The following is a 57671-nucleotide window of genomic DNA, read 5'->3' on the forward strand; positions in this document are numbered from 1 at the left end:
GGCCATATCACCAGGCTTTGGGAAACTGAATTCGGGCGAATCCAGTTACGGTGAACAGGTCCGTCATCATGGAAAATGCGTTAGCCAACGATGGCTTGTTTGGCGTTTCGGCGATACTCAGCCGGCGATTTCCCGTTCCATCGTTTGAACGCGTTGCTGAACGACGACGGTGACTCGTAGCCGACGAGAGTCGCGATGTTTGCGATTTCGATCGGACTTTCTCTCAGCAGTTCACAGGCGTTTTGCATGCGAATTTCGGTGAGATACTGCAGCGGTGGGGTGCCGACTAAGTTGCGGAATCGTTCCGAGAATGCGGATTTAGAAACGTTTGCCATCTTTGCCATTTTAGGCACGGTCCATGGATCTCCGAGAGATTGGACGAGTGCTTTCAAGACCGGACCCACGGTGGCATCCGTCACCGCGTGCATCAAGTGTTTGTCCCCACTTCCATATGCCCCGTTGGATCCGTGGGTGAGTTCAACGGACAAGGTTTTGATGAAAATGATCTCGGCGAGTTTTCGAACGGTCAGTTGCCAGCCATGTTCGGCTTCGCGTTTTACCGTCGACAGAACGTCCAAGATTGGGATGCAAGAGCGGAGTACAGAATCGGCCCGATGGTTCAAGTGAATGACTTCGGGTAAGCCGATCGACAACGGGTTCTGTTTGAGTTCACGAAGTGAAAACTGTGCGTAAAGAATCGCGGTGGAATCTGGGCCGTTGGGAATATGCCAAGTCGGGTCACTGATGCGCTCGGCGATCGGTTCGGCGGGGCAGTCCAGCGTATGAAGCATGCGATGGGCCGTCCCACGCGTTGTGATTAAATGATCACCCGCCATCAAACGAATCGGTTCAGAACCGGGAGCGTCCGGAACAAACCACCCACTGCCTTGGGTGAAGACGTACATGCTGACAACGTCGGCGGGCACACTCAAACCCCAATGAGCTGGGAACGTCCACTCAACCGCGTTCCACTGAGGCAGATAGAGTTTTTCAAGCAATTCGGCGATCGGATCGGGGTGAAACAAACTCATGGCATGGCGGGGGCTCGCGATCGATTTTGTTTGTGCGACCGGACGCATTTCTGCCAACTGCAATGACGATGAGGAGTCTATGCTGATCACGTGAATTACCTTGGATTACGACGGAGACTCAAGAATCGAAATGTGGGGGATCGGGCGATGGATCGCGGCGGCTGCCAACTTGCATTGACTGAGGCGAGATTGGTGCCGCGTATCCGGACGTTCAGTGCCGCTCGATCATTTGAGGGGGCAAAAAGGGGTGGGCGTAGACCGGTGCCGAACCTTTACAACACCGGACACGGCTCAAAGTTTTGAATTTGTTTGTCCAACGAAATGACTTCAAAAGTTCAAGCAACGCTGTGCTACGTTTGGAACCATCGGGCCTCAACCTGGAAGCAATTCGTAGTATTGGTAGACGGCGAATTTTCATGAAAATTCTCTTCCCACGTAGTTTGACTGAACTCAATTCCGATTGACGACACCGGTCCGACAATACGACTTTACGGGCGCCTTCGCGGTCCAGAGGATTCACGAATTCTGTAGCTGTCTTTCGTTGCAACTGTTTTTCGCTGGTGACCATCGCCACTGTTGGTAACGTCGCGGTTTTGGCATCGCTGTTTGCGGATTGCTAACAGCGATTTTCTCAACGATCTCAGTTGCCGCCAAAACAAGGGAGGATGTTTCGGCAGGATTGTCACAGTTGACGGGCAAAATTTTGAGTGGTGCCGAACGGTACCTTATGCGGTCCTTGGGGTTTCAGGATGACAATTAACATGTCTCTCCGATACCGACCTGATTGCCATGAAGATCACACAAACACCCCGTTGGTTTAACGGACGCGTCCTTGCATCTCTTGTATTGTTCGTCGTCTGTGCATCAGCGTCGCAGGCCCAGAGAGGGCGGTATGGCCGTGAGGATGTGGGGATGGGAAGGCCGATCAAAACTGAGCAAGGTTTTTTGTTTGTCGATGGAGCGTTTGTTGCGCCGCCGTACAAGATCGAATTCGAAGACGATTCAATTCGTATCAACGGTGAAGACTACGCCGCCGACGCGTTTGATTTGAGCCGGTATTCCCCGCGGAGTCGTGGCATGCGTGGTGATAGTGCTCGCGGCATGGGGTATCGCGGTGGGGGTGGTTTTCATCGAGGAGAACCTCAAGCGACGGTCGAATACAATCCGTTGTGGCGGTTGTCACGCGAGTTCAGCTGGCTGAGTCATGGTGCCATTTTTATTCTCAAACAAGAGAATCCGCCGTTGATTCTGTGGCCCACTCAGCATGGGTTTGATCTATTGGAAACGCTGATTGCGACTACAGAACAACCGGTGAATGAAAACAATGTGCACGACGCGGTGACATCCGACGAGGATCGCGAAACGTGGCGAGACTTGGTAGCCAATTTCCAGGCGACGCCCGCGTTTCTAAGCAAGGCAACGAAACTTGTTGACGAAATGAATGCGGTTGAAATAGATGCCGAACGCCAACATGCAGCGCAGCGTTTGGGCGAAAAAGTGAGCTACCCGCTGACGATGTTTGCGTTGGTGTTGGTGGTAATCGCCGTGGGGCATTTGTTAACCCACGCCCAGGCAACGAACCTGCAAATCGACGACCCATCAACGAGAGAAACGATCAAGAAATCAACCGTGGTTTCGTTGATTATCGTAGGGTTGATGTCTGCGATCGATTTGGTCTGGACGTTGGTCGCACATCAGAGTGGAACAATGCGAGAGATGAATCCGTTGGGAAGCCGATTGATCGCGGACCCGGTTCAATTGATCGCATTCAAGATCGTAATCACCTCAATGTCGATGGGGTTGTTGTTCTGGTTAAGGGATTTGCCGTTTGCCCGCCGTGCGACGTGGTGGTGTTGTTTGGTGCTGACATTGTTGACGGTTCGGTGGGTGACGTTCCAATCGTTGTTCGTTTGAGGCCGATGGGAATCGGTTGGGATGAGAGCTCACGCGGTCGGTCACACAACGCCGCGAATTGACAACATCTTTTGAAAGCGTGAGATTTTTCCGTGACGTTCGGACTGTTTTATCTTCCTTAGAGAGTGAGAGACAATCGCAGCACTTCGCTGTTTGATTGAACGTACATTCAAGGAGGAATCAGCATGTTGGTACTATCGCGAAAGATCGGGGACAAGATTTTGATCGGTGACGATGTTAAAATCGTGGTTACCAAAATTTCACTCAACCGGGTTCGCATTGCAATCGATGCACCGACTGACATGGTGATTAAGCGGGCTGAGCTTTGCCAGGCCGTTCAAGAGTGCTTTGCGGTCGTGCCGGATAGCAAGCAGGCCGCACCGTTAGTGGGCGAAACGTCCGTGCCGGCGTTGACGTCGTAAGCCAAACTTATTTCGCGATCGACCAGCTTGTGGTTTTCCGGTTCGCGTTTTTGATCGGTTTTGAATGGACTCGTTCTTGGAACGTTCAACGCCGATCGTGTCGTTGGTCCATGGCAGCCAAAGCGGGAGGCAGCACGAAGTATGGGCCTGTCACGCCACCACAATGATGGCCAGCTGTTAGGGGCCCACTGCTTAGCATGGTGCTAAGCCTAGTGTCCGCTGGAAGAACGGCTGCCGGTACTAGAACGGGTGCCGGTGTGAGACGGTGGGGCGGAGGTCATGCATGATCGAGTCGACATGCTCGGGGTGAATCGGACCGATGAAACTCTCGTCGAACCGTCTGCGTCGAGGACTTGTTTCCGATGACGAACGAGCTGCAAAACCGTCGGTGGCGTCAGGGCCGACGACGGGTGGATTGTTGAGTGTGATTTCGCCCTCGTTCAATCGGACTTCTTGCAAATCGATGGTGGGCGCGAACAAGCACGCATTGGTCTGCGCCGAGTGCAGATTGATGTTGATCAGATCGCCCTGGCTGTTGTTGATCGGTTCGACCGAAAAAACAAAAGCGGTTACGATTCCCGCCGATTCGTCGACGTTGGCAAGGACGGATGCCTTGTCGTTCCAAATGTCACCGGCGTGGATGTCCTGAGTTTGAATTTGCAGCACTTCCGGATCGTATTGAAACCGAATTTCGGCGGCTCGCAAATTGGGGGCTTCTTCGGCATAAACGGCCGCGACGGTATCCAGCGTCGGCGATGTCGCGACGGGCCCGAGTAAGACACTGGCCAATAATTGCCGATTCTCCAAACGCTCTGGATTCAGCCTGCGTCGCGTTCTCGCCATCCGGGCACCTGTGTGGAAATCTATCCCTGATTTTCGACTCATTGCAGACGCAATGGACGCCCTTCATGGCGCCCATCTGGATTACCCAACCGGGTTCCTCAATGTCAACGTCAGTCGAGGTGGCGTGAAGAGGAACAAGGGCGGGATGGATGATGCCGAAAGCGGCGACACCGTTTCCCGGGCGAGTGTTTCGTGGTGTGCGAGACGCTTAGAAAAGGTTGTTCGAAAAGACGGTGTCCACCGCGTCGGTGTCTTCGCGGTCGTCGTCTGCCGTGGTCACCGGGCTAGGTGTGACGGCAGTCGTTGGCGGGGTGTCTGTTTCGTTTGGTGACGTCGCTAGTAACTCCGCAGGCGAGAGGGGCTCGCCGGCGGCAGGGGGTGCGAATGCGGCCGCAATTTCGGCCGCGGCGATCGGTTCGCCGGTCGCGGTGTTGCCTGCTGCGGACGAGTTGTCATCGGCGGACGTCGTGGTTGCCGCGGATGTTTGGGAAGTGGAGGTTGCTTGCGAAGCCAACGTGCTCGCGTCCGAGGCGGCGTCGGCGTTGATTTGTGTGATCGTATCATTCCACTCGCTGGAGCCAACGGGGAGGACTCGCGTCGTCAACAATCGGTTGTAGATGTACTGAGGCAACAAGCCGAGTTCGCGGAAGTCTTGGTCTTCGAGTGCGCTGCCGTCGGTCAGTGAAACGGTGAGTTCGTTGTCGCCTCCATCGAGGTAGGCGGAGGGTTGCGTCTGGACGATTCGGTAGGTGCCGGCCGCGAGTTGGGTGAATTGATAGCTGCCGTCTTCGCCCGTGGTGGTTTGTTGTTCGGCGCCGGTGGTGGTATTGACGAGTGTGATCGTCACGCCTGGGATCGCTTCGCCGGTACCAACGACGTTGTCGCCGTTCGCGTCGGCGTAAACGAAGCCTGAAATCGAATCGCTGCCGGTTGCGTCGCCGGTGATGGTCAATAAACCGTCGGTCGAGTCCGTTCCCGCGATCGGCGAAGGGTCTACTGAAATTTGTCCTTCGTTCAAAGTGACCAAGGTGAGGTCGAGAACGGTAGTGCTGTCGATGACGGCATTGCTAGCGACTTCAAAGGGCAGTTCGACAAGGCTTCCCGAGATTCCAGTCAGTTCACTTGACGATGCAACAAAGATGACTATTGTTCCTGCCGCATCGTCGACGTTCGCGGTGATTTGAGCGTCGGAACCGGTGCCCCAAACGCTTCCCAGCGTGATCGCGTCGGGATCAATATCGAGCACGGAGGTGTCATAGCTGAGGCGGATCTCAGCGGCACGCACACCGACCGCTGTGTCGATGTTCACTGGTGCGGAAACGATTGCTGATGGAGCGGCGGAAAGATCGTCCGGAATGTCGACGGCAGCGAGTAGTCGTCGTTCTTCAAAGGTTTGGATTGAAAGGCGGCGAGAATGGAATCGTGTCATCAATGTTGGCCGGAGTTGAGATCGGGGCTTTGCAAACTATGCTCATCAATTCGTGACGGATAGCTCATCTTCTAAGGAAGGAAACCCGAGTGGGGATGTCACACTAAACGATAACTCCCGCTCGCTAGTCTCAAAAATATTTCTGAAAAAAAATCGAAAGCCTTGTGACGAAATCGACCAAGACTCCGTCTTAGTCACAGGGGGCGGCTCGAAGAGCCATTTGAATGTCACAAGGGACCATGTGACAAAGACTCATTTGCATGGAAAGCCCGTTAGTTACTTCCCCCCGATAGAGATCGGACAAGGTCCAAGGTATATGAAACCAGCAGTACAGAGTTTGCTTTCACGATTTACTAGCAAGAAAAAACGATCGCTTCCCAACACTCGACGTTCAACGACATCAAAGGATCGAAGATTATCACTTGAATCACTGGAATCGCGACGTGTTTTGGCTGCGACCATCGCGTCATTTAGCCCGACCTCATCGGGTTTTACGGCGGAGCTGAGTGAACAAATCAGCACACAGAACCTCAGCTTGTATGACACGGAGGCTGGTGTCGTCGGCGCAGCCGACGTGACGTTGCAAGGCGCAACCACCGGCAGCGTGCGGGGATCACTCGTTGTTAACGGAACATCCGTCACATTCATTGCATCCGGCGGACCACTCGCGGCGGATACCTACACCGCGACACTTCGCAGTGCGAGCGATGCGTTCACCGATCTCGCGGACGGCGAACTGCTCGATGGTGACAACGACGGGAATGCGGGAGGCGATTTTGTAACGACGTTCACTGTCACGAACGGCTCTTCGCTCGTGGTAGGAATGCCCGATCTGGTGCGTGGACCAACGCAGGCTGCACAAGGTCCGGCGTCCGGTAGCGGTGCCGATTTGCCTGCAGGGTTGCCGATTCAATTAAGCGACGCGGACGGTGTGACCTCGGTCACGTTGACGATCCAGTACGACGCCGATGTGTTGGACATTTCAGGCGTGCAACTCGGCGCCGACGCGCCGACGGGCAGTCAAGTCGAAGCGAATTTGGATGTTCCTGGCGTTGTCACGATTTCGTTCTTTAGCCTCGAAGCGATGGACGCCGGACAGGCCGACATTATCGACATCATTGCATCGGTTCCGGAAGACGCAGCGTACGGAACCGTTCAAACCCTTCGCATCAGTTCACTCGAAGTGAATGCGGGCGGTATGACGGCGACGGCGGATGACGCGATTCAAGTGGTTGCCTTTGTCGGTGACGTGAATGCCAACCGACGCTATGACGCTGAGGATGCGCGTTTGGTCGCGCGTGTTGGCGTGGGACTCGATTCCGGATTTGTCGTCGGTGATTCGTCAGGTGCGTCGACTTCGACGGTACCGTTTGCGGCCATCGATCCCGCCCTGCTCGGCGATGTCACCGGTGTTGATGGGCTCAGTCCTCTCGACGCGAGCGATTTGCTCAGGAGAGTGGTCGGATTGTCGACTCCGAACATTCCGGATCTTCCCGACGCTCAGGCTCCTACCAACTTGACGTTGTCGAGTTCCACGATCGGCGAGAACCTTGCCGTTGGCACAACCGTTGGGACGTTCACCACGACGGATCCCGATGCGAGTGACACACACACGTATGCCTTGGTCGCCGGAACGGGTGACACCGACAATGATGCCTTTACGATTTCGGGCAATACATTGGTGACCGCCGAGGTGTTTGACGCTTCGGTTCAAGATAGTTACACGATTCGCGTGCAAACCACGGACTCCACCGGTCGTACGCTCGAGCGAGTGTTCACGATCTCGGTTACTGATCAGAACGTAGCGCCAACGTCGATTACACTCGATAGCCTGTCGATCTCGGAAAACGCCGCAGCTAGCACAGCCGTCGGCACGTTGTCGACGACTGATTCGAACGTCAACGATACTTTCACGTACAGCGTCGTGTCAGTTGACGGCAGTACCTCGGACACCACGTTTGCAATTTCTGGCGACTCGTTGATTGCGACCGGTTCGCTCGACTTCGAAGCGAAGAGCAGCTATGCCGTTATGGTTCGCAGTACTGATCAGGGTGGGTTGTCTGTCGATCAAACGTTCACGATCTCGGTGCTAGACGCCAACGACGATCCGACCGCGATCGCGTTGAGTGACAACACGCTCGCCGATGATGCGGCCGCCGGTTCGGTCGTTGGGACTCTCTCTTCGACTGATGAAGATGCGTCGGACACGTTCGTCTATTCGCTCGTTAGCGGTACCGGCGACACGGACAATGCCTCGTTTGCAATAGTCGGTGATCAGTTGCAGGCGGCGACGACGATCGACTTCACGACGCAAACCAGTTACAGCGTTCGCGTTCGTACGACGGATTCGTCGGGTGGCACGTTCGAGCAAACATTCACGATCGTTCAGAGCAATGCCGCACCAACGGCAATTTCCTTGAGCGATTCGACAATCGCTGAAAACGGCGCCGACGGAAACATTGTCGGCTCGTTCAGCACGACGGACCCAACCTCGGGTGACACGTTTACGTACACGTTGGTGTCCGGCGATGGCGACGATGACAACGCGAGTTTCGTGATTTCGGGAGATGAATTGCAGACGGTCGCTGCATTGGATGCAGAGACTCAGGGAAGTCTCACGATTCGAGTTCGTAGTACGGATTCGACAGGTGAGTTTGTTGAAGACACCTTCGTTATCACTGTCTCTAACATCAACGAAGCACCAACTGCGATCACATTGTCGGGAACGAACTTGGCCGACGGTGAACCGAGCGGAACGGTCGTGGGCACGTTCGGAACCGACGATCCAGACGCTGGAGATACGATCACGTATTCGTTTGTTTCCGGACAAGGTGACACGGACAACGCGTCGTTCACGATATCGGGTGATCAGCTCGTTTCATCCTTTGTTTCAGATCAACAAACCCAATCGACATACACCGTTCGTGTTCTTGCGCAAGATTCGCTGGGGCTGTCGACTCAGCAAACGTTCACGATCAGTGTTACCGAAACCAACGTCGCTCCGACCGCGATTTCGCTCGATAGCTCATCGGTCGCAGAAAACGCGGATCTCGCCACCGTCGTTGGCACGCTAAGCACGACCGACGCAAACACTTCAGACACGTTTGCCTACACATTTGTTAGTGGCGAAGGTGATACAGATAACGCGTTGTTTGCGATTGATGGCAGTAATCTCGTGACGGCGGCTTCGTTCGACTTCGAGACACAGGCGTCATACACGGTACGTATTCAATCCAGCGATCCGTTCGGATTGGTGGTTGAAGATACGTTCACAATCACGGTCACGGATGCGAACGACGCTCCGACTGCGATCGCGATCGATAATGCGACCGTTGCTGAAAATTCAGCGGTTGGAACCCCCGTTGGTGAATTCAGTTCGATCGATGCCGATGCATCAGACACGTTCACGTACACGCTGGTTAGTGGTGAAGGTGACACCGACAACGCTTCGTTTACGATCGACAGTAGCGGTAATCTGTTGACAGCCTCGACGCTCGATTTTGAAACTCAGACGTCGTACTCGATTCGTGTTCAAAGCACCGACGCAGCGGGAGCCTCGTTCGAAGAGGTCTTCAGTATCACAGTGACGGATGTCAATGACGCACCGACGGCGATTGCATTGGATAACGCGACGGTGAGTGATGACGTGGCGAGTGGAACCATCGTCGGAGCGTTTAGTACAACCGATGCGGATGCCTCGGACACGTTCACCTACGCATTCGTCAGCGGCGAAGGGGATGCCGATAATGCATCGTTCACCATCGACAGCAACGATAACTTGGTTACGGCGACGACGCTCGACTTCGATACTCAGAGTTCTTACTCGGTTCGTGTGCAGAGCACTGACTCAGGAGGGGCTGCTGTCGAGCAGGTGTTCACGATCACGGTGACGGATGGCAACTCGGTCCCGACCGCGATTTCGATTGACAACAGCAGCGTCGCTGAAGACGCCGCGGTTGGAACCGTCGTTGGCGAGTTCAGCACGACCGACGCAGACGTTTCTGATACGTTTACCTACACGTTGGTCAGTGGCGAAGGCGACACCGACAACGCTTCGTTTGCGATCGACAGCAACGGTGATTTGGTAACGGCGACGGTGCTCGACTTTGAAACGCAGTCCTCGTATTCCCTTCGGGTGCGAAGCACTGATGACGCGGGCGCTTCGTTTGAAGAGGTCTTCACGATCACCGTGACGGATGTCAATGATTCGCCGACGGCGATCGCACTCGACAACAGCACCGTTGATGAAGACGCTCCACTCGATACCGTCGTCGGCGCACTGCAAACGACGGACGCCGACAGCGGTGATACGTTCACGTATTCGCTCGTCAGTGGTGAGGGCGATACGGACAACGCATCGTTTCGTATCGATGGCGATAATCTGGTAACAGCCGCGACGTTCGATGCCAATGCACAATCGACCTATTCGGTTCGTGTGCAGAGCACTGACTCCGGCGGCGCGTCGATCGAACAGGTCCTCACGATCACGATCACGGTTGGTAATGCAGCACCGACAGAGATCACGATCGGTAACAGCAGCGTTGACGAAGACGTTGCGATCGGAACCGTCGTCGGCAGTTTCAGCACGACAGACGCTGATGTTTCCGATACGTTCACGTATGAATTCGTCAGTGGCGATGGTGACACCGACAACGCATCGTTCACGATCGATAGCGAAAACCTGGTAACCGCGACATCGCTCGATTTTGAAACGCAGTCGTCGTACTCGGTTCGCGTGCGAAGCACTGACGAGGCGAACGCTTCGGTCGAGCAGGTCTTCACCATCACCGTCGCAGACGTCAACGATGCACCGACCGCTATCTCGATTGACAATAGCAGTGTCGATGAAAGTTCAGCGATTGGTACCGTTGTTGGCGAATTCAGCACGGCCGACGAAGACGCGTCCGATACGTTTACTTACACATTTGTTAGCGGAGAGGGTGACACAGACAATGCGTCGTTCTCGATCGATGGCAGTAATCTAGAAACCGCCGTGACGCTCGATTTTGACACTCAGTCGTCTTATTCGGTGCGAGTACAGAGCACGGATGCGGACGGAGCATCCGTCGAACAGGTGTTTGTCATCACGGTCACGGTTGCGAACGTGGCCCCGACGGCAATTGAATTGGACAACAACAGCGTCGACGAAGATGCCGTTATTGGAACCGTGGTTGGCGGTCTGACGTCAACCGACGCCAACGCATCTGACACGTTCACGTATGCCCTCGTCACTGGCGAAGGTGACACGGACAACGCGTCCTTCGGCATCGTCGGCAGCAACGTCGTCACGGCGGCATCGCTGGACTTCGAAGCCCAGACGTCGCATTCGATTCGCGTGCGAAGTACTGACTCGGGCGGGGCATCGTTCGAACAGTCGCTCACGATTGTTGTCACGGACGTGAATGAGGCACCGACGTCCATTCTCCTTGAGAATCCTGCGATCGCGAGTGGGCAACCGTCAGGGACGTTGGTCGGGGTGCTCGGTGCGACCGACCCAGACGCGGGCGACACGTTCACGTTCTCGTTCATTTCCGGTGATGGAGGTTTTGACAACGACAAGTTCACGCTCGAGAACGGAGAACTTCGAACGGCGGAAGCGGTTGATCAATCGATTCAAGCGTTGTATTCGATTCGTGTTCGCGTGCAGGATGCCGACGGATTGTTCTTTGACGATACCGCCGATTTGATCATCACCGATACGAATGTTGCTCCGACAGCGGTTGAGTTGGACAACGACTCCATCGCTGATGGTTCGTCTGTAGGAACGGTAGTCGGAACACTGTCTGCTGTGGACGATAATTTGTTCGACCAACCGTCGTTCGAGTCGCACACCTTCTCGTTGGTTTCCGGAGAAGGTGATGAGGACAACGCGTCCTTCACCATTGTCGATGGTCAACTCGTAACGAACTTCACCGCCGACGCGATCACTCAGTCGTTCTACAGCATTCGAGTGCTCGCTCAGGATCGATACGGTTTGAGCGTTGAGCAGATCCTGACGATCGACGTTACGGTCCTCTGATGCAGAGATGAAGATGATCTCGCCCAAGTTCGGACAGAGCGTCTGGACTTGGGCGGAGATCCTGTCGCATTCAATAGTTGAACGCGGCTCCGATACTCAACCCATGAGCGAGGAAGCTGGTTGTGTTGAGTTCGTAGTCAGGTCGACGGGCTCCTGCCGGAGCTTCGGGAGGGAATTGCGAAACGGTTCGATCGATCGCGTCTTCGAGCCGAACAGCGTCGGACCAATACATCAGGCTGTAGCCGATCGTTAGTTGCATGTCGCGTCGAACACGCGTGGTGAGGTTGAATCCGATTTCTGGCAACGCCATGAATTGGGATTCGTCATAGCTGCCGATGTTGGTGGATTGAGCGAGTAGACCGCCTTCGAAGGTCGAATCGCCTCCTCCCGGCACTGTGTTGGTGGTTTGCCCACTGATGGTCGTTTCGGCGCGGTTGACGCCAAAACCGACTTTGGCGTACGTGTCCAGCGTCGTGGTCGCTGATCTTTGTTGAAAGTGGAGACCGAGCTGCGCGCCGTGGAATTGGTTTTCGGTTTGGAAGTCATCGAACAGACCAACAGTTGTTCCGGCAATAATGGGGCCTTCGGCTGCCGTGTACAAGGAAGACTGTTCGATCCGAAGCATCTCTTCCAGGTTTCCATATCGATAGCCGACGAGTAGATCGAGTCTCTGACAGCCGCGAGACGAAAGCACCTGTCGGCGGTTGACGTCGAACGAAGCGAGTTGGTTGCTCGCGCGGACGTTGACGTTGCCTGTCAGGAAATCAGGGTGCGCGACGAGCATAGCCGATTCGCTGCCTAGGCTGGCGTCGAAAACTGGACGGGCGAGCAACGCAGCACTGCTGCTGAACGACTCGTCATCATCGAAGATTCCCATCCCACTCATCTCGAATCCATTGCCAAACCGGTCGCCATTCCAGCCGAGCGTGATGCGCAGGCCCGATCGCATGGAATCGAGTTCGGTGTCGTTGCCAAACAGGACTGTTGTGCCTGCCTGACCGAGGATACCGGTGTCTTCAGGAAGAGTGCCCGCGGTGCTGGTGGTAACCAAGGGCGGCAAATCGATTCCGTCGATTGACCAAAGCATGTACTCAGCGCGAAGCCAGTAACTACCGATCGCGGCAGGCGTGTAGCACCGGTCACAGCCAGATTGGCAATCGCAGGGGATTCCCCCGCCGCCGGCAAAATCCTCTTCGTAGGCATGGTTGCCTTCATAAATGACCTCGCCTTCGTAGGGCGATTCAACGTAGGCGGAGTCATCGAAGGCCTCCGAATATTCGTCTGGGGTGAACGAGACCGCATCGATCGTCTCATCAGAATCGTTGGATTCGTCGTCAGGACGGACGGATTTTCCATTGATCGATAGCGGACTCCAAGTCATTTTTTGGGTCGGCAGGGCAGCTTCGGCTCGATCGCGTGGACTTTGCGGATCATCCGCCAAGACGTCGTTTCGCACGACTGCGAAACAAACGAGCGAGAGTAACAGGAGGGATCTGGATTTGTTCATTAAATCAAAGCTATTGAGCGACTGTGATTTCCTAATCGCAAGCGGGCTTGTTGGAACGCGGCGTTCGTTCGTGTCGCCGTCAGCTTCCTCGGTGAAATCTTGTGTATCGGTCATTCGTACACCTGCCCCAGCGTACTGTCTTGCGCGATGAAGTCACTGAGTACATGCTTTACACTTCCGCGCCAGTCGCCAACAAGAGTGTCTCGTCGAATTTGAGAAGGAATGTTTCCGGCGATGGTTGCTCGCTAGGTGTTGCCTCGGGGCTAGGGTCAACGTGGTGGATATCATTGTCTGACGTCATAATTTCGTTGAATCAGGAAGGCCTGTTTCACGATCGGTTTCACTGCTCGGGCATCTTTTCGTTAGAATCAATCGGAGTCTGTCAAAAACACACGACGGATTCGGCCCTGCGTCCATGTCTGCTGTCTCACAAACTCGCTCATGCGATTCGGTTGTTCGCCGAGGTGGCTGAAATGGCCGGTTATGACTGCCGCCATGAGGCTCAACCGAGCGAAAATCGAATGATTTGCCTCCCCACAAGAAGAGTCCTATGAAATCGATATTAAGTTCGCATCGATGGATGTTGTTGTCAGTATCTGTGTTCTTTTGCACCACGGCGGCTCTCGTTGCTTATTCACAAGGCCCTGGCGGTCGACGTGGGAGAACCTCCGTCACCGATTCATTTGTTGGCATCACGAATTCGCAGGGAGTCCAACAGGGCTTGTTTTCGATCGAGTCCACCGGGGTGACAACCGAACCGATTCGTTCAGCCGCTGTCGCTTTTTTAGATGGCCTCTCCGAGTCGCAGCGTGAGCGAACCGTTTTCCCTGTCGATGATGCAGAATGGCGAAAATGGGATAACCGACATCGCAGTCCACGCCAGGGAGTGGGCTTCAACGAAATGACTGAGGCCCAGCGAACGCTCGCTTTCGAAATGCTCGGGCAGAGTCTTAGCGCCAAAGGGCTGAAGAAAACCCAAGACATCATGAAACTCAATGGAACGCTCGCCGAGTTGGCGAACAACTCTGATGAGTACGGCGAGTGGCTGTACTGGATCACGATCATGGGCGAGCCATCAGCAACAGAACCTTGGGGATGGCAACTTGACGGTCATCACTGCGTCGTTAACTACTTCGTCATGGGTGACCAAGTCGTGATGAGCCCCGTCTTCATGGGATCCGAACCGGTCGAAGCAAAAGAAGGTAAATTCAAAGGCGCGATCGTGATGCAGGACGAACAGGACAAAGGCTTGGCTCTGATTTCGCTGCTGAATGACGAGCAACGCGCCGAGGCGATCATTATGAATCGCAAAAACGGAAACAATAATCTGACCGAGGCCTACAAGGACAACGTCATTTTGGACTACGCCGGGATTCCCGGATCGAAACTCGACGACACGCAGAAACAAGCCTTGCTGGCACTTGTCGAGGAATATGTCGGCAACATGCGAGAGGGACACGCTAAAGTGCGAATGTCCGAAGTCGCGAAGCATCTCGACGACACCTATTTCGCATGGATCGGCGGCACAACTGACAAAAGCGTGTACTACTATCGCGTCCACAGTCCCGTGGTCCTGATTGAGTTCGACCACCAACGCCGTGTCGCTCCCTTTCGCACATCTGAGCCGACGCGTGACCATATCCATACCGTCATCCGTACGCCCAATGGCAACGACTACGGCAAAGATCTCCTGCGTCAGCACTACCACAGTCATTCACACTAGCGGTAAACGAAGTACGAATTGCCGGGGCGTCGCATTGCTCATCGTTTTGTTTAGCATTGCTCCGTTTTTCATTGCCTACGGTCGGGCCTGCGTCGCGGTGTCAAACCGTTGAGCGAAAGAGTTTGCAGATGAAACATTTCGGATTGGTTTGCCCTGCGACGACGGGCTATCTCAATACGATCCTGTCCCTCTGCAACGAACTCCGAAATCGCGGTCACCGTGTCACGACTGACGGATCAACCACTCGTTTATGCCAGTTTGGGAACAATCCTTGGGAACGCTCAGCACTTGTTCCACAAGATTGCTGAAGGTTGTGCGACGTTAGATGTTCAGCCCGTGATTTCGCTGGGACGATCCATGGAGAGCGAGTCGATTCCCGAGTTTCCGGGATCGGCAATCGCGGTTCGATACGCGCCACAACTCGACTGGTTAAAACGGGCCGCGTTGATGATCACTCACGGTGGCATGAACACCACACTCGAATGCCTCACCAACGCGATTCCAATGGTCGTTATCCCAATGGTCAATGATCAACCAGGGATTGGGGCGAGATTCAATTGGTCGGGTTGCGGCGAATCAATTCCTGCAAATTCGGTTTCGGTTGACAAGCTTATAAAGGCGATCACTCAAGTCCTTCGCGTTCCGTCTTACCGAGAAAATGCACGCCTGATGCAGTCGGCGATTGAGCGTTGCGGAGGCGTTACCAAAGTTGCCGATATCGTCGAATTGGCAGCATCGAGCAACCAGCCGATTTGCCGCGTTCCAAACTAGGAAGTTTCAACGGATGACATGCCCGCTGAAAGTAGATGGTTTTGTCAAAGTTCGGATCCCCAAAGTTTGAGGACATCCCTCTAGAAAATGCGTTCGTCATTCGTGGTGACGTTAAATGGATAAGACCACCGACACCAATGCTGGTGCCGTCGCGGTGGTCTTTCTCATGTGCCTCTATTATTCCGGCGATAGAAACGAATAGAGCACAGGGACTAACAGCAGCGTCAACGTTGTTGCGAAGGTCAGACCGAAGATCAACAGCCAAGCCAATCCTTGCCAAAGTGGTCCGCCGGCGAGTGCGAGCGGGATCAGTCCGCCAACCGTCGTGGCGGTGGTTAAGAAGATTGGCATCAACCGTTGTTGGCCTGCCTCCACGATCGCTGATTGGAATTCCTGATGCGTCAATTTGCGGCCCAGGCTAGCACCTTTCTGGCTGGTAACGATGTCCGCAAATTCGACGAAGAGAATTGCGGAGTTGAGCACGATTCCAAACAGTGCCAGCACGCCGAGTTGCGGCATGAATCCGAACGCATTTCCGGTCATCCATAATCCGGTCAGTGCACCAACCAATGCTAGCGGTAATGTTACAATGATGATTGATGTACGAGCAATACTGTTGAACTGCAGAATCAGCAGGATGAAGATCGCGACAAACGACAATCCAAACGATTTGAACATCTTCCACTGTGCCTTCATCGATTCCTCGAGTGCGCCGCCAATTTCCACACGAAATCCGGGTGGCAATTCAGCTTGGAGTTCCTTCATTGATTCGGAGTTGAAAACTTGATTGGTGATGTCATTTCCTGATGCTCCCACGTTGATGCGTGATCGCACCTCGATCGTTCGGTTGCCATCGCGTCGATCGATGGATGCCGGACGCCATTGCGGGCTGACGCTGGCGACAGCGGCGAGTGACGTTTTGCCGATTTGACTCTCGATGTGGGCATCATTGATCGTGCCGAGCGACTTTCGACTATCGGGAGTGAGCCGAAAGTAGACGGGGATTTGTCGATCATTCTCACGATAGGTGGTTAACAGTTTTCCGGAAAAATAGGCGTCGAGCGTCGAGGCGATTTCTGAATTGCGAATGCCTGAAAGGCTAGCCCGGTTTGCGTCGACGTCCACGTAAAGTTGTTGGCAGGGAACACCCCACGAGTCGTTGACGTCCCATGTGTCGGGGGCGGCGGCAACGAGTTTTTTGACGCGGTTAGCGGCGGAACGGAGTTCATTCATATCTGCAAGTCCGTTACCGACAATGCGTAGAACAACCGGATCGGCAGGTGGTCCTAATGACAACTCGATCGGAACAACGCGGGCGCCTGCAATCGGACTCAATCCCAACGCTGAATCGCCTTCGCGTGCAACGACTCGAAGGCGTTCGGAAAATTCATGAGTCACCTTTCCATCAGTTGTGTGGATCAATATCTCCGCGTAGTTTGGTTTTGCCGATTCGGGTTCCCAGGCGAGATACCAGCGTGCCCCGCCTCCGCCAACGATCGTTCGCATGTTGAGGAGTCGTTCTCGTGAGCGACCTTGTTCATCGATATACGGACTCAACGTGCGAATCATGTCCTCGACCTGTCGTGCAACCTCGTTGGTTTGTTCGATCGATGCGGATTCGGGTAGCCACACTTCCACGGCAAACTGATCACGCTCGGTCAACGGAAAGAACTCACTCGAGACCGGCAACTGCGTAGAAAGCAAAAAGATAGCAACGGCGCCCATGATCGTTGCGACTCGGTGACGGAGCGTCCACCGCAGCGTCGACCCGTACAGACGGTAGAAGATACCTTGCGTGGCATTGCTTGACTCCGACTCGTTCGGTGATGGGGTGGAGGATGTCTTCCGCTTTCGTCTCGGTAACCAAGTGATGGAACCGAGTTTCTTCATCAGCCACGGAAGTGGCGCAGTCGGATGATTCAGGTCTTTGGGTGGGCGGATGATCCACGAGGCGAGGATGACACAAAACGTCATTGCCAACAGCCAACTGACCGCGAGCATGACTGATAGGGTGATTGGCAGGCTGTAGATGAACTCACGGTTGGCACCGTCCATCGCGATCAACATCGGAATAAACGCTGCGATGGTTGTGCCAGTACCGCTGAGCATGGACACGCCCAGCATTTCCGCGCCTTTGACGGCGGCTTCCCGTGGTGCCATGCCGGCGATTTGGTTGGTGCGAGTTTGGTCGCAGACTTGGACGGCATTGTCGACCAACAGTCCCAGCGAAATGATCATTGACGCCAACGACATTTGCTCCAGTTGAACGCCAAAGAGCGTGATGATCGCCAACGACGAGATCACAACAAACGGAATATTTGCGGCCATCACGGCGGCGGTTCGAAAGCCGACAACGAGGTAGACCAAGACGACAACCACGAGAATCGCTTCGATGATATTGACGCCAACTTCGCGAATACGCTTCTTAACGCTGTCGGATTGATCTGAAATGATTGACACCGCTAAATCAGGCGGCAGAACGCCCGTTGATTGCAGTTGAGCGACACTGGTTTTTGCGTTGCTGCAAATGTCGATGATGTTGGCGCCCGACTTCATCGAAACGGCCAAGATGATCGTTGAAGTTTCCAGGTCAGGCGTTCCGTATCGACAAATACGTTGAGGCGGATCGGCATAGCCTCGACGAACCGATAGGCCTAAATCTTTGAGTTGTACCTGATTCGCGCCTGCCGCTGCGGGAACGACACCGACGACGAGAGAGTCGAGTTCTTCGACCGCGTTGACGTCACCGCTCGGTTTGACAAAAAATCGGCCGTCTTCTGCGTCGATGCGCCCTCCCGGTGCAACAATATTCTGCGCTTGAGCGAGATTGGCAATCTGATTCGTCGTTAGTTCGATTCTCGACCACGTTCCTTCATCGGTCTCGATGTAGATCGCTTCGTCTTGCACGCCAAAACGTGCCACTTGGGACACGCCGGGGAGCAAACGCAAACTGTCTCGTATCCGTTCCGAGAAGAGATCCAGTTGGCGGTGGGAGTACGCAAATTTCGGGTCAATGTTCGTCTGGCCGTCAACGGGTTGCTGATGCACGGCGTATAGCAAAACACTGGTGTCGGCGAATTCGTCATAGAGGAAAGGCGAGATCGCGGGATCCGGCATCGCGACGTTACGAATCCTGGCACGCACTCGATCCCACGCGTCGTCAACGCGAGCCCCGGGAACCCAATCCTCCAATTCAACGAAGATGACGGACATCTCGCTGCTGGACGTCGAGCGGATCAACCGAACCTCTTCGAGGCCGTCGATGGTGTCTTCGAGTGGATCAGTGATCAGTTTTTCAATCTGTTCAGCCGAGGCACCCTCCCATCGTGTTGTCACGACCGCAACTTTGAGGGTGAACTCGGGGTCCTCGCGTCGCGGCATTGTGAAAAAGCTGGCGCTTCCCCACGCTACAAACAACAACACCATTGTGATCGTGATGGTCGGTCGTTTCACCGCCAGTTCAGGAAGGCTGCTCACCGGAGGCTTCCTGTGCTGGGCGTGATCAGGACGAGGTCGCCATCATTCAAGTAGTGTGTGCCTTCCATGACGACCTGCATTCCTTCGTGCAATCGGTTTTGCGGAGACGCTTTTAAACGCAGGAGGACCGACTCGTCGACGACCGAATTGTCTTCGGCAATCTCGACATTGATTCGCTTGGCGGTCGGTTGCCCTTCGATCATCTCAACGACGTGAATGAATCGTTCGTCACGCTCTTCTCGTACCGCTTTCATGGGCACGTAGTATCCATCGTGCGGTTCGCTCGGCATGAGCGATACCTGCGCCACGTCGCCCGACCTCAACAGCCAGCGCTGTTCATCGACCATCACGCGATGGCCTTTCCAGGTCTCCAACGTGGGCGACGACTCAGGATGATCGAGTGAGAATTTGGTGTCCGGGGAGGCGGTAGGTTTGAAGAAGAGTTTGCCTGTGATTAGATCGCGATCCATGTCGATTTGGGAATTGGGATCTGCGAACTCGATTGCGACGAATTTCCATTTGCCTAGAAACGGAATAATGTCGCTGGTGATTCGTACGGGGACTTTCTCAACGGTCAGTACCCGATTGCTCGCGAGCGAAGGTGTTCCCCATTGTCGATTGGTCACCTTCCAAACAAAGTTCTCGCCACCGATTTTGTGGACAGAGTCAATCTCGACGAGAAGACGTTGATCGTTCGTGATGATGGGACCGATGTTGAGCGGCGCGATTTGCTCGGTCCAAGCGATTGGTTCGTTTGAGTCGGACACGGGGACTCGGACGTCATCGAACTCGTTGCGAACATGCAGCGATACGGTAAACGTTCGTGCCGCGGGGTCGGCTACCGAATCCACATGGTTCACCATGCCACTGAGTGAACGGATCTCACCATTGCCGTCGGTGACCCGAACGGACAACATGTCGCCTCGTCGATAGCGACGCGAGTCTCGGGAGGTCACCTCGAATTCGATCGACATCGGATCCATCATTTGTACGGTAACGATCGGGTCTCCTTCCTTGACATAGGTTCCTGGGACTACATGAACTTCCGAAACTTGACCCGGGAATGGGCTGTGCAAAATCGCGTTCCGGAAGTTCCGTTTCGCTTCGGACAAACGGTGTTCAGATTGGGCGACTTGAGCTTCGAGTGCGAGTTGCTGAGCTTGGGCCTGAGCCAGATCGGCTTCCGCGGTCGCGAGGCTCGCTCGAGTTGTGGAAACACGAGTTCTCGCGGTGTCGGCTTCGGATCGCGAGATCGCATTTTGTTGAACCAATTTCGTGACCCGCGTGAGCTCCATGTTAGCGAGGGTTGCCTCGGCTTTTGCGGAATTGATTAAGGCAGGCAACCGTTGTTCGATCGTGACCTTGTTGGCGTCTCGGTTCAGGGTGGCGACCGCAACGTCGGCTTCCGCTGCTTCAACGGCGATTCGCAATTCCTCGTCATCGAGTCGTGCCAAACGCGTTGATTGTGGCGTTTGCGATGTCCGAAGCGAGCCGATTTGTGGTGTGACCATCTCGTTCGGTTCAACAACTTCGGCAACGCGTCCGGCCAGTTCGAATCCGATTTGCTCCGTTTTCCAAGGGACGACTGAACCGGTGATTTCCTGTTGCGTCGTCGGCGCACTTCGCGTCAACGTGAAAACCGAAACTGGCTTGGGGGGCACCGTTCTGTTTTCGACCAAATCGGGTTCATTCGAGCATCCGCCCAATGCGAGAAGGAGGATCACTGCCGATCCGATCGAGCTTCGCTTGCCCACGCGATCGTGAAAAGTTTCAACATTCATTGACGACAGAGATTTCTAAGCTTGCGAAAAGTAAACAGTACGGTGTACCTTGAGACTATGGCTAAGAAAAGTAAACTGTCAAGTGTAGTTTTTGAGGCGGATAGCAGCGGGCGGCTAACCGATCGCAAGCGATGCGCGATCGTCCAGGCGGCGGTACAGGAGTTTCAGACCCGAGGGTTTTATGCGGCCAGCATGAACGGGATCGCCGATGCCGCATCGGTGAGCAAGCGAACGCTCTACAACCATTTCGACAGCAAAGAGTCCTTGTTCGACGCGATTATCGACGAACTCACCTTGCGATCGCAGCGGCTTCCGACGACCGAATTTGATCCCACCCGAGGCCTCGCTGAGCAGTTACGCGAGTTAGCGGAAGCGGAAGTCGACTTCATCACGTCGGACGATGTTCAAGCTCTCGCGCGGGCATGCATGTCTCGCGTGTTGGCCGAACCTGAAGTGGGCAAGCAGGTGGATCATCGACGATTTGCTATCCGTATCGAGTCGTTTCTCGAACAGGCGCAGGCGTCGGGATGTCTTGCCGAAATGGACATCGAGTTTGCGGCGATGCAGTTCTTGGGGCTCTTGCGCACGTTCGCCTTCTGGCCCATGATCCTTCACGGTGAGGCTCCACCGACGCGAAAGAAACGAGAGCAGATTGTTTCTTCCAGCGTCGAATTGTTTTTAAGCCAATATTCAGCGATTTGATGTCCGGGCTATCGTCGGAACCGAGACGGCTGAATCTGAACCTGTCACGGTAGTACCGTGGAATGCAAGCGTTACTTCAACGCGCGGACGAGTTCTTCTAGGTCGCTTACGACATAGTCGGGGCGTTCGACGTTCGGATAAAGGGATGTGCCGGGGCGGGCAATGAACGCAGTTTGAAGTCCAACGTTTTTGGCGCCCGCTAAATCCCAAGCATGCGCGGCGACCATCAGAACCTCGTTCGGTTCGACACCGAGGTCGTCTAGAACCATGCGATACGGGGCCGGATGTGGTTTGAATTTCTTCACGGTCTCAACCGAGTACCGCTTTTCAAACAGATCCGTCAAACCCGCATTCTTGAACTGAGTTTCAACTCCAACGGCAGAAGAATTCGTCAGGCTGATTATGCGATATCCGTTTTGAGAGAGTGCTTTGAGGCTTGCGATCACGTCTCCGTGAGGAGGCAGTGCACGTAGTGGGGTGACGATCGCTTCTTTCGCGTCTTCGTATTGAATGTCAATGCCTTGATTCTTGGCGACCATCATCAGCGACGCGGTCCCGATTTCCCCGAACCCGTGGTAATGATCACTCAGCGTTTCGACGAGTGAATAGTGAACCATGGTGGAGAACCATAGCGGCAACAGGTCTTCCCGTCCTCCGAGTGCCTTGCCGACTGATGTTTTGAGTGGAGCGAGATCAAGAAGAGTCTCGTTGACATCAAACAGGATGACAGTGGGGCGTGGTTTGGGGTTCACGGATTTGTTCTCAGGCTGTTTCGCAGGTCTGGGTTCTTCCGCGTTAACGGGCACGGCAGACAATAAAAGCAGTGCCACCAAAGACAGTGCTCGTCGGATCGGGAAGCTCTTCATAGAGACGCGTTGGGTTGGGGGGCGAGTGGCGTGTAGAAAGTTGATTTAAAAAACGCTTCGCCTACGCGACACTCTCTTGCATGTCGGCTTCGACGACGTTTTCCGCAAAGCTCTGATAGGCATTCCCGACTTGTTGCGCTACTTCGTCGGGCCAAGCGTGGAAGTTGCCGCTGACGATTCCATCGAAGATTGCTTTGGCAACATCGACAGGAGATCCCGCGCTGTCTCCAAAGCCTGCCGCGTCACCCATGTCGGTTTGGATCGGTCCCGGGTGAACGCTGAGCACGTGTGTGCCTTGATCGCGAAGGGAATCCCGCAGTCCTTGCGTGATCGCATAGCTGGCGGCTTTCGATGCGCAGTAGGTGGCGAAATCGCTGAATGTCTTGACCGAGGCAACGCTGTTGAGTTGCACGAACGCACCTCCACCGTTGCTCTTAAGCGTTGGAGCGAACGCGTGTGCCATCCGCATCAGACCGTAGACATTGACATTCATTTCGAACTGCAACGCCTCGATTGCATCATCTGACATCGCTGCGGCAATCTTCATCACACCTGCGTTGTTGACGACCACGTCAACGTCCGATGCTTTCTCGGCTGCGGACTTAATTGAGGCAGAGTCATCGAGGTCGACGCGAATTGGGACGACACGGTCACCGTACTTCTCGACCAGAGACGACGCGGAGTCGAGGTCTCGCACCGCCGCATAGACTTTGGCCGCGCGACGGCTGATTGCCTCTTCCAGAATCGCTTTACCGATTCCGCGGTTGGCACCTGTGATCAAAACGTTCTTGTTCTTAATGTCAAATGTCATGTTTCTGTCCTTGTGTCAGAGGGAGTGAAATCAATTTGGCAGGGATGGCGGTCGCTCATTTTTGATGAACTGCCTCGCAAACTGAGCGTCGAATCGATTTTTAGTTGAGAAATGTGAATTGGCTACGCCGGTTGTGTTTCTTCGCTCCACTCGTTGTCAGCGAATGCAGGGTCGAGGGGCGTTTGTGCGATGTGGTTGGTGTAGTTGGAGAGGACTTTGTAAGCCGTTCCCACGATCACATCGAAGACGGTCTGCTTGGTGTATCCGGCGGCCAGCAACGCATTGATGTCACTGTCGTCGACCCAGCCGCGTTTTACGTTAACCGCTTCCGCGAAGGTGCGAAGAGCTTCCAATTTGGAGTCTGCGATCGGTGAGTTATTGCGAAGTGATGTGATGACGTCCTCCGGCACCTTGGCACTTTGCATGATCGACGTATGAGCGGCCATGCAGTATTGGCAACCGTTCAGTCGGTTATTGGTCATCGCAATGACTTGGCGTTCGGTTTCACTCAAATCGGTTTTTCCAAAAACTCCAGCGATTGTCTTATACGCCTCGAGAAGTGCGGGTGATTCAGCCATCGCGGCGTGGAGGTTTGGCACGAAACCGTAGGCTTTTTGGCTTTGTTCGAGCATTTCTTTGCTCTCGTTGGGTGCGGTTTTGGTCGTGTGAAGGGTGAAGTCAGCCATTGTTCTCTCGCTGGTTTGGGATGTTCGGTCAAAATGGGCGATGTCGATTGCTCGCCCAGAGTGGTTGTGCCACGGTTCAGTACCGCCTAGGGCACGAGTCTCCGTCTTTCGAGCACACTGTAGAAGTCTAGACCGATCGGTCAAGTGTTGGTTTTTATGGTTTTCTGGGATCTCAGCTCGGTCGGGATTCGTGGGTGTCTGGACTAGGTACCGCGGGCCCGCCAGCTTGGGTTTACGGTGTAATCGGCGCGGCGATTCATTGAAGTGATGTTGAAGCTTGGTCGGGTTCTGCGACGGGATTGGTTTGCTTCGGATCATCCACGACAGTGGATTGCTTCAATGCTTCGATCTTTCGTTCAAGTTTCTGTTCGGCGTCAGTGACTGCCTCGCTGGCCTCTCGTTTCGCGTCTTCAATTTGCTCGCGAGCTTCCTCACGGGCGTCAGCAACGATCTCAACCGCGTTCTCTTCTGATTCGGCGATGATTGATGCCGCGTCCTCACGTGCTTCTTCCAATTCTTGCTGAGCCTGCTCGGCTTGACCTCGGAGCGTGTCGGGTTCGCCGCTGCATCCGATCGAAAGAAGGCAAAGGGAGAGCAAGATCTCAAAAAGCTTTGGCATGGGGGTACTCAATTGTTTAATACGAGAAACCGTGTGCCCTGTCGTCAAGGAGGTGACGGAGGACTTAAACGGGCGATTCATTTCAGTGACGCGTTTAACGCCGATATGGCGAAAGGTTGCAACAATCGTGCCGAGAATAGACGCGAGGCGTCACTGATCTGCTCGCGTGTAGCGATCTTGAGGCGCCTTGATGCATCTGCGACTAAGTTGGCTCTCAATTGCTTGGGCTGCCCACATCGACGCGCGGCATAGCGTTTGCGTTGCTCTTTTGGCGTTAGTTTATGTGTATGTCGTCGGCGTCATGGGAGGCGGGGATATGACGTTTCAGTTGCAGGCCACCGAGAAGATTCGAGTGGGTGTTCGCCGAATCGCCTTAGAGCAGATTGAGAAGGCACTGTTGGACGTCTCGATCGTGATCGCCCAACGCGTGTACGCAGAGCCGAGCGAACTGGCGGCCGAGCGTGTGCATGCCGTGTGGAAAACATGGCGACCGGAGAAAGCATGATGATGCGTTCCGAGGCTGGAAAGCCAAAACGTTGCCTAATCGCGGACGATGTGCGGTCGTTTCGTAAAACCGTCGAGTCGTGGTTACGTGAGTGTGATTTTGAATGTGTGCTCGCAGTTAACGGTAAGCACGCTTGGGAAATCATTGAAGACGATCCGCCCGACCTCATTATTACTGACATCGAAATGCCTTCTGCCTGCGGTCTGTCGCTTTTGCGGCGAACACGCGAGGCGGCGGAAGAAAGGATACGGACACTACCGGTGCTCGTGATGACAAGTTTACGCGACACAACCACGCTCGATGTCGTGCTGCAGTTGGGCGGAGATGGGTTGCTACACAAGCCGCTGGATAAGCAAGTCTTGCTTTCGGCGGTGCTTGACGTGGTGTCGGATCGACGAGATTTTCGACCCGGTAAGAAGAACCCCGACAGCATGACGGGAAAAGGTCCGGGCGAAATCTCACCAACGCTACGACGTCTGCTGCGGTTGGTCGCGAAGAACGAACGACACTGAATGCCGTAGGAACGACGTCTGCACATGAAAGTTGTGAACTTGCCGTCGCTTAACTGAACCACGCCGACGGCAACGTCCGCCAGGGTTGGCGGTGGGTGCCATATCGAATTCGCTCGTGAACCGATTGAAGCGTTGGCCGTAGTGATGATGCTAGCGCACGCGACGGCTGTTTGTTGCCGCCGCTTAGTAGCGGTAGATTGCAGCAAGTTTGGCGTCGCCGAGATTATCCATGTCACTGCGTGAGACCAGGCCGCCATTTCGCAACGTTTCGGTCACGTTCGCATTGAGTTCACCGTCGTTGGGCATTGCCGAATTGATTAACAGCGATTCAACTCGTCCTTCGCGAGCGGCCTTGAGAACGTCCGATGGTTTGTTGGACCCTTGCGAATTAGCCAACGCAGTGCCGAATCGTTGTGAAAAATCTTGCGTACTTTCTTGCAGCGATTCCTCGGCATATTCACGGACACGCTCATTGAGTTCGTGCTCGCTCCACTGTGCGGGACTGCCCTCGACTTTTGCATCCGCGTTCACGTGCGTCGTCGCTTCGAATTTGCCGATCATTTCCTTCGTGCCGACGATAATGAGTGGGCGTCCGGAATTGTAAACTGCCCCGGCGACTTGTTCGCCCACGAGCGACAAGTACTGATCGCGGTCGGCTTCAACTTTGTCTTCGCCTTCACCATGGCCATGAAACATCGCCGTTGAAGTTCCCGGTGCGTTGCCAACACGTCGATGGCTTGTGTTTTGAAGGCTCTTTTCTGGGTCGCGTGGAATGACGAAATCGTGGTACTTACCCGGAAGAGTCTCCGTTTCCACGGTCGTCAGCGTTCCATCGCTAGAACGGAACAGTTTCGCCTCGTCCCATGTCAATGCGAGTACAAAATAGTCTCCTGGGACGCCGTAATCGGGCGTTAGAGGAGCGAGACGGTACGCATCTCCCACGTGAACGCTATCGGGAAGTTCACGATTGAGACTGAACAGCCGGCCGTTATCGGGCGTCAAAAAGATCGCGAGTCCTTCCTGTTGGTTCTGCCAAAAATCGGCATTCGTAATAAGTGATCGAATTGAATCGAGAACCGAAGGATCGTGATCGTTATCCTTGAGTTGTTTCTCTGCCTTGGAGATCAAGTTCTTGAGTCGTATCGAACCTTGTTGAGTTTCAGCACCCTTTCGATGAGTACGCATCAAAATCGATACGCATGGCCCTGACGTTTCTTTTGCGAGTTGTTCAAGATCGCCGGGTTTGAGAATCTCGGTAGTGAGGTCGTGTGTGATCGTAGACATCTGCGGTCTCGCTTTCGTGTGAGAAACGGATTGTTTTGCGAGAGTGAATGCAGCAAATGAAATGCCGACTGAACCGGCGGTCGGCGTGATCCCAATACGGCAATAGTTGAATCAGGTACGAGCTATCGTGTGTCTTGTGGGCAATCAAGTTGACTGATTGCCTGCCAGCACGCAGGTGGCCGGTTGGCTGCACGGCGAGTATTGATCGGAATGCGCTGCACGACCAACAGGGGCGAACCGAGTTAAAATCCCGCGGCTTGGGCAGCGGGCATCAAATTTGGGTCACCCATTCCGGCGAATATTGTCATCGCTTGCTGCATCATGCCCATGAGGGTTTGGCCGAACTCTTGCTGAGACGACGCAGCAAGTAAACTGTCGAGGGTTGTATTGATCGGTCCGGAGATGTTGTTCAGCATTTCGGTCGTTCGGGCTTGGTTCGCCGGGCTGATCACTACTTCGAATTTGTTGACCGAATCTTTTGCCTGTTGAAGCAGATTATCCTGGTTGGCGATCAGAGTCTCCACGAATGCACTCGGCAGCCACCGTTCTTGGTGCAGCGTCATGGAAAGGGTTTCCGTTCCGCCATCCTGTTTGGGAATGGTGATGGTTCCCTCGGTCGCGCTGGTTTGGTCAACAACGATTTGGTTGAGTTGGTTGTCGAGCATTCCGGGCGGAAGAATTGGCAGGAGTTCTTTCGCGTGAGCCCCTAAGCGAGGCAGGTGATAGTTGACCAGTTGTGTGAACGTCGTGTCAGGAATCGACGTGAGTCCATTGGAAAGCGACATCCATTCATACATCAGGCCAACCGCGGGATCGTAGCCTTGTTGTAGCATCGGCTTTGCTCCGGGAGGAAGTGTGGCGAGCATCGAAGAACCCAGCACATAGTCCTTTTGGGTCGTGAGAACTTCGAGCAGTTTCATGGTGATCTTTTCCATCGGCTCGTTTTGTTCGGCGTAGCTTCGAAGCGTGGGGCGAAACACATCACGAACTTCGGGGCTGTCGAGTTGCGTTCGGAGATCATTAGGCAAGCAGTACCAGAACACTTCCAGGTGGCCCGACATCACTTGCGTTTTCACGTAGTCGAACTGCTGTTGCAAATTCGGGTTTTGCGGGAAAGCGTCCATTCGGCCGATGTCGGGTGGCGTTGGGGCGACGATGTTGGCGAAGTCGTTGTCAGGTTGGTATTCGGTGGACGGTGCCTGTGAATTTGTGGTTGTCCCCGAGTTGGATGTTCTCGAAAGATCGAACAGTTGTTTGGCACGTGTACGGCTTTTTTCGCTCAAACGATTGATGGGAACTGAGATTGATGAACCGTCAGCTTTGCGCAACACGACGCTCCTGCCATCGACACGGACGTATTCTGCTTCGATTTCAAAGTTGCCTGTTGTGTCGCTCCACTTTTCGGCGGATGCGGGCGACGCCAAGCAGAGCCCGGCGACGGCGGGCAGGGTCATGGCCCAAACTCGTAACAAATGGCGAGGTGAGAAGGTCTTCATGATGATTGTCTCGGTTTCAGGGGATTGAGTTCAGTGATTCGGAAACGGGGCATCGAGCGCGAGAAGGCTGGTCCAGCGTTCGTGTCCTCGTCGGTCGCCACAATCGTCGGTGCACTTCGCACGCGATTATTTAAGTCGGCTATCCGGCGTTCAGAGCGGCTGGATGAACGTCGTTTGACGGGATGTCGTGGAGTTTATGGCACCGGTTGGTGGGACTTCGGGCGCTTTTTTCGAGTAAAAACGAGTCTTGAATTGAGATTGCTCGGATGTCTGCAAGGCCTCAGCGGATGAAATCGGAGCCCCGTTGGCAGTTTCTCCGCCCGTTGGTTTTGTTCGTCGGATCGGATCATGCCGGAGTTCCGATTGGCTGATTTGGCGTTTCGCTATATTTCTCTGGAGAATTGCGCTGCCGGTTCTTCACTCGTGGCTTTGCAGACTCGTTAGAATAATGAACTGCCCGCCATCCCGTTCCTACCTGGGAGTCTCCTGCCTATGTACGACATGCGACTGTTTCATGCTGTCGGTTTGAGCCTGTGTGTCGCGTTGTCGTGTGTGTCGACGTTACCCGCGGCAGACTTGCAGGCGACGGAAAGCCTGTTTCGATCCGGCAAGTACGCTGAGGCCGAAGCGATCGCGAGTGCAGAGGTAGAAGCAGGAATTTGGAACGAGCGATGGCCGCGATTGCTGCTTCGTTTGCAATTGACGCAGGGCAAGTATGACGAAGCACTGATCACATACGAAAACGCGATCAGCCGGTACCCATCGAGTCTGACGCTTCGTTCGCTCGGGATTGAGGCGATTCGGAACAACGATCTGATTGAACGAAGTGAAGAGGAGGTCACGCGGTTCTTTGCAATTTTGCAGAGTTCAACGTTGCGTTACGTCAGTCGCGATAACTTGGTCGCGGCGGGACGCTATTTCGTTGAACGTGGTGAGGACGCGCGAAAGATTCTCGAAATGTTTTACGATCGGGTGCGGGATGCCGACCCTAATTTTCTCGAAGCTTATATTGCGACGGCGGAACTCGCGATCGAGAAAGGTGACTACCAAGTCGCTGCCGAGACAATGCGGGCGGCCGAACTCGTCGACGCGTCGGATCCGCGTACCGCCTATCTCTCGGCGAGAGCGTACGAGTCTTCTGACGCCAAAATGGCCAACGAATCGATCGAGCGTGCACTCGAGATCAATCCGAATCATATTCCGAGTTTGATCTTTCAAGCCGAGTCGGCCATCGATCGCGAACAATATGATCGAGCCAAAGAGTCTTTGGGAAAGATCGTCGCGATCCATCCCAAGCATGCTGATGCGTGGGCCTTGCAAGCCGTGCTCGCGCATCTTGATGGTGACCTCGAGTTAGAAAAGAAGCACCGTGAAACGGCGCTAAGTACATGGAGCCGAAACCCGCGTGTCGATTACCTGATCGGAAAGAAACTGTCGGAAAAGTACCGGTTCGCTGAAGGAGCCGAGTATCAACGACGTGCCCTTGATTTTGACCCGACGTTTCATGCCGCGCGTTTTCAGCTCGCGCAGGATCAGTTGCGGTTAGGCCAAGAGTCGGACGGTTGGAAGTTGGCACAGATGGTATCGAAAACGGATCCGTACAACGTAGTCGCGCATAACTTGGTCACACTGTATGATCGGATTAAATCGTTTCACACGCTGGAGTCTGGCGATATTCACGTGCGCATGGATCCACGCGAGGCCGATCTGTACGGCGACGCGGTGTTGAATCTGCTGGGGGAAGCAAGGCAAGTGCTTTGCGAAAAGTACGACGTCCGACCGGAGGCACCGATCCTGGTAGAGATTTTCCCTGATCAAAAGGATTTTGCGATTCGAACGTTCGGGTTGCCTGGCGGCGCGGGATACCTTGGCGTTTGTTTCGGTCGTGTGATTACGGCGAACAGTCCTGCGAGCCAGGGCGAACGACCGTCGAATTGGCAGAGCGTGTTGTGGCATGAGTTTTGTCATGTCGTCACTCTCGAGAAAACACGCAACCGCATGCCTCGATGGCTTAGTGAAGGGATCTCGGTCTATGAAGAGCGGACGCGAAGCCCCGCGTGGGGCGAATCCATGTCGCCTCGCTACCGAGAGATGATTCTTGGCACGGCGGAGACGCCGTCGGAGTTGGTTCCTCCCAGCAAGCTCAGTGGAGCTTTCTTATCGCCTCCTTCGCCGATGCATTTGCAGTTTGCATACTACGAATCTTCCCTCGTGGTGCAGTACATCATCGAACAGCATGGCATCGATAAGTTGAAGCAAATCTTGGATTCGTTAGGCGCGGGCGTGTCAACGGAAGACGCGTTCATTGGGGCGATCGGTCCGATGGACAAGCTGGACGCCGAGTTTGATCGTTACGCAAAGAAGATCGCAAACGACTTTGCGCCCGATGCCGAGTGGTCGCGTGAGGGACTTCCCGAGAAAGGAACCGTTGATGAATGGCAGGCGATTGTTGAGGAGCGTCCAACTAATTTTTGGGCACTGCAATCACTCGCGGCGCGTTTGTATCAATCCGGACGATTTGAGGACGCGATTGCACATCTGAAAACTCTCGAGGAACTCTCTGCACTCAGTGGTGAACGTGGCGGCCCGATGGAGATGTTGGCGTTGGCTTACCAGCAGACCGGTGACGTGGAGAGTGAAAAACGAGTCCTTTTGAAATTAATCCAGCGATCCAGCGATGCTTTGCCCGCCCTGAAGCGTTTAATCGAAATGGAATCGATCCAGGAGAATTGGGACGACGTCGCTTCGTTCGCCGAAGCTGTGCTAGCGATCCAGCCATTGCTCCCTATTGGGCACGAGACTCTTGCTAATGCGGGTGAGAAATCCGATTCACCCGCCCTTGCGGTTGCTCCTTTGAAAGCACTCTTGTCGCTCGAGCCTATCGATCCAGCGGGATTGAATTTCCGATTGGCGAATGCTCTCGCTGAAACAGGCGAGAAAGAGAACGCCAAACGTCATGTGCTGATGGCTTTGGAAGAAGCGCCCCGCTATCGAGAAGCTCACGAATTGCTGCTCAATTTGGTGACTGGCAAATTGGACGGCGGTTTAGCGGATCAAGAAGAGCCTACGAAAGAGGGGCCAGTGGCAGAAGATGCGATGCCGCCGAGTGAGGCTGGAGTGCCGAAGGAAGTCGAGTTGCCGAGCGTGATTGAGGAACCGGATGAGGCACGGACACCGGACGAGGTGGCTATGCCAAATAGCAACGAATCGGCAAAAGACGCCGGAGGTGATCCAGAATGAGTCGATTCAAATTTCTTCGCTCCCGCGTTGCGATCGTGGTGTTGTTGCTCGGCGGAATGATCGGAGGAGTCGCGTTTGCACAGCGTGGTCGATGGTGGCGTGATGGAGGCATCACCACGGATCGATTCGGCGTTCCCGATTGGGAAGTGGATGAACACTTTCCGGGTGATTTGTTCACGTTTGTACGGATCAAATATGATTCGTATGGGGGACGCGGTGGCGGCGGTGGTTGGCGAACGGACTACCGCGATAGCGATCTGAATTTCTCGCTTCGGTTGCAGCAATTGACGTCGATGAAGGTCAACCCCGAGCCGATCGTTCTGGAACTGACGGACGAGCGACTGTTTGACTATCCATTCATCTACATCATCGAACCAGGCAGTTTGGTGTTCAGCGAAGCGGAAGCCGAAGCACTCAGGCGTTATTGCCTGAACGGTGGCTTTCTCATGGTGGACGATTTCTGGGGCGACTCGCAGTACGAAAACATGCGTCGCGAGTTGGAACGCGTCTTTCCCGACCGGCAGCCCTTTGAGGTGCCGTTGGAGCACGAGATCTTTCACAACGTTTATGATCTGAAAGAGAAGCCGCAGGTTCCCGCAATCAACGCAGCCCGGCGCGGCATGCAGGGGCAAGTCGGATCATGGGAATATGCGTCCGACGGAAGTGACACCAGCGAACCACACTACCGCGCGATCGTCGACGACGAAGATCGCATCATGGTTTTCATTTGCCACAACACTGATCTCGGTGATGGGTGGGAAAAGGAAGGTGAAAACCAGTGGTACTTTGAGGAGTTCTCCGTCAAGAAAGCTTACCCGATGGGGATCAACATCGTGACCTATGCGATGACCCATTGAGGACTGCATCGAGAAGCCGTTTTACACGAAAACTAACAAGGATTTGATCTTCATGAGTGCAACCGAAATCAGCATGGAAGATGAGGCTCGCGTCGTTGAGCAATTACGTGAAGGTCGTGATCGTATTTATTCCGAACTCTCCAAAACGATCATTGGTCAACACGACGTGATTGAGCAGTTGTTGATCAGTTTGTTTGCCGGCGGACACTGTTTGATCACGGGGGCACCGGGGTTAGCCAAGACGCTGTTGGTGCGTAGTGTCGCTCAGATTTTTCACCTTAAATTCGGCCGGATCCAATTCACCCCTGACTTGATGCCGGCGGACATTACGGGGACTGAAATTTTAGAAGAGGGGGCTGACGGACATCGCGAGATGACGTTTGTCAAAGGGCCCATCTTTGCCAACGTGATTTTGGCCGACGAAATCAATCGTACGCCGCCAAAGACGCAGGCGGCGTTGCTCGAGGCGATGCAGGAGCATCAAGTTACCGCGGCGGGCAGGCGGTATGACCTCGAAGAGCCCTTCTTTGTATTGGCGACTCAGAACCCGATCGAGATGGAAGGGACCTACCCATTGCCTGAGGCACAACTCGATCGGTTCATGTTCAATGTATTAATTGATTACTTGCCGCCCAAAGACGAGTTGTCGGTCGTGATGCAAACGACTTCCCGGCGAAGCGACCCGATCGAGCCACTCTTTTCGGGAGAAGATATTTTGCGATTTCACGAAATCGTACGCCGGGTACCGATCGCGGAGTCAGTCGGCGCGTATGCGGTTCGTCTCGTCGGTGCAACACGTCCCGAGCGTGATGGCACGCCCGATTTTGTGAATCAGTGGGTGAGTTGGGGGGCGGGCCTGCGGGCGGCGCAAACGCTGGTGATCGGTGCGAAAGCACGTGCGCTGCTTTCTGGTAATGCACACGTGCGGATCGAAGACATTCAGGCACTCGCCCATCCCGCACTGCGGCACCGTGTGCTGCTGAGTTACAAGGCAGAAGCGGAGGGCATGACGATTGAGAAGGTGATCGACCAATTGTTGTCGACGATCGGGACCGAAGTCTGATGGCGGCGCGGAATCGAGTCGTATCCACGCCGGACGTGTCTGCTCGCATCGATCCGGTTGCGGTGATGCGGATAAAGAACCTGCAACTGAGAGCCAAAACGGTTGTTGAGGGTTTTTTCAACGGATTGCATCGCAGTCCATTGCACGGGTCGTCGGTGGAGTTTTCTGAATATCGTCCCTACACAGTCGGTGATGATCTTCGAGGTTTGGATTGGAAACGTTACGCGCGAAGTGACCGTTACTACATTAAAAAGTTTGAAGATGAAACGAGCCGGAACGGCTATCTCGTCGTCGACCAAAGTCAGTCGATGGGATTTGGCTCGCTCGAATACACCAAAATTGAGTACGCCCGAACGCTCGCGGCAACGTTCGCTTACTTTTTGACTTTGCAGCGAGACTGCGTGGGGTTAATGACGTTTGATGAGGCGATCGGGGATTACATTCCCGCACGCCGGCGAGTCGGTCATTTGAGGCAATTGCTTGTTGCGCTTTCGCGTCCGGTATCAGGTAAAGGTACCGATATCAATGTGCCGCTGAGGCAGATTGCCAATCTCGTTCGCAGGCGTGGATTGGTGTTGCTGATCTCGGATTTGTTGTCGCCGATTGAATCGCTGCGAACGAATCTCGCCTATCTGAGATCTCGTGGGCATGAAGTTGCGTTGCTCAGGACTCTCGACCCGACGGAGCTGAACTTTCATCTCGATGCGCCCAGCATGGTGCAGGATCTCGAAACGGGGCAAGAGTTTTATCTCGATCCCGAATCAGCCAAGGATGATTATCAGCAGCGGTTTGCGGAGCATCAGTCCCAATTGCAGGGAGTCTGTGATTCGCTCGGCGTTGACTTGTACACGATTTCAACGAGCGAGCCATTGCAAGATTCGTTGTTCCATCTGCTCGATTCCAAGCAACGGCAATCCCGGGGCACGGCACGATCGGGAATGTTGGCGCGGGCGACCACAGGGTTGGGAGGCGGCGCGTCATGAGTTTGTTGTTTCCCATTTATTTCGCCGGTGCGATGGCGATCGGGTTGCCGATCCTGTTCCATCTCATCCGACGCCAACCTAAAGGGAATGTGCCCTTCAGTTCGCTGATGTTTTTGCGACCGACGCCACCGCGTTTGACGCGGCGTAGTCGGCTCGAGAACTGGCCGTTGTTGCTGTGTCGGGCTCTCGCACTTCTGCTCTTAGCCGCCGCGTTCACTCGTCCGTTCTTTCGGTCTGCCTCATCGACGGAGTTCGCGTCACAGGGGAAACGGATGGTCGTGGCAATCGACACGAGCGCGAGTATGAAGCGTTTCGGATTGTGGGATGACGCGATGGAAGTCGTTGAGGAGGTGATCGGCGATTTGTCACCTGCCGACGAAATTGCCGTTGTTACCTTCGACACGCAACCACTCGTTCGGTTCAGTTTCGAGCAATCACGAGCGTCCTCGCCGGCGGATCGTGCGGCACTGATAAGGTCATCGATACAGGAAACGGTCCCTGGTTGGGGAGCGACCGATCTTGGCGTCGCTCTTCCGTTTTGCGCGGAGTTGGCGTCGACTTATGAAACCGAAGATTCTGCCGGTGCGAGCACGCAGCCCGCGAGTATTGTCTTGATCAGTGATCTACAGTCGGGCAGCGAAATGGAACGACTGCGATCTTTTTCGTGGCCCGAGACATTGCGTTTGGATGTGCGGCAGATCAGTGCGAATGAGCCAACTAACGCATGGGTGCGGGTTCTCGATTCGTCGCCGGCGAATTCACAACAAGAGCTAGGATCGGCGGCCGATGAGGGTGATCGTATTCGCGTTCGCGTATCAAATTTGTCTACGTCAAAAGACAGCCGATTTGAGTTAGGGTGGGCGGATAGTGATGGGACGCCCATCGACGTTCAGGCGATTCAAGTCGTCGCGGGGCAGTCACAGGTCGTTCGTTTGCCTCTGTCGGAGAAGCCAGCCACTTCCGTTCGAGTTTGGGGAGATGATGTTGACTTCGATAACACTCAGTATTTTGTGAGCCCCGAACCCAGAAGCTTCGAAGTGGGGATGTTGGAGAACGAGCCCGCTGATCTCGATCCCCGTGACAGTTTGGCGTACTACCTGGAACGCACCCCGTTCGGTGACGCATTGCGATCGGTGTCACTCAAACGAGCTAAGAAAGCGAGTGACTTGGCGAGCGATTTCATGACCATGCCATTAGTGGTCGTGACGCGGGCGTTGGATGACGATGAGACGCGGCGACTGGAAGCGTACGCGGACTCAGGTGGGACTGTCCTCTATGTTGTTACCGACGCAGAGGTCCAGTGGCAAAACACGGTCGCGTTGGCTCTCGCTTCACCTTCGCTCGTTGTGGAGGAGGCCGACGTCACGGACTATGCGATGTTGTCGAACATTGATTTTCGACATCCGCTCTTTGCAACGATGGCAGAACCTCAATTTAATGACTTTACGAAAGTTCGATTTTGGTCGCACCGGCGACTTGATGGCGTGACGGATGAGACGGAAGTAGTGGCTACCTTCGACGACGATTCTCCCGCAATTCTGCAGCGGTCGGTCGGTGAGGGGCACGTTCTGGTAATCGCGACAGGCTGGCAACCGAACGAAAGTCAATTGGCGTTGTCGACCAAATTCATTCCCTTGATGCTGAATCTGTTCGCCATGAGCACGCCAACATCGGACCAACAGCGGAGCTACGTCGTTGGTGATCGCGTTCCGTTTGGCGGAGCCGATTCGGTGACGTTGAAAACATCTGACCGAAACGCTCGAATCGTTCGTGAGAGTGATGAATCGATCATTCTCGAGGAACCCGGTATTTATCAGCTCGATGGCGAAGGGGAAGGCGGGACATTTGCCGTGAATGTGCCTGAAAACGAGAGTCGTTTGGAACCAATTGATACGAGTGAATTCGAACGATTGGGAGTCCTGCTGGCTGACTCGACGCCCGAAGAAACGAAGTTGGCTGAAGAGCGTCAACTGCAAGACGTCGAACTCGAAAACAGCCAGAGGCTGTGGCAGTGGTTGTTAGTCGGGACGCTCGTGTTCCTCGGCGGGGAAACATTATTGGTGCGAAGGCAGACCTAGCGTCGCGATGTTCTTTTGTCGCAATAAGGATTAAATCATGCTCGAAAACACGCTTCGAAATCGACTCTATCAGGTTGCTCGTCGATTTCGTCAACGGCTGTATTGGTGGAACGTTGCGGTAATCGCGTTGGTAATTGCTATCGTGGCCGCGTTGATGTTGCCAAGTGTTACTTCGGGCCAGATGGATGCGAAATCGACTGCGACTGTTTTGTTCGCCGCAGCGGTTGTGATGTCCCTCATTGCCCTCGTGATCACGGCGAGGAGTTATCGAAACCCCGCGCGAATCGCCAAAGCAGTCGAGACCAAATATCCGACGCTCCAGCAACGTTTGATCACTGCCGTGTCGGTATCCGACAATCCCGAATTGCGATCGGGTTATTTACAGCAGCAGGTAATCCGTGAGGCATGCGACCACAGCCAACAATACGCGTGGACAGAGACGGTGCCGCGGGGGCAGGTCTTGCTGAGTCGGCTGAGCGGGATTGGCGCGGTCGCGTTGATGTTGGGTGTGCTCGGGATCATGGTGTTTGAGACTGAACCGGCCCAAGCGTTGTTGGCCAACAACCCACATGAATTGCTTAACGATGTTACGGTTTCGCCGGGTGACACTGAAGTCGAACGAGGCACGAACCTCTTAGTGACGGCTCGATTCAATGGTGAGTTCGAATCATTGGTTCCCAGTGAGGGCGAACTGCGAGTCGTTTTGCGAGATGGGAGCGAGTCGCGGTTGCCAATGAAACAAAATTTGCTAGATCCTGTTTTGGGTGGATTGGTTGTTTCGGTAGGCGAATCGTTTGGATATCAGGTATTGACACCAAATTGGGCGAGCCCAATGTACTCAGTCGAAGTGTTTGAGTATCCATCGTTGGTGCGTAGCGATGCATCGATACGCTATCCGTCCTATACCAAGATCGACGATAAAACGATCGAAGACACGCGACGTGTATCGGCGGTTGAAGGAACAACGCTCGTTTGGAAATTCTTGTTGAACAAGCCGGTGGCGTCAGCGACATTGCTAAACCAGCAAGGTGAATCGGTTGCTCTCAATCTTAACGACGACGGGGCCACGGCGGAATCAAACGAGATGGTCTTGAAGGATTCTCAGCGTTACACGCTTGAGTTGATCGATGATCAGGGCCGTGCGAATAAGTATCCTCCTGAACTGATTGTGCGAACGCTGCCCAACCAGCAGCCCAAGCTAAAGACGACTGCGGCCGGCGACGTGCGTGTGTCTCCTCTTGAAGAGTTGACGGTGACGGCCGAGTCGGAAGACGATTTCGGTATCGAGAAAATGGGGCTGACTTATACTTTTGCGGGAAACACTCAGGAGGTCGTCTTGGCTTCTGATGTGGGACGGACGCGGAAGTTGAGTGTTGAACACTTGATCGAGTTTGAGTCGTTGAAGGCAGAACCGGATCAGTTGTTGACTTACTATTTCTGGGCGGAGGATGTTGGTCCAGATGGCAATCCACGGCGGACTCAGGGAGACATGTATTTCGCTGAAGTTCGTCCGTTTGAAGAGATCTTTCGCGAAGGCGATCCACCTCCAGGCGGGCAACCGTCGCAGCCCAGCGAAAACGAGCAGGAAGCCGAGAAAGTCGCTCAATCGCAGAAGGAGATCATTGGCGCGACGTGGCGGGTGCTTCGCGATGGGATCACGAGTGAATTCAAATCCGATGTGAACCTGATCGCTGAAGCACAGCATGAGCAGATCGAAGCCCTCGACACGCTCGCCGAGAATCTGCAGGACGAGGAGTCGTTGCAATACGTCAGCGTCGCACGAGATGCGATGGAAACGGCGGTGGAGGAACTCGCCGCGGCAGAGTCTGACGATCTCGAAGCACACGGAAGGGCCCTCGCGGCGGAACAGTTGAGCTACGAGGGGTTACTGAAGTTGAGAGCCCGCGAGTTCGAAGTCACTCGATCCCAACAACAGAGTCAATCCAGTTCCAGTTCGAGTTCCGCGCAGCAACGTCAGCAGCAACTGAACGATCTGGAATTAGAGCAAGATGAAAATCGGTATGAGACCGAAAACCAAGCCCAACAAAATAGTGCGGAAGAGCAACAGGAGCGAGAGACACGCCAGGTGCTGAGCCGACTTCGGGAACTCGCGAAGCGTCAAGAAGACATCAATGAGCAAGTTGCCCAGCTTCAATCGGCACTCGAAATGGCGGAGGACGAGAAAGCCAAGGAGGAAATCGAGCGGCAACTGAAACGATTGCGAGATCAGCAACAGGAGATGCTTCGCGAAATCGATGAACTGGATGAGCGGATGCAGAGCCCAGAGAATCAATCGTCGATGCAGGAGGAAAGTGAGCAACTCGCACAGACGCGAGAAAATGTTCGCGAAGCATCAGAAGCGTTGCAGCAGAACGACGCCTCGAAAGCACTCTCGGCAGGAAAGCGGGCCGAACGCGAACTGGAGTCGATGCGGGACGAGTTTCGCGAACGTGCGGCAGGGCAATTCAACGATGCGGTGCGTGAGATGAGAGACGCCGCCTCCGAACTCGATGAACGTCAACAAGACTTGTCTGAGCAATTGCAGCAACAGCAAAACGAGCCTTCGCCAGGACTTCGCGCCGGCACAGAGCAAAAGGAACTTGATCAGCAAATTCAATCACAGCGTGATCGTCTCCGTGATCTCCAAGAAAAAATGCAGGAGACGGTCGAGCAAGCTGAGACCGCGGAGCCATTGCTCGCTGAATCGCTCTACGATTCATTTCGGCAAACACAGCAACGACAAGTTGATTCTCGGTTAGAGGAAACGTCGGAACTGCTTCGTAATGGATTCGGCGAAGAAGCTATGCAAGCGGAAACGCAAGCGAACGAAGGCATTCGAGAATTAAAGGAGGGACTCCAAAAAGCGGCCGACTCTGTATTGGGTGATGAGTCTGAAGCACTTCGTCGGGCCGCGAGTGAATTAGAACAACTCAGCCGCGATCTCGAAGAAGAAATTCGAGAGGCAAATGCCGGCGAGTCTGGGCAGTCAAACCCGAGTGAGCCGAGGGAAAGATCGGGTGAAGGAGGGCAACAAGCGGACAGGCAACAGGAAAGCAGGCAGCAGGAAGGTGGACCACAACGTGGTGAGCAATCGGGAGAAGGTCAGCAGCAAGACGGACCGCCGGGAGATCCGCAGTCTGGAGAAACGCCGTCGGGGCAACGTTCACCCGGAGAACTACGGGATGGCCAGTCACAACGTGGGGGAGATCAACGTGGTGACGGTCAACCCGGTGAAGGCGAACCGACCGGATCACGGTCTGGAGAAAACGAAAACGAGCAAGCTGAACCGACAGCGCAGTCCGGGCAGAATCCAGGCGAAGGACAGGGCCAATCGACGCGGCAGAGTTCAGAAGAGCCAAATGGGCAAATGCAACGAGGAACCGAGTCCAGAAACAGTTCAGCGAGTCGTAGTCGCAATGCCGCGAACGGGCCGAGTTCCTCTCCGATTAGCGGGGACGGGTTTCGCGAGTGGACGGATCAATTGAGAGACGTCGAAGAGATGGTCGATGATCCGGAGATTCGATCGCGGGCGGCACGAATTCGGGATCGGGCACGCGATGTTCGCGCCGACCTGATTCGACATGCGAAGGCACCGCAATGGGACATGGTCGAAGAAATGATCGCCAAACCGTTGCGTGAGCTACAACGCGATGTTCAAGAGGAATGGCTGCGGCGGTCAGCGGAAAAAAATGCCCTGGTGCCGATCGACCGTGACCCGGTGCCGAGTGAATACAGCGATGCCGTTCGAAGGTACTACGAACGACTGGGGAGTGGTCAGTGATTTCAGGTAACTTCCCCGCATTGACGGACACGCTACCAATCGGATTAGGTGTGATTTGGGGATCACCGCAGTGGCTGATTCCCGCATCGATTGTGGCCGTTTTACTGAGCGGAATGACGTTGTGGAATTATGCGAACAGTCGTTCGATGGGGAACCTTCGGTGGTTCGCGGCAACTCTCAAAATCGCCGCAATTGTGTTAGCAGCGATCTGTTTGTTGCAACCGATGCGAACCAGTGAGCACGCACGTCCGAAGGCCAATTTGCTGCCGATCTTGATTGATCAGAGTGAGAGCATGAGTATGAAGTTGTCGTCATCCTCAGGCTCAAGAGGCGAACGCATCGAAGACTTGGTAAACGATCAAAACGAATGGTTGCGTCGGATGGAGCAAGACTTCGACGTACGCGGATATCACTTTGCATCACGCGTTGCAAAAATCCCGTTCGGGACCGCCAATGATTTTGAATTGGAGACGACCAACGAAAACGCATCCAATTTGTCGACGAGTTTGGCATCGATCGGCGAACGATTTTCGGGACGGCCACTCGCGGGTGTGCTCTTGTTTACCGACGGCAACGCCACCGATTCGGCGGCATCGTTTGACTGGACGAGTGTCGGTTGTCCTGTCTATCCAGTTTTGCCAAGTGAATCCGACACGATGGCGGATATCCGAATTCGCGACATCACGGTGCGTCAGACTGATTTTGAATCGGCTCCCGTGTCGGTTCGGGTGCAGGTCGAGAGCACGGGGCACGACCGTGAATTGGTGGTATTGCTACAAGATCGAGAGCAACCCAAGTCGGTGCAGGAAACCAAACTGACGTTGCCTGACGGGGAAAGCGTTGGTGAAGTGACCTTTCAGTTTCGTCCTGATCAGCCGGGTTTGCGTTTTTTCACCGCAACTGTGTTCGCTGAACGTGATCGGGCCCTGTTTGAACTCGATGCCGACGAGGAGAGATTGTCTTCGAGTTCCGAGGCGACGCAGGTCAACAATCGACGGCTCGTCACTGTTGATCGCGATGCCGGGCCCTATCGCATCTTGTATGTTGCTGGACGACCGAATTGGGAGTTTAAGTTTTTGCGCCGTGCGATCTCGTCCGATGCTGAAATTCAGTTGGTCGGGTTGCTGCGAATCGCGAACAAAGAGCCCAAGTTCAGCTTTCGTGATCAAGGTGTTGCGGGAACGAACTCGCTGTTCCGTGGTGTCGATGATCGAGAGGCGGAGTTGGCGCAGCAGTATGACGAACCGGTCATCATCCGAATGGGCGTTAAAGAGTCTGACGAATTGAGCGACGGGTTTCCGGAATCCGCTGACGAACTTTTCGCGTACCAAGCTGTGATTCTTGATGACATTGAACCTGAATTCTTCAGTGAAGATCAATTGTTGTTGTTGCGGCAATTCGTCAGTGTGCGAGGCGGAGGACTGTTGATGCTGGGTGGGCAAGAATCGTTTTCGGGAAAAGCGTTTGCCGACAGTACGCTCGGCGAGTTGTCTGCGGTATACGGCCCTCGTTCGAATCAAGAGAGGGCTGCATCAAACTATCAATTCACGATTACGCGAGAAGGAATGCTGGAGCCTTGGATTCGTCTCCGCGATAACGAGCGAGACGAAAACGCACGTGTGAATCAACTGCCGAATTTGACAACGGTGAATGCCGTTGGCGACGTGAAGCCGGGCGCTTTTGTTTTGGCGGAAGTGAGTGATGAGAACGGAGATACGACACCGGCAATCGTGGCTCAGCGTTTTGGTAAAGGCCGCACCGCCGCGATACCGGTGGGCGATTTGTGGCGGTGGTCAATGCATCGCTCAACGCAAGCAGACGAGAACGATCGAGACGATCCGGCGCAGATGTGGCGGCAGATGGCGCATTGGTTGGTCGGTGAAGTTCCTCGTCGAGTTGATGCACGCGTTGAGCAGAACGGCGAGTCTCAATCAGCCGTAGATCTGCTCGTTTCCGTCGTCGATGAAGCCTATTTACCTCTCGATAATGCGAACGTCGAACTCACGGTCACTCCGATTGGATCTGAACCGATCGTGCTGAAAGCCACGTCTGACGATCAGAACGCAGGTGTGTACCGCGCGACCTATTGGAGTGACCAGCCAGGTGCGTACCGCGTTGCGGCATCGGTGACCGGGCCGGATGAGGCGCCGATCGGGTTTGCCGAAACAGGGTGGGCGAGCGAACCTGAAGTCAAGGAATTTCAGAATGTCGGATTGAACCGTGAATTGCTCGAAACGATTGCCGAACAAACCGGTGGCAAGGTGGTGGACGACGACGAACTCGATGCGTTTGCCGCTGAGTTGCCCACGCAGAAGATGCCCGTCACGCAAACGTGGACGTATCCACTATGGCACTCCGGGTGGTGGATGACCGCAATGATCGGATGTTTGTGTACGGAATGGGGATTGAGGCGATGGAAAGGGATGGCATGAGCATGCGAGCGATGATCTTGATTTTGTTATCGTTAGCGACCGTGTTCTGCGAGCGTTCGGTCGTCGCGACGGAAGCAAGCGGTGCCGCCTCGACGGAGATCACCGTGGTTGTCGGCGCAGCAGGAACGAACGAGTACGCCGAGATGTTTTCGCAATGGACCGAACACTGGAAGACAATCGCGAAGCGTGCGGGCGTGCCGATCGTCACGATCGGTGATGCAAAGTCCGAAACGAGCGACCGCCAAACATTGGAAACGCGTTTGCAGGCGATTCGAGATTCTCAGGCAACGCACTGGATTGTTTTGATTGGGCATGGCACGTATCAACGCGGCGTGTCCAAATTCAATCTTCGAGGCCCCGACGTTGCGGCCGAGGAAATAGCGGAATGGTTGAAGAGTCAGGATAACGGCGCGGACGATTTAGACACCCGTGGGCCGATGGTCATTGTCAATTGCACTTCATCCAGTGGGCCCTTTGTTAACGCTCTCTCAGCACCGGGGCGTGTGATTGTGACGGCTACCCAATCGGGAACCGAGCAGAACTTTGCGAGGTTTGGGAAGTTCTTTACCGACGCATTGCGTTCGAGCGATTCCGATCTGGATCATGACCGAGAGGTTTCTGTTTTGGAGGCATTTCTCAGTGCTAGCAAACAGACACAGCGGTTCTATGATACCGAAGCACGGATCGCCACGGAGCACGCATTGATCGATGATAACGGTGATGGTTTGGGTACGCGGGCGGAGGCTTTTCGAGGTACACGTCCGATTGCGATGGCGAAAGATGGCGCGGAGGTCGATGGCAAAGCCGCGAGACGTATTACGTTGGCGGTGGGAGATGAGTCGTCGGACACAAAGCCGGTGCTGTTGTCGAAAGAACAAACCGTCGCTCGCGACCAACTCGAACTGAAAGTCGAGGCGTTACGGGATAAGAAGGATGCGATGAGCGAAGCGGACTATTACAGCGAGCTTGAATCGTTAATGGTTGAACTCGCTAAAATCTATCATCCGGCATCAGAGTGACTTCTTCCCGGTCGGTGTTTCGCTAGGCAGCGGCCAATCATCGGGGATGATGAAGAAGCGGTCCGTTTCAGTGTCTGTCTCGTTGCCCGCGTTGTACTGACTTATCAATACGGGCGTTGGATATTCGGCGAAGTGGTTGCGAACGGCAGCCTGAGCGTCGGTGAGTGATCGCAATCGCGGGTCGTCAGTTTCGTAGTGGCACTCAGATAGCCAGAATGGTTTGCGCAGGATGTGATAACGGACATCGGCTGTGTTTGCCTGGTCGTTCCATTGCTGCAGACAAAGGATGCTCCCTGTTAGGTGGTCCGCTGACATTCGGGGCGGAAGGTGTGGCGGTGCCGGAGCGTCGTGTTCGTAAAAGATTCGGCCTTTGACAAATGCCTCGCGATGGACGACATCTGGAACGTGCTCGACGCTCAGAGGTAATTGATGCGAGAAAAGTCGATGCATCTTTCGCTCAAAAGTGTCTCGAACGTTTGGGCCGATGAAGTGACTTCCTAGAACGGCGTGGTCCGGTTGATATAGATAGAATTTGACTGCGGCTTCGATGTGAACGAGTTGGTTCTGTTCGTCGCGATACAGGAAGTCAATTTCGCCGAGGGTTCGCTGTTCGGAGTGGATCTGCAGGTTGTGGGCGACGATGTCTGCTCTTCGAACATGTTTCAACCAATAATGCAGTAAGCGTTCGAAGTAGTATCCGACCTTGCGCGATGGTCGGTCGGAGAAAAAGGCGACCAAATGGTTAACGTCAATTTGATCGGCTGTGATCCGCGTGGGTACCCGTTGCGAATCAATTAGCGACGGACTGTTGACTGTCCACAGTAGGTCTCGAAGGAGTTGTTCTTGGTTCGCTGACATTGCTACAGAAATTTGGGCGTCCGACGCCGTTCCAGGGAAGCCAAGGGAAAACATATGAGATTAATTATTTGAACATTTTCAGGGCAGTGTCGCGGGAGTATTCTGCAATGGACACTCGCATTGTCAAATCGTATCGCGCATTAGTGCATCGAGCGGAGTTCGTCGGGCAAGGCAGACGCGACGACGCAAAGACGTCAATATGAGATGGGCGTACGCTGTTGCGAAGGCTGGCGTTCGACAATAGAAAGGGCGTTGATGTTTGGGGCCGCGATTATCTCTAACGCGCCTGTCCACGTTCGCGATTACTGAGTGAGGTATTTCGCGAGAGTTGCGCCGAAGAGTGTGGCGGAATTGTCGTCTTCGCCCGTGAGAATTTTGCCGTCGATCATGACATCATCGGCAGACGTTCGCGGGTTGCCGATCGATCGAGCGGGAGACAGTTGTGCTCCATTCGTCTGTGCATTCCATCGTGAAAGTGGTTGGTCACGACGACCGTTGTAGGTGCCCGAAGGGCTTTGCCGCGGAGATGCAACGACACGTTTTCCCTGCAGAAGACTGCGCCCGTTGACCCGTGCCCAAGCCAGTACCGATACGCCGTGGCACAACGCGCCGACATACTTATCCTGCTCAATGAAGTCACTGAGCAGGCGGTTGACGGCAGCTTTCGTTTGCGGGTCACCATTGTAGACGCGATTCGAGTAGGAACCTTGGAAGGCGTATTGGTACATCGAGGATCCCCAACCGCCGGAGAACATGATCGCGTCGTAGTCGGATGCGTCCGCATCAGCGATCGCAAGATCCGGCATGACGTTGCCACTGCCCTGTTGCCCTGAATTACCGTGTGGACGACAGGTGGTCTTGCGTCCTGCGGCCACGTCGACGGTGATTCCGGCACGTTCGAGTTCCCGGCGAGGTTCAATGTACTCGCGATAGAAGAAGTCTTGGTTTGCGATAACGAGCAGGACTCGTTTTTGGGTTGAACTCGGCCGACGCGTTGCTGGGATGGCCGGCGACGGTTGGTCGGGGGACGACGGGGGACGTGAACCCGGTGTCGATGAGGTGCTTGCATCGGGCGATGTTTCACTGGATGCTATTTCACTGGGCGATGTTTCACTGGGCGATGTTTCACCGGGCGTCATTTCACGGGGGGACGTCATCGCGGTTCGTGATGATGCAGCGGTTTGATCGGATGAACCAAGTGGTGTCGAGAGTGACCGGCCGCCATTGATCGTGCGGACTTCAATTTGGTGGAACGTTGTGTCAGACGCGTATGCCCCCACCCCCAGGGATTTCGAATCGGGAATTTCCCACACTCTCGGTACCGTGAGTCGCTTCCCTGCGAGTGTAATTTCGGCGATTACGTTGCCGTCGAGCAGACCACGCACTCGGTCGTGACGCACTTCTACGAGAGCCGTGTAGGTCCGGCCGTTCACCAATGCTTGGTTGTCTCTGCGAGTTGAGTTTTGTTGAATGGTTTCCCCGTTGATGCTTTGGATGCCGGCCATGTGTTGGCCCCACGCGTCGACCTCGAAGCAGGCTTGTCCGTGGTCGGTCACGAAGAACAATGCGATGGAATGAACGCCTGAGTTGCGAGTGAATTTGACGCGAAAGTCATACTCCCATTTGGGGTGGAATGGCAGCGACAGTATCGCGGCACCGGCGGCGGTGGTGGAAATGGCAGTATCTGATTTTTGCCACCTTCCTGACACGGTGTTCTGGTTGACGTCGACGCGTTCAATGAGATCGTTCCACGAATCGGATTGTTGTGCAAAACAGGGGGCGGGAAAGCCCACAAGTAAGATGGCGACAAGGAATGCGTTTGCCGTTTGCATGAGGATCACTTTAGGGCGGCGACGTGGGGAAAAGATCGCGAGTCACGGGGGACGTTGGCAACAAGCGAGCCGGTGAGGTCCAGTATTCGAGACAACTCATCTTAATGGCTACGTGCGTCGAGTGCGCCGTTTTTGGGTGTGATCTGGTACCCTTCGGCTGGCGTGGCTCGATTTCAAATGCCCCGGTGCATCGACGGCATCCGTCAGCGATGCGGTCCTTACCGCGTTCCCCACTCGCGGATTTTGGGGAGATTCCAGTACAGAAACCAGTTGTAGAATCGTCTCGGCAAGATGCGTCGTAATAGTGAAAAGAGTAACGCGTCGATGCCTCCGTACACTCGCAGTGGAGGCGATCGATGGCGGATGACTTTGATAACCTTGGCGGCAACTGATTCGGGAGTCGCGGGGGCTCGGTGCATCGCTCTTTCGATGAACCGCTCCATGTGATGGTAGTGTTCGTGGTACGGGTTGGCGGGGTCTGCCGAAGCTTCGGCGCTCTTGATGGTGTAGGGAACTTTCTCGAACGCATCTGAACGCATGAATCCAGGTTGGATCAACGTGACGGAGACGTTCCATGGTTTCAGTTCGTAGAAGAGTGCTTCACTGGCACCTTCGAGAGCAAATTTGGATGCTGAGTATACGGACATGGTGGGCATCGCCATCATGCCACCGACCGAAGAGATGTTGATGATTTTTCCCGATCGCCGTGCTCGCATGCCGGGCAAAACGCAACGTGCTAGTTCCAGTGGCGATCGGAAATTGATGTTCATTTGATGCAACCGTTCCGGTTCGGTCACGTGTTCAACGCAGGATCGATACGCCACACCAGCGTTGTTGATTAGGATGTCGACTCCGCCTAACTTTGATTCGATTTCATCGACGACGGCGTGTCGTTGTTGCGAATCCGTGACATCGAGAGGGCGAATCCAGAGCCCATCACGCTCCACGATGTCATTGCTTCGAAACCGACCCAGCGATTTGGGGCGTGCTGTTAGAACAAGGTGCAGCTTCGCATGCCGTTGTTCATGGATCAGAAGACGGGCGATGGCAAGCCCCAGGCCGACGGAAGCCCCGGTAACAAGAACCACCTGATGCCGATTACTTTTTCGATTCATAGACGATGTACATCAGGCCGCGTTCATCGTCACAGGAGGCATTGGATTCAGCGGGGCAGCAAATTCGAGATGCGGTTGTGGTCGCTTGTCGTCGAGACGTCGCAACAACTCACTGTTCCGAGTAGACCGACCGTGAAATCATTCTCGGTGTCACGGTGCTCGAGTGTGAAACGCATCCCACCCCGAGGTAGCAAGTCGGTTTCTTCAGCCGTAAGCCGTAGACGCCAAATGCCACCGAGTTTGAATTCGCATCGGTGTGGATCGGTAATCTCCAAAACTACGAGTTGGTCGACGAACTGGCTGTAGATGCGGAACCGAGGTTCGTGCCCAACCCAATTGACCGACGTTCGATTGGTGTCCATCAATTGGAAGGAAACATCCAGCGGTTTTCCGGGATGAACGCGAAACCACGAAAGACGCGACCGGCTCTTTCCCGGCAATCGTTTGGCGCGAATGGTCATCAGATTGGATCGATTGAGGATGTTCGAATGGCTAGCGACTGTGCTCAAAATCTAAGCAACGCAGCTTTCTCCCATAAAGAACGCAAAGTGTGTACCACGAAATGGATGCTTGATTTCGAATTTCAACGGCCTCGATAAAAACTGAAGATTTTGATCGAGAAAAAATTTCGAGCGAGATTTTGATAGCGTGAGCGTTCTCGGTGATGCGGTTTTCTTATGCAGAGTGCACGTCCCCTATGCACTACCTCCACACGGAGGAGTGCATTGAGAATTTCGAACGGAGGCTGAGCGTTTGAAGCTCCGACGGGCCGATCCGGGACCCGTACGCGGTGGTGAGAACGCCTTGCAAAATCGTTCGCTGAAATTCATTTCCAGATGATGGGAACGAATACGGTCATCTCGCTTTCACCCCGATTGCTCCATGCGAAGTAGGGGATGAATTGAGCACGTTCGGTTTTCCATTGTGGTTTGCCGATCGGGTGATACATGTGTTGTTTGGGGATGTTGCGGACTGCGATATCGCCGGTGATTGTGGTGACGCCGCCGAGGAAGTCTGGTTGGAACTGCGGAGTCCATTGCGAGTCGGACGGAAGGTATACATCCAGGATGCTTGTCTCGTTGGGAAGGTCTGGGGACTCGAGGCAGTAAACAACGGGACCACGTGCCACGGCGACTTGGTTTCGCACCTCTTCGATACGAGGGTGACCTTCGATGAGTTGGACGTTCATCGGCATGTCGAGTTCGATCACGTCGCCGGGGGTCCATGTGCGACGGATCGTTGCATAGCTGCCCGCACGTGCGTTGATATTAAAGGACTCCGCGTTAAGCCGGATTTCGGTGCCGGCAGCCCATTCGGGAATGCGCAAACGAATTTCGAATGGTTCGTTTTTACATGACTCGACGGTGATTTTGACGCTTCCCTCCCACGGATAATTTGTTTTCTGGCTGAGTCGAATTGGAGAGCCGTCTCGCATGTGGGTTGACAGCTTGTTGCCGCCGTAAAGGTTCACCGCGATGCCGGTGTCCGAAAGGCTGTAGGCCCAAGAGGAAGACTTTGCGATCGTGCGGACTAGGTTCGGTGGGCAGCAGAAGCATTTGAGATAGGGAAGACGTTTGGGCGATTCGGTGTTCATCTTCGCATAGTTTCGCGAGCCGTTGATCATGCGAAGCGGATTGGAATAGAAGTAATGTTTTCCATCGACGCTGATGCCCGATAAAGCACTGTTGAACAAGACGCGTTCCATCACATCGGCGTACTTGGAGTCACCTTTGATGCCCAGCATCCGATAGCTGAACATCGAGTTGCAAATGTTCGCGCAGGTTTCGTTATAGGCGGTCATGTTGGGCATCATGTATTCATCCAGGAAGCCTTCTGAAATTTTGTCGTGACGGCTTGAAACGCCGTAATGTGTTTGGCCGAGGGCACCTGTCACGTACATCTTTTTGTCGACTACGTTTTCCCATAGTCGATCGAGTGCATCGATTAGTGCTTTTTCGCCGGTCTCGGCGTAGACATCTGCTGCGCCGGCATAGAAGTACAACGCGAGTACGGCATGTCCGACGGCTTCCGTTTCATTACGCAGTGGAACGCGTTCCTGAACCATGTCGCCAAATGATTCTCCCGTAACGTTCGGTTCGTCGCCGCTGCGTTGGTTGCCACGATTATTGATGAAGATTTCAGCGAGTTCGAGATAACGTTTGTCTCTCGTGGTGCGGTAGAGTTCCGTCAAACCCATGATTTGAGTTTGATTGAAACCGAACCTCGACAGTTGTTTGGGGCGCGGTTGGAACAAACGATAGAGGAGGTCTGCGTTTTTGATTGCGATGTTGAGGAAGTTAGTTTTCCCTGTAATGCGGTGGTGGACGCATGCGGCAGTGTAGAGGTGGCCGCAGTTGTACATCTCGTGAAAACGACGGTTTGAGAAGTGGGGTATCCCTTCGATTTGGGTTGCCGTGTGTAGATACCCGTCGTTCTCTTGGGCTCGGCCGATGATGTCGATCATTTTATCGATATCATCCAGGCGATTTTCGTCATGATTGACGGCATCGAGATACACGCACGCTTCGATCCACTTGTAGAAGTCGCCGTCGTGCCAAGAAAAGCCTTGGTGTTTGCCTTCCATCATTCCGGCAGCGATTTTGAAATTGTTCAGGGCGTGGCCGACATCGCCTTTAAGGATGTCGCCCATATGCGGCACCATCACTGACTCGCACAATTTGAACTTCTCGGCCCAGAAACCGTCTGTCCATTGACAGTCGCCGATGTTGATTGCGTGGAGTTGGATATGGGGACTCTTCGAAGAGTCGATGATTGCCTTGTCTTGGGCGAACGTGTGGCTCGCTACCGACAGGCCGATAAGTGTCGTGATTAACCGGACCATGTTTGCCGCGTCGTCGTGGGGAGTTTGGAGCGTATGACCGACGGTGAACCGATCCCGCTAGTGCCAGTGTTTTAATATCATAATGCAATTATGTTTCTTCCCAAAACAAGCAGGGTTGCACCGTGGGCGATCTCAGTGAGCGAATGGAGAGACGGCGGTTGACCGCGAAACTATGTAAATCCTTAATAGCAAAGCGTTAACGCTTTCGAGAGGATGTCGCTCGTTGCCGAGATCGCTCGTAGGAGTGACCGAGGAAAGCGTCAATATGCCGCTTGGCCGATTGGGGCGAAAACATCGATTTATGCGAAGCGATAAGAAGGTCGGGTCGCGTTTTGGGACGAATCGTTCAATGCAACGGGGCAGAGGCTCTCGCTGGTCGTGCGATAGCGGAGGCAGGTTTACGCGGCTTGCGGGATTTGCCGGCCTTGGAGCTGATAAACGTATCGCAGGACTTCGGCGACGGCTTGGTACTGATCGGCGGGGATCTCCTGGCCGACGTCGACATTTTTATAGAGAAACTGTGCGAGTGGTTTCCGTTCGACGACTGGGATCCCATTTTCAAGCGCGACGCGGCGAATTTTTTGTGCGATCATCCCCGCCCCTTTGGCGACTACTACGGGGGCAGGCATTGTTTTCGGATCGTACTTGATCGCGATGGCGAGTTCGGTGGGATTGCTGACAACGACGTCGGCATTAGGGACATCGTTGCTAGCTCGGTTCATCGCCAATTGACGGGCAACTTGTCGGCGACGCGCGGCGACTTGAGGATCGCCTTCAGTGTCTTTCATTTCGTCACGCAGTTCTTGGTCGGTCATCATCATGTCTTGTTCGTTTTTCCATTTCTGGAAAGCCCATTCCAAGAGGGCGAGCACGAACAGGCCAGATCCGATCCACAAACAAACTCCCAAGAGAGTGTGAAACATGGTCGACGCGATTTCGGGTACCGACATCACTGCCATCGCGATGACGCTGTCTTTATGAGCACGCAGTGCGTAGTAGGCGACCGTGCCGATCAGTCCAACCTTGACCATGCCGAACATTAATCGCATCAGCCCGCGGACGGACAAGATGCGTTTCGCACCGGATAGAGGGCTGATGTTGCTGAGTTTGGGCATCAACTTTTCAGGAGACAAAATCAGGCCTGCCTGCGTGACGTTGATTGCAATCGCGCCAGCAAACATCAGCAGCAAAATAGGAGCGGTCGCAATGGCGAGCCTTCCGCTCAGACGCAACATCTCGCTGGTGGCTTCCTGGGGCGTGTAGGCGATCAGTCGGGAATTCGAAAGTGCCGACTCGATGCCTCCCGCCATGATTGCCGCAGTCTTTCCGCCGACGACATACATCGCACCGAGAGCGGCAAGCAACAGGGTCGCTGATGTGAGGTCTTGGCTTTTGGCAACCTGGCCTTTTTCACGGGCCTGTCTGCGTTTCCGCTCGGTTGCAAAGTGTTTTTTGTCTCCATCGGACATGCTTAATCGCCTCTCGTCCAGATCAAGGAAAGACGCTCGACATTCGCGGCGAGGTCATCTTGAAAGATCCACGCGACCGATCCGATGGTCAATGATGTGACCACGAGCAATGCCAACGCGTTGACGCTGAGTCCGATCGCGAGCACATTGATTTGTGGCATGGTGCGACTGATCAATCCGGTGACCAAATTGCTCAAGAGGAGTGCCGCGACAACGGGGGCTGAGACACGCACGCCCGACGCGAGTGCTCCGCTCATGCAATCGATCACCGCTTGCATCATGGAATCGTGAAAGACGACGTTTCCGGGGGGAACGTGATCGAAACTTTCGACCAGTAGCCCGAGCACGACGCGGTGTCCTCCGCTCAGTAACATGACCGCGGTGACGAGCATGCCGACCATCCGTGCCATAGCAGGCATGCTGCTTTGGGTGGTGGGGTCAACGGAGTCGCCTAATTGCATGCCGCCGGTGCTGGTGATGGCTTCGCCGGCGAGCTGGATTCCCGTGATCACGATTTGAACTGTTGCGCCAATCAGCATGCCAACCAACGCTTCTCGAGCGATGGCGATCGCGAGGCTCGCTAGGTGGTCGATTTCGGGCAGGTTTTGCAGCGAGGGTCGATCCGCGAGCGTCGGTAGCAGAAGCGCCGTCATGATCAACGCCAGCAAGGCTTTGACTCGCCGAGGCACGCCCACACCAATGGCAGGCATCGCCATCAGCAGCATTCCCAGTCTTGTTAAGACGAGAACGCCGACGACGAGGTGTTCCATAAGCCAGTCGACCAATGGCTGCATGTCACAGGCCGCCCGCGTTTTCAAAAACTGAACGAGTGAATTCCAACATCCGTGTCATCAGCCAAGGCATGCAAGCGATCAACACCGCCGCCATGGCGAGAATTTTGGGGACGAAGGACACCGTCTGGTCTTGGATCTGTGTGAGTGCTTGAATTAAACCGATCGCAAGCCCCGCAGCCATGCCGACCAACAGCATGGGCGTCGCCAGGATCACCGCAACAATCAGCGCTTCGCGGATGAGATCGACAGCGGAGGATGGTTCGAGCATCTGAATGATTAAGGCAAAAGAAAGATGGGGGAGAAACGCTTTGCGGCAACATGAGCCTGCTAGATCGTTCCGAAACTATTCATCAGCATCTCGACAACGAGCCGCCATCCGTCGACGAGGACGAATAACAGCAATTTGAACGGTAGCGAAATAACGGCAGGCGGTAACATCAGCATGCCCATCGAAATCGTGACACTGGCGACAACCAAATCGACGATCAGGAATGGCAGATAGATTTGGAATCCCATCAAGAACGCGGTCTTTAGTTCACTGAGGATGAACGCGGGGAGGAGCACACGCATCGGTACTTCAGAGAACGTGCTCGGCAAGGGGGCGTCGGCATCCATGTAGCTGTAGAACAGGTGCACGTCGTCGTGGTTGCCCGCGACATCGATTTGCCGTGACATGAATTCGCGAACCGGAATCGACCCTGCCTCATAGGCTTCTTCGAGGGACATCTCGACTTCGGGATTGGTGTACGGTTCGATCGCATCGTCGTAAACGCGCGTCCAAACGGGAGTCATCACGAACAGGGTCATGAACAACGCGACGCTCGTCATCACTTGGCTCGGTGGCAGCGATTGCAGTCCGATTGCTTGCCGGAGGAGTCCGAGCACGATGATGATCCGCACATAGCAGGTCGTCATCAGCAGGATCGCTGGGGCGAGCGAGAGGACCGTGAGCAGCAGCATGATCTGCAGGCTGCCGGACATGCCCTCGGGGCTGGTCCAGTTGTCAGGGCCGCCGTTGAGAAAGTCGAGCGGTTCTCGGTCCGATTTGGGAGTCTCAAGTGGTTCGAGTCGATCGCCCGCACCGACACGAATCGGTTGCCGAGCGTCAGCGGAAACTTCACCCGTCGAATCGGTTTCCGCTTCTTGCCCCTGAACGGTCGTGGTCGCCATCGACATCACCAGTAGCGCAAAGCACATGCCGATGAGTCGCCAGGATGGCGCGCGTACCGGCAGGCAGCGAACGTGATCGAAGTGGGCAAGGGTGAGCACGAAGCGGTTACCGTCGAGAGGGACGTTTAGGTCGGGTTTACCTCTCGGACTTTAGGGAAAATTCATCTTTTACCGAAAGATGTTTTCTACCTCGTGTTTAACGCGTTTTTTGGGATCCCCGCGGTTCAGGGATGATGCCGTCGGGTGATTTCGGTCAATGTTTCGTGCAATCGCGTGTTGGTGGCGACGATGCTCGAGCTTCCGATCGGCAATTCGCTCCCCCGGGCGTCGGTGATCTGGCCGCCCGCTTCGGTGACGAACAACGAACCCGCCGCAAAATCCCACGGAGACAAGTTGTACTCGAAGAACCCTTCCAATTTGCCGCATCCGACCATGCAGAGATCCAACGAAGCGGTCCCGAACCTGCGAATGCCGTGTATATGATGTGAAAAGCACTCTTCGATCGCCGACAATGTTGCTTTCATCATCGCACCCCGGTCGTAGTAAAAACCGCAGCCGATCATGGCTTGGCCGAGAGCATCCGTGTCGCTGACGTGAACTCGCTGTCCGTTACGAAACGCTCCTTCGCCGCGGACCGCGGTGAAGAGGTCGTCGTGGACCGGATTGTAGATCGCACCCGCCTTTGCTCGGCCGTTCTCGTAGTAGCCGATCGACACGGCGAAATGCTCGATTCGGTGGGCGAAATTGTTGGTGCCGTCGAGTGGATCAATGATCCACAGGTGTTCAGAATCAACGTTGCCTCCTTGCAGCGATTCTTCGCCGAGCAGTTCGTGCGTTGGGTAGGCGTCTCGGATGAGGGCGGCGATGGTTTGTTCGCTTTCTTCATCGGCGTCACTGACGAGGTCATAAGATTTTCCTCCGTCGCCGGCTTTGTTTCGCATCGTGACTCCCTCGTCGAAATAGCGACGCAGGATCTGGCCTCCTGCGCGGGATGCGGCGATGGCGGTTTCGAGAATCTGTTGCACATTTGCCATTAGAATGACCGTAGCCTGCGGAAACGAAAGGGTGATATTGCGAGGAATTCCTCCGATTCAGCGGTGATTGAAGCGAGCGGCGTTTTGTGTTTCACTTTCCGCCCTAACCAACCGTTCCCATTTGATGACGTAAAGAGAACAAGAATGATCGGATCAATGATCGCCGATTCGGCGCGAATGAGTGTCGGGTATGCCGAGCGTTTGCTCAAGGACGTCAGTGCGTCACAATTTGCGCGTTTTGCAGAGGTGGACGGAAAACTGATCGAGTCCAATCATCCTGCGTTTATTTTGGGCCACCTGAGTCTGTACCCGAGTCGTGTTGTTTCAGAACTGGGAGCCGATGCGTCGTCGATTATGCCTTCAAGTAAATTCGAGGCACTTTTTGCCCCATCGGCGACCTGTTTGGATGACCCCGAGGGCAAACTGTATCCGGCGATGGACGAGATCACCGATAAGTTTTTCGCCGCTCATCAAGTCGCGATTGATGTGTTGATGTCATGTGAGGATCAGGCGTTTGCCGCTGCAAATACGAACGAACGCTTGAAGGCCAAGTTTGCTACGATAGGGTCGGCTCATGCGTTTTATCTCGGCGGTCACGCCATGTTGCACATGGGTCAGTTCAGTGCTTGGCGTCGAGCAATGGGTATCGGTGCGGCTTAATGCTGCGTCGCAGTTAAGAGATTAGGGTTCAGGCAGTTGCAGATTTCGTTACGACATTTTGTAATGATTGGGGCCCGCCACAACTTTTGACGAGGTCCGTTGCCCTAGAATTCAGCTGTGACGAAGCACTCATCTGAGAATGTGTGTGAACGGCGAAGTCTCGTTGACTAAGACGATGTGTTCACGGATTTGATTGGCTGCGTTGAGAGCGATTGTTCTCTCGGCGAGTCGGGAGGTGATCTGCCATTGTCTTTTAGGAGGCAACCGTGGTGCAATGTTTCTTGGCTCTTGAGTTACCGACGGCCTATCAACTGACACTTGGGGGAGTCTTCCTCGGCGGCGTCCTAGTTGTCGTGTTGATCGCGGTATTGGCGAAGTGGGGATCGTATTGGTTTCAAGCATTCATGTCGGGCGCCGACGTGAGCATGAAAAGCTTGATCATGATGAGCTTTCTTCGTATCGACCATCGGTTGATTGTCACGGCGAAGGTGATGGCGGCTCAGGCCGGTCTATCGATCGATCGTCAGACCGGGATGAGTACGAAGCGGTTGCAGGCGCACTTTCTCGCCGGTGGCGATGTGATGAATGTCGTTCAGGCACAAATTGCCGCTCACCGAGCGGGAATCGATCTCGATTTTGATCGTGCTGCAGCGATCGATTTGGCGGGACGCGATGTTCTGCTGGCGGTGCAAACGAGCGTTTCGCCGAAAGTTATTCACTGTCCCTCCGGAAAGAATGGGCAGGCGACGCTGAGTGCGGTCGCGAGAAACGGTGTCGAGTTACGCGTCGGTGCACGCGTGACCGTGCGTACCAACCTGGACCAATTGATCGGTGGTGCCACCGAAGAAACCATCATCGCGCGGGTGGGGCAAGGGATCATCACGGCCATCGGATCAGCCGAATCGCACATGGACGTGCTGGAGATGCCGTCCAAGATTTCCAAGGGGGCGATTTCGGGAGGGTTGGACGCCAACACGGCGTTCGCGATCGTGTCGATTGATATTTACGACATCGATGTCGGTGAAAACATCGGGGCCCGATTGCAAATCGATCAAGCGGACGCGGACATGAGAATCGCCCGTGCCCAGGCCGAAGGGCGGCGAGCTGAGGCGGCCGCTTTAGAGCAGCAAATGAAGGCTTTGGTGACTGAAAATCGGGCCGCGTTTGTGTCGGCTCAGGCGGAAGTCCCGGCTAGTCTTGCGGAGGCTCTTCGCAAAGGAAACATCGGGCGAACTACGCCAAGACGGGCTCAGCGAAACAGCTCATCATGAACGATTTGATTTGTTCGCCGTCGTAACGATCTGCGGGGAGGCCTGGTTCATACCGGTGCTCGCGAAGCACATCGGGGTCGATTTCCGCACCCGCGCGGAGTGCCATGAATTCCAACGGGAACGCGAGCGAAGTGGTTTGTTCGTCGATCCGAACATTGATGTCGTAGTGCCGCCTGTCTCGTTGGATTCGTGCAAACCGCGTTTGCACAGCGATCGGTAATCCTTCGAGCATCTGGATGAAGTAACCATCCATGAAGAGCAACGCTCCCGTGATGCCCAACGTGTTGTTGTGGCTATGGGCGGTATGGATGATGTCATACACGTTGCGAAGGCTGATTTGGTTGGTCGCCCGGCTCGTATAGAGGATTCTTTGGTACATGTCTCAACCTGTCTGCTGTTGAAGTCTTTCAGCTGTGGTCACGAAGGGGCGATACCGCCTTCGCGTTACATCCGACTCGTTACATCCGTGGCGAGATTCGTTCCCTTTCCTCGTTTGGATTTGCTCGGTTCGGCCCGAATCGTTTGAACGCGGCAAAGGGGATGGTGCCCGGTAGCATCCAAAACTCAAGTCTGGACAGTGAGATATCCAGGGTGGTGGCGTCACGGTGGGCGACGCGTTCAATTTCAAGAATAGGTTTTCCTGACGGGGGGCGTCGCTCATCGGAAGGCGACGCTGCCGTTTTTGGTCCGGTACTGAAGCGAAGCTTGCTCGGACCGGAATAATTCCGATATTCGGAATCGCGTGGGAATCGTTCGGGTTCATTCACGCTGGGGC

41 protein-coding genes are annotated in these 57671 nt (G+C 54.6%); 18 read left to right on the forward strand and 23 right to left on the reverse strand.

Annotated elements, in window-relative coordinates:
* Positions 1-80 precede the first annotated feature (80 nt).
* Entirely contained in the window at positions 81-1031 is a 951-nt protein-coding gene (locus FHS27_RS00540) for an AraC family transcriptional regulator (RefSeq protein ID WP_246418953.1), read from the reverse strand.
* Positions 1032-1820: 789 nt separating this feature from the next.
* Here FHS27_RS00540 and FHS27_RS00545 point away from each other — a divergent pair.
* Together FHS27_RS00545 and FHS27_RS00550 are read left to right on the forward strand one after the other, a co-directional pair.
* Positions 1821-2945, forward strand: a complete 1125-nt coding sequence (locus tag FHS27_RS00545; protein WP_246418954.1) for a DUF5658 family protein — start codon at positions 1821-1823, stop codon at positions 2943-2945.
* A 185-nt stretch (positions 2946-3130) separates the two neighbouring features.
* Positions 3131-3367 (forward strand): carbon storage regulator, encoded by a 237-nt coding sequence (locus tag FHS27_RS00550; protein WP_009094439.1) that lies wholly within the window; start codon positions 3131-3133, stop codon positions 3365-3367.
* Between the two features lie 240 nt (positions 3368-3607).
* Here the strand turns inward: FHS27_RS00550 and FHS27_RS00555 are convergent, their stop codons facing one another.
* Positions 3608-4210 carry a cohesin domain-containing protein gene (locus FHS27_RS00555; protein ID WP_184300290.1) on the reverse strand — a complete coding sequence of 201 codons (603 nt, stop codon included), beginning with the start codon at positions 4208-4210 and terminating at the stop codon, positions 3608-3610.
* 208 nt (positions 4211-4418) lie between these two features.
* Positions 4419-5639, reverse strand: coding sequence for a cohesin domain-containing protein (locus FHS27_RS00560; RefSeq protein ID WP_184300293.1), 1221 nt, complete (start codon positions 5637-5639; stop codon positions 4419-4421).
* A gap of 316 nt (positions 5640-5955) precedes the next feature.
* Between FHS27_RS00560 and FHS27_RS00565 the strand changes: the two genes are divergently transcribed.
* Positions 5956-11658 (forward strand): cadherin domain-containing protein, encoded by a 5703-nt coding sequence (locus tag FHS27_RS00565; protein WP_184300296.1) that lies wholly within the window; start codon positions 5956-5958, stop codon positions 11656-11658.
* A 70-nt stretch (positions 11659-11728) separates the two neighbouring features.
* Here FHS27_RS00565 and FHS27_RS00570 read toward each other — a convergent pair whose 3' ends face one another.
* Positions 11729-13165, reverse strand: coding sequence for a BBP7 family outer membrane beta-barrel protein (locus FHS27_RS00570; RefSeq protein ID WP_246418955.1), 1437 nt, complete (start codon positions 13163-13165; stop codon positions 11729-11731).
* A gap of 580 nt (positions 13166-13745) precedes the next feature.
* Between FHS27_RS00570 and FHS27_RS00575 the strand changes: the two genes are divergently transcribed.
* Together FHS27_RS00575 and FHS27_RS00580 are read left to right on the forward strand one after the other, a co-directional pair.
* Positions 13746-14888, forward strand: a complete 1143-nt coding sequence (locus tag FHS27_RS00575; RefSeq protein WP_390852378.1) for a DUF3500 domain-containing protein — start codon at positions 13746-13748, stop codon at positions 14886-14888.
* 219 nt (positions 14889-15107) lie between these two features.
* Positions 15108-15659 carry a glycosyltransferase gene (locus tag FHS27_RS00580; RefSeq protein WP_184300302.1) on the forward strand — a complete coding sequence of 184 codons (552 nt, stop codon included), beginning with the start codon at positions 15108-15110 and terminating at the stop codon, positions 15657-15659.
* A gap of 177 nt (positions 15660-15836) precedes the next feature.
* On the opposite strand, the gene FHS27_RS00585 is transcribed toward FHS27_RS00580, so the two are convergent.
* Both FHS27_RS00585 and FHS27_RS00590 read right to left on the reverse strand, forming a co-directional pair.
* Positions 15837-19136 carry an efflux RND transporter permease subunit gene (locus FHS27_RS00585; RefSeq protein WP_184300305.1) on the reverse strand — a complete coding sequence of 1100 codons (3300 nt, stop codon included), beginning with the start codon at positions 19134-19136 and terminating at the stop codon, positions 15837-15839.
* Positions 19133-20917 (reverse strand): efflux RND transporter periplasmic adaptor subunit, encoded by a 1785-nt coding sequence (locus FHS27_RS00590; RefSeq protein WP_184300308.1) that lies wholly within the window; start codon positions 20915-20917, stop codon positions 19133-19135. Before FHS27_RS00590 ends, FHS27_RS00585 begins: the two co-directional genes overlap by 4 nt.
* Positions 20918-20974: 57 nt before the next feature.
* Here FHS27_RS00590 and FHS27_RS00595 point away from each other — a divergent pair, with 57 nt between their 5' ends.
* A complete protein-coding gene (locus FHS27_RS00595; protein ID WP_184300311.1) occupies positions 20975-21619 on the forward strand; it encodes a TetR/AcrR family transcriptional regulator in 645 nt (214 codons plus the stop codon).
* Between the two features lie 71 nt (positions 21620-21690).
* Here the strand turns inward: FHS27_RS00595 and FHS27_RS00600 are convergent, their stop codons facing one another.
* From FHS27_RS00600 to FHS27_RS00615, 4 genes are all read right to left on the reverse strand, one after another.
* Positions 21691-22371: a haloacid dehalogenase type II gene (locus FHS27_RS00600; RefSeq protein WP_184300314.1), complete on the reverse strand. Its 681-nt coding sequence runs from the start codon at positions 22369-22371 to the stop codon at positions 21691-21693.
* 175 nt (positions 22372-22546) lie between these two features.
* Positions 22547-23296: an SDR family oxidoreductase gene (locus tag FHS27_RS00605; RefSeq protein WP_184300317.1), complete on the reverse strand. Its 750-nt coding sequence runs from the start codon at positions 23294-23296 to the stop codon at positions 22547-22549.
* A 122-nt stretch (positions 23297-23418) separates the two neighbouring features.
* Complete coding sequence (locus tag FHS27_RS00610) at positions 23419-23982, reverse strand: carboxymuconolactone decarboxylase family protein (protein WP_184300320.1); 564 nt, start codon at positions 23980-23982, stop codon at positions 23419-23421.
* Positions 23983-24238: 256 nt separating this feature from the next.
* Positions 24239-24601 (reverse strand): hypothetical protein, encoded by a 363-nt coding sequence (locus tag FHS27_RS00615; RefSeq protein WP_184300323.1) that lies wholly within the window; start codon positions 24599-24601, stop codon positions 24239-24241.
* A 190-nt stretch (positions 24602-24791) separates the two neighbouring features.
* Here FHS27_RS00615 and FHS27_RS00620 point away from each other — a divergent pair, with 190 nt between their 5' ends.
* Both FHS27_RS00620 and FHS27_RS00625 read left to right on the forward strand, forming a co-directional pair.
* Positions 24792-25106: a hypothetical protein gene (locus FHS27_RS00620; protein WP_184300326.1), complete on the forward strand. Its 315-nt coding sequence runs from the start codon at positions 24792-24794 to the stop codon at positions 25104-25106.
* A complete protein-coding gene (locus FHS27_RS00625) occupies positions 25103-25618 on the forward strand; it encodes a response regulator (protein ID WP_184300329.1) in 516 nt (171 codons plus the stop codon). The genes FHS27_RS00620 and FHS27_RS00625 overlap by 4 nt, the downstream gene beginning before the upstream one ends.
* A 183-nt stretch (positions 25619-25801) precedes the next feature.
* Here the strand turns inward: FHS27_RS00625 and FHS27_RS00630 are convergent, their stop codons facing one another.
* Positions 25802-26902, reverse strand: coding sequence for a baeRF3 domain-containing protein (locus FHS27_RS00630; protein ID WP_184300332.1), 1101 nt, complete (start codon positions 26900-26902; stop codon positions 25802-25804).
* A 242-nt stretch (positions 26903-27144) separates the two neighbouring features.
* On the reverse strand, positions 27145-28398 hold the full coding sequence (locus FHS27_RS00635) for an SHD1 domain-containing protein (RefSeq protein WP_246418956.1): 1254 nt from the start codon (positions 28396-28398) through the stop codon (positions 27145-27147).
* 492 nt (positions 28399-28890) lie between these two features.
* Between FHS27_RS00635 and FHS27_RS00640 the strand changes: the two genes are divergently transcribed.
* Genes FHS27_RS00640 through FHS27_RS00675 form a run of 8 tightly spaced genes read left to right on the forward strand, consistent with a single transcriptional unit; the run spans position 28891 to position 43851 of the window.
* Entirely contained in the window at positions 28891-31638 is a 2748-nt protein-coding gene (locus FHS27_RS00640) for a tetratricopeptide repeat protein (protein WP_184300335.1), read from the forward strand.
* The gene (locus FHS27_RS00645; protein ID WP_184300338.1) at positions 31635-32495 is read left to right on the forward strand and encodes a DUF4159 domain-containing protein; all 861 of its coding nucleotides are present in this window, start codon (positions 31635-31637) and stop codon (positions 32493-32495) included. The genes FHS27_RS00640 and FHS27_RS00645 overlap by 4 nt, the downstream gene beginning before the upstream one ends.
* A 52-nt stretch (positions 32496-32547) precedes the next feature.
* On the forward strand, positions 32548-33558 hold the full coding sequence (locus FHS27_RS00650) for an AAA family ATPase (RefSeq protein ID WP_184300339.1): 1011 nt from the start codon (positions 32548-32550) through the stop codon (positions 33556-33558).
* Complete coding sequence (locus tag FHS27_RS00655; protein ID WP_184300342.1) at positions 33558-34541, forward strand: DUF58 domain-containing protein; 984 nt, start codon at positions 33558-33560, stop codon at positions 34539-34541. The genes FHS27_RS00650 and FHS27_RS00655 overlap by 1 nt, the downstream gene beginning before the upstream one ends.
* Entirely contained in the window at positions 34538-36619 is a 2082-nt protein-coding gene (locus FHS27_RS00660) for a BatA domain-containing protein (RefSeq protein WP_184300345.1), read from the forward strand. Before FHS27_RS00655 ends, FHS27_RS00660 begins: the two co-directional genes overlap by 4 nt.
* Positions 36620-36656: 37 nt before the next feature.
* The gene (locus FHS27_RS00665; RefSeq protein ID WP_184300348.1) at positions 36657-40400 is read left to right on the forward strand and encodes a hypothetical protein; all 3744 of its coding nucleotides are present in this window, start codon (positions 36657-36659) and stop codon (positions 40398-40400) included.
* On the forward strand, positions 40397-42832 hold the full coding sequence (locus FHS27_RS00670) for a hypothetical protein (RefSeq protein WP_184300351.1): 2436 nt from the start codon (positions 40397-40399) through the stop codon (positions 42830-42832). The genes FHS27_RS00665 and FHS27_RS00670 overlap by 4 nt, the downstream gene beginning before the upstream one ends.
* Positions 42829-43851 (forward strand): hypothetical protein, encoded by a 1023-nt coding sequence (locus FHS27_RS00675; RefSeq protein WP_184300354.1) that lies wholly within the window; start codon positions 42829-42831, stop codon positions 43849-43851. Before FHS27_RS00670 ends, FHS27_RS00675 begins: the two co-directional genes overlap by 4 nt.
* Here FHS27_RS00675 and FHS27_RS00680 read toward each other — a convergent pair.
* From FHS27_RS00680 to FHS27_RS00725, 10 genes are all read right to left on the reverse strand, one after another.
* The gene (locus FHS27_RS00680; RefSeq protein ID WP_184300357.1) at positions 43843-44709 is read right to left on the reverse strand and encodes a DUF1853 family protein; all 867 of its coding nucleotides are present in this window, start codon (positions 44707-44709) and stop codon (positions 43843-43845) included. The two genes, FHS27_RS00675 and FHS27_RS00680, sit on opposite strands and share 9 nt — an antisense overlap.
* A gap of 302 nt (positions 44710-45011) precedes the next feature.
* Positions 45012-46541, reverse strand: a complete 1530-nt coding sequence (locus FHS27_RS00685; protein ID WP_221224786.1) for a DJ-1/PfpI family protein — start codon at positions 46539-46541, stop codon at positions 45012-45014.
* A 218-nt stretch (positions 46542-46759) separates the two neighbouring features.
* On the reverse strand, positions 46760-47656 hold the full coding sequence (locus FHS27_RS00690) for an SDR family oxidoreductase (protein WP_184300363.1): 897 nt from the start codon (positions 47654-47656) through the stop codon (positions 46760-46762).
* A gap of 47 nt (positions 47657-47703) precedes the next feature.
* The gene (locus tag FHS27_RS00695; RefSeq protein WP_184300366.1) at positions 47704-48117 is read right to left on the reverse strand and encodes a hypothetical protein; all 414 of its coding nucleotides are present in this window, start codon (positions 48115-48117) and stop codon (positions 47704-47706) included.
* 365 nt (positions 48118-48482) lie between these two features.
* A complete protein-coding gene (locus FHS27_RS00700; protein ID WP_184300369.1) occupies positions 48483-50498 on the reverse strand; it encodes a glycoside hydrolase family 127 protein in 2016 nt (671 codons plus the stop codon).
* Positions 50499-50896: 398 nt separating this feature from the next.
* Positions 50897-51967 carry an EscU/YscU/HrcU family type III secretion system export apparatus switch protein gene (locus FHS27_RS00705; protein WP_184300372.1) on the reverse strand — a complete coding sequence of 357 codons (1071 nt, stop codon included), beginning with the start codon at positions 51965-51967 and terminating at the stop codon, positions 50897-50899.
* 2 nt (positions 51968-51969) lie between these two features.
* Positions 51970-52761: a flagellar biosynthetic protein FliR gene (locus tag FHS27_RS00710; RefSeq protein WP_184300375.1), complete on the reverse strand. Its 792-nt coding sequence runs from the start codon at positions 52759-52761 to the stop codon at positions 51970-51972.
* Between the two features lies 1 nt (position 52762).
* The gene (gene fliQ, locus FHS27_RS00715) at positions 52763-53029 is read right to left on the reverse strand and encodes a flagellar biosynthesis protein FliQ (RefSeq protein ID WP_009096555.1); all 267 of its coding nucleotides are present in this window, start codon (positions 53027-53029) and stop codon (positions 52763-52765) included.
* 59 nt (positions 53030-53088) lie between these two features.
* Positions 53089-53958, reverse strand: a complete 870-nt coding sequence (gene fliP, locus FHS27_RS00720; RefSeq protein WP_184301147.1) for a flagellar type III secretion system pore protein FliP — start codon at positions 53956-53958, stop codon at positions 53089-53091.
* Between the two features lie 197 nt (positions 53959-54155).
* Positions 54156-54965 carry an inositol monophosphatase family protein gene (locus tag FHS27_RS00725; protein WP_184300378.1) on the reverse strand — a complete coding sequence of 270 codons (810 nt, stop codon included), beginning with the start codon at positions 54963-54965 and terminating at the stop codon, positions 54156-54158.
* A gap of 144 nt (positions 54966-55109) precedes the next feature.
* On the opposite strand from FHS27_RS00725, the gene FHS27_RS00730 reads away from it, so the two are divergent.
* A complete protein-coding gene (locus FHS27_RS00730; protein ID WP_184300381.1) occupies positions 55110-55625 on the forward strand; it encodes a DinB family protein in 516 nt (171 codons plus the stop codon).
* Positions 55626-55894: 269 nt separating this feature from the next.
* A complete protein-coding gene (gene floA / locus FHS27_RS00735; protein ID WP_184300382.1) occupies positions 55895-56896 on the forward strand; it encodes a flotillin-like protein FloA in 1002 nt (333 codons plus the stop codon).
* Here floA and FHS27_RS00740 read toward each other — a convergent pair.
* Positions 56859-57275 (reverse strand): BLUF domain-containing protein, encoded by a 417-nt coding sequence (locus FHS27_RS00740; protein WP_184300389.1) that lies wholly within the window; start codon positions 57273-57275, stop codon positions 56859-56861. The two genes, floA and FHS27_RS00740, sit on opposite strands and share 38 nt — an antisense overlap.
* Positions 57276-57671 lie beyond the last annotated feature (396 nt).

Origin of the sequence: Aporhodopirellula rubra (assembly GCF_014192335.1) — a bacterium.
GTDB classification, from domain to species: domain Bacteria; phylum Planctomycetota; class Planctomycetia; order Pirellulales; family Pirellulaceae; genus Rhodopirellula; species Rhodopirellula rubra.

Bases quoted from the DNA above. Each gene is read 5' to 3' on its own strand.
- FHS27_RS00610 (WP_184300320.1), bottom strand. From the start codon at position 23,982: ATGGCTGACTTCACCCTTCACACGACCAAAACCGCACCCAACGAGAGC.
- FHS27_RS00555 (WP_184300290.1), bottom strand. From the start codon at position 4,210: ATGGCGAGAACGCGACGCAGGCTGAATCCAGAGCGTTTGGAGAATCGG.
- FHS27_RS00730 (WP_184300381.1), top strand. From the start codon at position 55,110: ATGATCGGATCAATGATCGCCGATTCGGCGCGAATGAGTGTCGGGTAT.
- FHS27_RS00565 (WP_184300296.1), top strand. From the start codon at position 5,956: ATGAAACCAGCAGTACAGAGTTTGCTTTCACGATTTACTAGCAAGAAA.
- FHS27_RS00570 (WP_246418955.1), bottom strand. From the start codon at position 13,165: ATGAACAAATCCAGATCCCTCCTGTTACTCTCGCTCGTTTGTTTCGCA.
- FHS27_RS00625 (WP_184300329.1), top strand. From the start codon at position 25,103: ATGATGATGCGTTCCGAGGCTGGAAAGCCAAAACGTTGCCTAATCGCG.
- FHS27_RS00665 (WP_184300348.1), top strand. From the start codon at position 36,657: ATGCTCGAAAACACGCTTCGAAATCGACTCTATCAGGTTGCTCGTCGA.
- FHS27_RS00740 (WP_184300389.1), bottom strand. From the start codon at position 57,275: ATGTACCAAAGAATCCTCTATACGAGCCGGGCGACCAACCAAATCAGC.
- FHS27_RS00590 (WP_184300308.1), bottom strand. From the start codon at position 20,917: ATGAATGTTGAAACTTTTCACGATCGCGTGGGCAAGCGAAGCTCGATC.
- FHS27_RS00650 (WP_184300339.1), top strand. From the start codon at position 32,548: ATGAGTGCAACCGAAATCAGCATGGAAGATGAGGCTCGCGTCGTTGAG.
- FHS27_RS00680 (WP_184300357.1), bottom strand. From the start codon at position 44,709: ATGTCAGCGAACCAAGAACAACTCCTTCGAGACCTACTGTGGACAGTC.
- FHS27_RS00615 (WP_184300323.1), bottom strand. From the start codon at position 24,601: ATGCCAAAGCTTTTTGAGATCTTGCTCTCCCTTTGCCTTCTTTCGATC.
- FHS27_RS00640 (WP_184300335.1), top strand. From the start codon at position 28,891: ATGTACGACATGCGACTGTTTCATGCTGTCGGTTTGAGCCTGTGTGTC.
- FHS27_RS00675 (WP_184300354.1), top strand. From the start codon at position 42,829: ATGAGCATGCGAGCGATGATCTTGATTTTGTTATCGTTAGCGACCGTG.
- FHS27_RS00685 (WP_221224786.1), bottom strand. From the start codon at position 46,541: ATGCAAACGGCAAACGCATTCCTTGTCGCCATCTTACTTGTGGGCTTT.
- FHS27_RS00545 (WP_246418954.1), top strand. From the start codon at position 1,821: ATGAAGATCACACAAACACCCCGTTGGTTTAACGGACGCGTCCTTGCA.
- FHS27_RS00540 (WP_246418953.1), bottom strand. From the start codon at position 1,031: ATGAGTTTGTTTCACCCCGATCCGATCGCCGAATTGCTTGAAAAACTC.
- FHS27_RS00700 (WP_184300369.1), bottom strand. From the start codon at position 50,498: ATGGTCCGGTTAATCACGACACTTATCGGCCTGTCGGTAGCGAGCCAC.
- FHS27_RS00605 (WP_184300317.1), bottom strand. From the start codon at position 23,296: ATGACATTTGACATTAAGAACAAGAACGTTTTGATCACAGGTGCCAAC.
- FHS27_RS00595 (WP_184300311.1), top strand. From the start codon at position 20,975: ATGGCTAAGAAAAGTAAACTGTCAAGTGTAGTTTTTGAGGCGGATAGC.
- FHS27_RS00725 (WP_184300378.1), bottom strand. From the start codon at position 54,965: ATGGCAAATGTGCAACAGATTCTCGAAACCGCCATCGCCGCATCCCGC.
- FHS27_RS00560 (WP_184300293.1), bottom strand. From the start codon at position 5,639: ATGACACGATTCCATTCTCGCCGCCTTTCAATCCAAACCTTTGAAGAA.
- FHS27_RS00635 (WP_246418956.1), bottom strand. From the start codon at position 28,398: ATGAAGACCTTCTCACCTCGCCATTTGTTACGAGTTTGGGCCATGACC.
- FHS27_RS00690 (WP_184300363.1), bottom strand. From the start codon at position 47,656: ATGAATCGAAAAAGTAATCGGCATCAGGTGGTTCTTGTTACCGGGGCT.
- fliP (WP_184301147.1), bottom strand. From the start codon at position 53,958: ATGTGCTTTGCGCTACTGGTGATGTCGATGGCGACCACGACCGTTCAG.
- FHS27_RS00710 (WP_184300375.1), bottom strand. From the start codon at position 52,761: ATGCAGCCATTGGTCGACTGGCTTATGGAACACCTCGTCGTCGGCGTT.
- FHS27_RS00695 (WP_184300366.1), bottom strand. From the start codon at position 48,117: ATGACCATTCGCGCCAAACGATTGCCGGGAAAGAGCCGGTCGCGTCTT.
- FHS27_RS00655 (WP_184300342.1), top strand. From the start codon at position 33,558: ATGGCGGCGCGGAATCGAGTCGTATCCACGCCGGACGTGTCTGCTCGC.
- FHS27_RS00705 (WP_184300372.1), bottom strand. From the start codon at position 51,967: ATGTCCGATGGAGACAAAAAACACTTTGCAACCGAGCGGAAACGCAGA.
- FHS27_RS00660 (WP_184300345.1), top strand. From the start codon at position 34,538: ATGAGTTTGTTGTTTCCCATTTATTTCGCCGGTGCGATGGCGATCGGG.
- FHS27_RS00645 (WP_184300338.1), top strand. From the start codon at position 31,635: ATGAGTCGATTCAAATTTCTTCGCTCCCGCGTTGCGATCGTGGTGTTG.
- FHS27_RS00630 (WP_184300332.1), bottom strand. From the start codon at position 26,902: ATGTCTACGATCACACACGACCTCACTACCGAGATTCTCAAACCCGGC.
- FHS27_RS00620 (WP_184300326.1), top strand. From the start codon at position 24,792: ATGCATCTGCGACTAAGTTGGCTCTCAATTGCTTGGGCTGCCCACATC.
- FHS27_RS00550 (WP_009094439.1), top strand. From the start codon at position 3,131: ATGTTGGTACTATCGCGAAAGATCGGGGACAAGATTTTGATCGGTGAC.
- FHS27_RS00575 (WP_390852378.1), top strand. From the start codon at position 13,746: ATGTTGTTGTCAGTATCTGTGTTCTTTTGCACCACGGCGGCTCTCGTT.
- fliQ (WP_009096555.1), bottom strand. From the start codon at position 53,029: ATGCTCGAACCATCCTCCGCTGTCGATCTCATCCGCGAAGCGCTGATT.